54 protein-coding genes and 3 tRNA genes (1 of these 57 running past the window's edge) are annotated in these 55751 nt (G+C 70.0%); 35 read left to right on the top strand and 22 right to left on the bottom strand.

All coding sequences use genetic code 11. The features are described from left to right. The 4 genes in view from ABZU72_RS22655 to ABZU72_RS22640 are tightly spaced (each overlapping or abutting the next) and all read left to right on the top strand, a layout consistent with a single transcriptional unit that may run on beyond the window. Positions 1 to 342: the 3' portion of a hypothetical protein gene (locus ABZU72_RS22655; protein ID WP_355021054.1), read on the top strand. It extends 285 nt beyond the left edge of the window; only the last 342 of its 627 coding nucleotides appear in the window; its start codon lies off the left edge, out of view; it ends in the stop codon at positions 340 to 342. Continuing rightward, positions 339 to 1454 carry an energy-coupling factor transporter transmembrane component T gene (locus ABZU72_RS22650; RefSeq protein WP_355021053.1) on the top strand — a complete coding sequence of 372 codons (1116 nt, stop codon included), beginning with the start codon at positions 339 to 341 and terminating at the stop codon, positions 1452 to 1454. The genes ABZU72_RS22655 and ABZU72_RS22650 overlap by 4 nt, the downstream gene beginning before the upstream one ends. Further along, complete coding sequence (locus ABZU72_RS22645) at positions 1451 to 3040, top strand: ATP-binding cassette domain-containing protein (protein WP_355021052.1); 1590 nt, start codon at positions 1451 to 1453, stop codon at positions 3038 to 3040. The genes ABZU72_RS22650 and ABZU72_RS22645 overlap by 4 nt, the downstream gene beginning before the upstream one ends. Beyond that, positions 3037 to 3834: an ECF transporter S component gene (locus tag ABZU72_RS22640; protein ID WP_355021051.1), complete on the top strand. Its 798-nt coding sequence runs from the start codon at positions 3037 to 3039 to the stop codon at positions 3832 to 3834. Before ABZU72_RS22645 ends, ABZU72_RS22640 begins: the two co-directional genes overlap by 4 nt. 1 nt (position 3835) lies before the next feature. On the opposite strand, the gene ABZU72_RS22635 is transcribed toward ABZU72_RS22640, so the two are convergent. The 5 genes from ABZU72_RS22635 to ABZU72_RS22615 all read right to left on the bottom strand — a co-directional run bounded on the left by ABZU72_RS22635 (position 3836) and on the right by ABZU72_RS22615 (position 9486). Further along, positions 3836 to 4786: an alpha/beta hydrolase gene (locus ABZU72_RS22635; protein ID WP_355021050.1), complete on the bottom strand. Its 951-nt coding sequence runs from the start codon at positions 4784 to 4786 to the stop codon at positions 3836 to 3838. Further along, positions 4783 to 5040 (bottom strand): hypothetical protein, encoded by a 258-nt coding sequence (locus ABZU72_RS22630; RefSeq protein ID WP_355021049.1) that lies wholly within the window; start codon positions 5038 to 5040, stop codon positions 4783 to 4785. Before ABZU72_RS22630 ends, ABZU72_RS22635 begins: the two co-directional genes overlap by 4 nt. Before the next feature lie 118 nt (positions 5041 to 5158). Beyond that, positions 5159 to 6046 (bottom strand): EamA family transporter, encoded by an 888-nt coding sequence (locus ABZU72_RS22625; protein ID WP_355021048.1) that lies wholly within the window; start codon positions 6044 to 6046, stop codon positions 5159 to 5161. A gap of 30 nt (positions 6047 to 6076) precedes the next feature. Next, positions 6077 to 8722 (bottom strand): glycosyl hydrolase family 65 protein, encoded by a 2646-nt coding sequence (locus tag ABZU72_RS22620; protein ID WP_355021047.1) that lies wholly within the window; start codon positions 8720 to 8722, stop codon positions 6077 to 6079. After that, positions 8719 to 9486, bottom strand: coding sequence for a beta-phosphoglucomutase family hydrolase (locus tag ABZU72_RS22615; protein WP_355021046.1), 768 nt, complete (start codon positions 9484 to 9486; stop codon positions 8719 to 8721). Before ABZU72_RS22615 ends, ABZU72_RS22620 begins: the two co-directional genes overlap by 4 nt. A gap of 138 nt (positions 9487 to 9624) precedes the next feature. Between ABZU72_RS22615 and ABZU72_RS22610 the strand changes: the two genes are divergently transcribed. From ABZU72_RS22610 to ABZU72_RS22580, 7 genes are all read left to right on the top strand, one after another. Continuing rightward, positions 9625 to 10692 (top strand): exo-alpha-sialidase, encoded by a 1068-nt coding sequence (locus tag ABZU72_RS22610; protein ID WP_355021045.1) that lies wholly within the window; start codon positions 9625 to 9627, stop codon positions 10690 to 10692. 200 nt (positions 10693 to 10892) lie between these two features. Further along, positions 10893 to 11819, top strand: a complete 927-nt coding sequence (locus tag ABZU72_RS22605) for a CapA family protein (RefSeq protein ID WP_355021044.1) — start codon at positions 10893 to 10895, stop codon at positions 11817 to 11819. Further along, positions 11816 to 12790 (top strand): M28 family metallopeptidase, encoded by a 975-nt coding sequence (locus tag ABZU72_RS22600; protein WP_355021043.1) that lies wholly within the window; start codon positions 11816 to 11818, stop codon positions 12788 to 12790. Before ABZU72_RS22605 ends, ABZU72_RS22600 begins: the two co-directional genes overlap by 4 nt. Positions 12791 to 12847: 57 nt before the next feature. After that, positions 12848 to 14695, top strand: a complete 1848-nt coding sequence (gene ilvD / locus ABZU72_RS22595; protein ID WP_355021042.1) for a dihydroxy-acid dehydratase — start codon at positions 12848 to 12850, stop codon at positions 14693 to 14695. A gap of 6 nt (positions 14696 to 14701) precedes the next feature. After that, a complete protein-coding gene (locus tag ABZU72_RS22590) occupies positions 14702 to 15265 on the top strand; it encodes a pyridoxamine 5'-phosphate oxidase family protein (protein ID WP_355021041.1) in 564 nt (187 codons plus the stop codon). A gap of 91 nt (positions 15266 to 15356) precedes the next feature. Next, a complete protein-coding gene (locus ABZU72_RS22585) occupies positions 15357 to 16577 on the top strand; it encodes an MFS transporter (RefSeq protein ID WP_355021040.1) in 1221 nt (406 codons plus the stop codon). Positions 16578 to 16625: 48 nt separating this feature from the next. Continuing rightward, positions 16626 to 17330 (top strand): GNAT family protein, encoded by a 705-nt coding sequence (locus ABZU72_RS22580; RefSeq protein ID WP_355021039.1) that lies wholly within the window; start codon positions 16626 to 16628, stop codon positions 17328 to 17330. Here the strand turns inward: ABZU72_RS22580 and ABZU72_RS22575 are convergent. Next, on the bottom strand, positions 17308 to 17772 hold the full coding sequence (locus ABZU72_RS22575; protein ID WP_355021038.1) for a MarR family transcriptional regulator: 465 nt from the start codon (positions 17770 to 17772) through the stop codon (positions 17308 to 17310). The two genes, ABZU72_RS22580 and ABZU72_RS22575, sit on opposite strands and share 23 nt — an antisense overlap. Positions 17773 to 17830: 58 nt before the next feature. Here ABZU72_RS22575 and ABZU72_RS22570 point away from each other — a divergent pair, with 58 nt between their 5' ends. The 3 genes from ABZU72_RS22570 to ABZU72_RS22560 all read left to right on the top strand — a co-directional run bounded on the left by ABZU72_RS22570 (position 17831) and on the right by ABZU72_RS22560 (position 19932). Next, positions 17831 to 19087, top strand: a complete 1257-nt coding sequence (locus ABZU72_RS22570) for a multidrug effflux MFS transporter (protein ID WP_355021037.1) — start codon at positions 17831 to 17833, stop codon at positions 19085 to 19087. A 71-nt stretch (positions 19088 to 19158) separates the two neighbouring features. Continuing rightward, positions 19159 to 19476: an SHOCT domain-containing protein gene (locus ABZU72_RS22565; protein WP_355021036.1), complete on the top strand. Its 318-nt coding sequence runs from the start codon at positions 19159 to 19161 to the stop codon at positions 19474 to 19476. A 45-nt stretch (positions 19477 to 19521) separates the two neighbouring features. Beyond that, positions 19522 to 19932: a VOC family protein gene (locus ABZU72_RS22560; RefSeq protein WP_355021035.1), complete on the top strand. Its 411-nt coding sequence runs from the start codon at positions 19522 to 19524 to the stop codon at positions 19930 to 19932. 4 nt (positions 19933 to 19936) lie between these two features. Here the strand turns inward: ABZU72_RS22560 and ABZU72_RS22555 are convergent, their stop codons facing one another. After that, on the bottom strand, positions 19937 to 21274 hold the full coding sequence (locus ABZU72_RS22555) for an AarF/ABC1/UbiB kinase family protein (RefSeq protein WP_355021034.1): 1338 nt from the start codon (positions 21272 to 21274) through the stop codon (positions 19937 to 19939). Between the two features lie 54 nt (positions 21275 to 21328). On the opposite strand from ABZU72_RS22555, the gene ABZU72_RS22550 reads away from it, so the two are divergent. Continuing rightward, positions 21329 to 23449 carry a prolyl oligopeptidase family serine peptidase gene (locus ABZU72_RS22550; protein WP_355021033.1) on the top strand — a complete coding sequence of 707 codons (2121 nt, stop codon included), beginning with the start codon at positions 21329 to 21331 and terminating at the stop codon, positions 23447 to 23449. 12 nt (positions 23450 to 23461) lie between these two features. On the opposite strand, the gene ABZU72_RS22545 is transcribed toward ABZU72_RS22550, so the two are convergent. Next, positions 23462 to 23944 carry a nitroreductase/quinone reductase family protein gene (locus tag ABZU72_RS22545; RefSeq protein ID WP_355021032.1) on the bottom strand — a complete coding sequence of 161 codons (483 nt, stop codon included), beginning with the start codon at positions 23942 to 23944 and terminating at the stop codon, positions 23462 to 23464. A 376-nt stretch (positions 23945 to 24320) separates the two neighbouring features. On the opposite strand from ABZU72_RS22545, the gene ABZU72_RS22540 reads away from it, so the two are divergent. The 3 genes from ABZU72_RS22540 (at position 24321) to ilvC (ending at position 27782) form a co-directional block, all read left to right on the top strand. Then, a complete protein-coding gene (locus tag ABZU72_RS22540; protein WP_355021031.1) occupies positions 24321 to 26072 on the top strand; it encodes an acetolactate synthase large subunit in 1752 nt (583 codons plus the stop codon). Beyond that, complete coding sequence (ilvN, locus tag ABZU72_RS22535; protein WP_141792540.1) at positions 26072 to 26635, top strand: acetolactate synthase small subunit; 564 nt, start codon at positions 26072 to 26074, stop codon at positions 26633 to 26635. Before ABZU72_RS22540 ends, ilvN begins: the two co-directional genes overlap by 1 nt. Before the next feature lie 121 nt (positions 26636 to 26756). Continuing rightward, complete coding sequence (gene ilvC / locus ABZU72_RS22530) at positions 26757 to 27782, top strand: ketol-acid reductoisomerase (RefSeq protein ID WP_160024591.1); 1026 nt, start codon at positions 26757 to 26759, stop codon at positions 27780 to 27782. 182 nt (positions 27783 to 27964) lie between these two features. Here ilvC and ABZU72_RS22525 read toward each other — a convergent pair whose 3' ends face one another. Both ABZU72_RS22525 and ABZU72_RS22520 read right to left on the bottom strand, forming a co-directional pair. After that, on the bottom strand, positions 27965 to 28783 hold the full coding sequence (locus ABZU72_RS22525) for an ABC transporter permease (RefSeq protein ID WP_355021030.1): 819 nt from the start codon (positions 28781 to 28783) through the stop codon (positions 27965 to 27967). Beyond that, positions 28780 to 29697 (bottom strand): ATP-binding cassette domain-containing protein, encoded by a 918-nt coding sequence (locus tag ABZU72_RS22520; RefSeq protein WP_355021029.1) that lies wholly within the window; start codon positions 29695 to 29697, stop codon positions 28780 to 28782. Before ABZU72_RS22520 ends, ABZU72_RS22525 begins: the two co-directional genes overlap by 4 nt. Positions 29698 to 29845: 148 nt before the next feature. On the opposite strand from ABZU72_RS22520, the gene ABZU72_RS22515 reads away from it, so the two are divergent. Next, entirely contained in the window at positions 29846 to 30541 is a 696-nt protein-coding gene (locus ABZU72_RS22515) for a DsbA family oxidoreductase (RefSeq protein ID WP_355021028.1), read from the top strand. A gap of 19 nt (positions 30542 to 30560) precedes the next feature. Here the strand turns inward: ABZU72_RS22515 and ABZU72_RS22510 are convergent, their stop codons facing one another. Continuing rightward, on the bottom strand, positions 30561 to 31130 hold the full coding sequence (locus ABZU72_RS22510) for a class I SAM-dependent methyltransferase (protein WP_355021027.1): 570 nt from the start codon (positions 31128 to 31130) through the stop codon (positions 30561 to 30563). Between the two features lie 267 nt (positions 31131 to 31397). Here ABZU72_RS22510 and ABZU72_RS22505 point away from each other — a divergent pair, with 267 nt between their 5' ends. The 8 genes from ABZU72_RS22505 to ABZU72_RS22470 all read left to right on the top strand — a co-directional run bounded on the left by ABZU72_RS22505 (position 31398) and on the right by ABZU72_RS22470 (position 40431). Then, complete coding sequence (locus ABZU72_RS22505) at positions 31398 to 31565, top strand: hypothetical protein (RefSeq protein WP_355021026.1); 168 nt, start codon at positions 31398 to 31400, stop codon at positions 31563 to 31565. A gap of 9 nt (positions 31566 to 31574) precedes the next feature. Next, positions 31575 to 32630, top strand: coding sequence for a 3-isopropylmalate dehydrogenase (locus ABZU72_RS22500; protein ID WP_355021025.1), 1056 nt, complete (start codon positions 31575 to 31577; stop codon positions 32628 to 32630). 114 nt (positions 32631 to 32744) lie between these two features. Further along, positions 32745 to 33830, top strand: coding sequence for a branched-chain amino acid aminotransferase (locus ABZU72_RS22495; protein ID WP_355021024.1), 1086 nt, complete (start codon positions 32745 to 32747; stop codon positions 33828 to 33830). 224 nt (positions 33831 to 34054) lie between these two features. Next, on the top strand, positions 34055 to 35560 hold the full coding sequence (locus ABZU72_RS22490) for a serine/threonine-protein kinase (RefSeq protein ID WP_355021023.1): 1506 nt from the start codon (positions 34055 to 34057) through the stop codon (positions 35558 to 35560). A 175-nt stretch (positions 35561 to 35735) separates the two neighbouring features. After that, complete coding sequence (gene cimA / locus ABZU72_RS22485; protein ID WP_355021022.1) at positions 35736 to 37346, top strand: citramalate synthase; 1611 nt, start codon at positions 35736 to 35738, stop codon at positions 37344 to 37346. A 64-nt stretch (positions 37347 to 37410) separates the two neighbouring features. Next, positions 37411 to 37950 carry an NAD(P)H-dependent oxidoreductase gene (locus tag ABZU72_RS22480; RefSeq protein ID WP_355021021.1) on the top strand — a complete coding sequence of 180 codons (540 nt, stop codon included), beginning with the start codon at positions 37411 to 37413 and terminating at the stop codon, positions 37948 to 37950. A 105-nt stretch (positions 37951 to 38055) separates the two neighbouring features. Beyond that, complete coding sequence (locus ABZU72_RS22475) at positions 38056 to 39015, top strand: GNAT family N-acetyltransferase (protein ID WP_355021020.1); 960 nt, start codon at positions 38056 to 38058, stop codon at positions 39013 to 39015. Positions 39016 to 39024: 9 nt separating this feature from the next. Then, entirely contained in the window at positions 39025 to 40431 is a 1407-nt protein-coding gene (locus tag ABZU72_RS22470; protein WP_355021019.1) for an amidase, read from the top strand. 122 nt (positions 40432 to 40553) lie between these two features. Here ABZU72_RS22470 and ABZU72_RS22465 read toward each other — a convergent pair whose 3' ends face one another. The 3 genes from ABZU72_RS22465 to ABZU72_RS22455 are packed head-to-tail and all read right to left on the bottom strand — an operon-like array spanning position 40554 to position 42461. Continuing rightward, positions 40554 to 41153, bottom strand: coding sequence for a CbiQ family ECF transporter T component (locus tag ABZU72_RS22465; protein ID WP_355021018.1), 600 nt, complete (start codon positions 41151 to 41153; stop codon positions 40554 to 40556). Positions 41154 to 41155: 2 nt separating this feature from the next. Next, positions 41156 to 41860 carry an ABC transporter ATP-binding protein gene (locus ABZU72_RS22460; RefSeq protein ID WP_355021017.1) on the bottom strand — a complete coding sequence of 235 codons (705 nt, stop codon included), beginning with the start codon at positions 41858 to 41860 and terminating at the stop codon, positions 41156 to 41158. Beyond that, the gene (locus ABZU72_RS22455; RefSeq protein WP_355021016.1) at positions 41853 to 42461 is read right to left on the bottom strand and encodes a biotin transporter BioY; all 609 of its coding nucleotides are present in this window, start codon (positions 42459 to 42461) and stop codon (positions 41853 to 41855) included. The genes ABZU72_RS22460 and ABZU72_RS22455 overlap by 8 nt, the downstream gene beginning before the upstream one ends. Before the next feature lie 111 nt (positions 42462 to 42572). On the opposite strand from ABZU72_RS22455, the gene ABZU72_RS22450 reads away from it, so the two are divergent. Then, on the top strand, positions 42573 to 43142 hold the full coding sequence (locus ABZU72_RS22450; protein ID WP_355021015.1) for a TetR/AcrR family transcriptional regulator C-terminal domain-containing protein: 570 nt from the start codon (positions 42573 to 42575) through the stop codon (positions 43140 to 43142). Here the strand turns inward: ABZU72_RS22450 and ABZU72_RS22445 are convergent. From ABZU72_RS22445 to ABZU72_RS22430, 4 genes are all read right to left on the bottom strand, one after another. Further along, entirely contained in the window at positions 43128 to 44165 is a 1038-nt protein-coding gene (locus ABZU72_RS22445; protein WP_355021014.1) for a DUF2330 domain-containing protein, read from the bottom strand. The two genes, ABZU72_RS22450 and ABZU72_RS22445, sit on opposite strands and share 15 nt — an antisense overlap. A 20-nt stretch (positions 44166 to 44185) precedes the next feature. Further along, positions 44186 to 44794, bottom strand: a complete 609-nt coding sequence (locus ABZU72_RS22440; protein ID WP_355021013.1) for a pentapeptide repeat-containing protein — start codon at positions 44792 to 44794, stop codon at positions 44186 to 44188. 44 nt (positions 44795 to 44838) lie between these two features. After that, positions 44839 to 45927 carry an alpha/beta fold hydrolase gene (locus ABZU72_RS22435; protein WP_355021012.1) on the bottom strand — a complete coding sequence of 363 codons (1089 nt, stop codon included), beginning with the start codon at positions 45925 to 45927 and terminating at the stop codon, positions 44839 to 44841. 68 nt (positions 45928 to 45995) lie between these two features. Next, positions 45996 to 46841 carry a 3-methyladenine DNA glycosylase gene (locus ABZU72_RS22430; protein ID WP_355021011.1) on the bottom strand — a complete coding sequence of 282 codons (846 nt, stop codon included), beginning with the start codon at positions 46839 to 46841 and terminating at the stop codon, positions 45996 to 45998. Between the two features lie 70 nt (positions 46842 to 46911). On the opposite strand from ABZU72_RS22430, the gene ABZU72_RS22425 reads away from it, so the two are divergent. The 6 genes from ABZU72_RS22425 (at position 46912) to ABZU72_RS22400 (ending at position 50791) form a co-directional block, all read left to right on the top strand. Next, positions 46912 to 47724, top strand: a complete 813-nt coding sequence (locus tag ABZU72_RS22425; protein WP_355021010.1) for a fumarylacetoacetate hydrolase family protein — start codon at positions 46912 to 46914, stop codon at positions 47722 to 47724. 11 nt (positions 47725 to 47735) lie between these two features. After that, positions 47736 to 49265, top strand: a complete 1530-nt coding sequence (gene gltX, locus ABZU72_RS22420) for a glutamate--tRNA ligase (protein ID WP_355021058.1) — start codon at positions 47736 to 47738, stop codon at positions 49263 to 49265. A gap of 19 nt (positions 49266 to 49284) precedes the next feature. After that, a complete protein-coding gene (locus ABZU72_RS22415) occupies positions 49285 to 50223 on the top strand; it encodes a CPBP family intramembrane glutamic endopeptidase (protein ID WP_355021009.1) in 939 nt (312 codons plus the stop codon). 121 nt (positions 50224 to 50344) lie between these two features. After that, positions 50345 to 50416 (top strand) — tRNA-Gln (locus ABZU72_RS22410). Positions 50417 to 50479: 63 nt separating this feature from the next. Continuing rightward, a tRNA-Glu gene (locus tag ABZU72_RS22405) sits at positions 50480 to 50552 on the top strand. 166 nt (positions 50553 to 50718) lie between these two features. Further along, positions 50719 to 50791 (top strand) — tRNA-Glu (locus tag ABZU72_RS22400). Positions 50792 to 50812: 21 nt separating this feature from the next. On the opposite strand, the gene ABZU72_RS22395 is transcribed toward ABZU72_RS22400, so the two are convergent. Further along, the gene (locus ABZU72_RS22395) at positions 50813 to 51352 is read right to left on the bottom strand and encodes an arsinothricin resistance N-acetyltransferase ArsN1 family B (protein ID WP_355021008.1); all 540 of its coding nucleotides are present in this window, start codon (positions 51350 to 51352) and stop codon (positions 50813 to 50815) included. An 18-nt stretch (positions 51353 to 51370) separates the two neighbouring features. Here ABZU72_RS22395 and ABZU72_RS22390 point away from each other — a divergent pair, with 18 nt between their 5' ends. Then, on the top strand, positions 51371 to 51943 hold the full coding sequence (locus tag ABZU72_RS22390) for an XRE family transcriptional regulator (RefSeq protein WP_355021007.1): 573 nt from the start codon (positions 51371 to 51373) through the stop codon (positions 51941 to 51943). Position 51944: 1 nt separating this feature from the next. On the opposite strand, the gene hutI is transcribed toward ABZU72_RS22390, so the two are convergent. The 3 genes from hutI to ABZU72_RS22375 are packed head-to-tail and all read right to left on the bottom strand — an operon-like array spanning position 51945 to position 55596. Continuing rightward, the gene (gene hutI, locus ABZU72_RS22385) at positions 51945 to 53090 is read right to left on the bottom strand and encodes an imidazolonepropionase (RefSeq protein ID WP_355021006.1); all 1146 of its coding nucleotides are present in this window, start codon (positions 53088 to 53090) and stop codon (positions 51945 to 51947) included. After that, complete coding sequence (locus tag ABZU72_RS22380; RefSeq protein ID WP_355021005.1) at positions 53087 to 54382, bottom strand: formimidoylglutamate deiminase; 1296 nt, start codon at positions 54380 to 54382, stop codon at positions 53087 to 53089. The genes hutI and ABZU72_RS22380 overlap by 4 nt, the downstream gene beginning before the upstream one ends. Further along, positions 54379 to 55596: an allantoate amidohydrolase gene (locus ABZU72_RS22375; protein ID WP_355021004.1), complete on the bottom strand. Its 1218-nt coding sequence runs from the start codon at positions 55594 to 55596 to the stop codon at positions 54379 to 54381. The genes ABZU72_RS22380 and ABZU72_RS22375 overlap by 4 nt, the downstream gene beginning before the upstream one ends. Between the last annotated feature and the right edge of the window lie 155 nt (positions 55597 to 55751).

The raw sequence follows: 55751 nt of genomic DNA, 5'->3' as shown, positions 1-55751 counted from the left end.
GCCGCCGGTTGCGCCCAGATGCCGCCTGCCGACGCGTACTGGTCGCTGTGGATCACCGACGATTCGGGGGCCTGGAGCTATGCCTCCAGAAATGTTACCGAAATCAGCGTGACCTCCGGGCAGGGTGTTGCGTTCACGTGGATAGACGACGATGTCGTTACCGCTCCGGCGACGGAGCTTGGGGATGCTGTGGGGGCGCCCTCAAGCCCGTCGCCGGAGTTATCTCCGGAGGAGCCGACGGATTCGGCCTCCGGGACCGAGCATCTGCCCACCTGGGTCGCGCCCGCGGGGATCTTCGCACTCTTCACCGTCGCCGGTGCCGTGTGGTGGCGCCGGCGATGAGCGCGCTGTTGCGTGCGGCCGCGGTCGCGCATCTGCCCCGTGATCTGCACCCCGTCGCCTGGTGGGTGTGGGCGATCGGCATGGCTGCGTACGCCTCCTTCACCACCAACCCGTTGCTGCTCCTGCTCGTAGTGGGGGTGGTGTCGGTCGTGGTCGCCGCGCGCCGTGGCGACCAACCGTGGGCGAAGGCGTTCCGGCTCTACGTCGGTCTCGCGGTGTTCATCGTCGTGACCCGGGTGCTCTTCAGGGTGCTCCTGGGCGCCGTGCCGGGTCACGTGATCCTCGACCTGCCCGAGGTCCCGCTCCCGGAGTGGGTGCTGGGGATCCGGCTGCTCGGGCCGCTCACCCGCGAGGCGCTGCTGGCCGGCCTCTACGACGGGCTGCGGCTGGGCGTCATCGTGATCTGCGTCGGCGCGGCCAACGCGCTGGCGAACCCGAAGCGGCTGCTGCGCTCGCTGCCGCCGGCGCTCTACGAGATCGGCACCGCCGTCGTGGTCGCCGTGACGGTGCTGCCGCAGCTGGCCGAGTCGGTGCAGCGGGTGCGCGCGGCGCAACGACTACGTGCCGGTGCGACCGGAAACGTCAAGCGGCTGCGCCGCTTCCTGGTGCCGGTGCTCGAGGATGCCCTGGAGCGGTCGATGGCACTGGCGGCGGGGATGGACACGCGCGGCTACGGACGTACGGCCGGCGTCCCGGTCGCCACCAGGCGGATCACCTCGGCGCTCATGCTGGTCTCGCTCGTCGGGCTCTGCGTCGGCGTCTACGCGGTGCTGGACGGCACCACGCCAGGCTGGCTGGCCGCCACCATGCTCGCGCTTGGCTCCGGCGCCGCCGCTGGTGGGCTGACGCTCGCCGGCCGCCGGGTGACGCGGACCGTCTACCGGCCCGACCGGTGGCGCTGGCCGGAGGTCGTGGTGGCGCTGAGCGGGATCGCGGTTATCGCCGTGGGCTGGTGGGTCGCCCGCTACCAGGTCCCGGTCGCCTTTCCCGGCGTGAGTACCTTCCCGGAAGTCACCCTGACCGCCATGGCCGGTGTGCTCGTCGGGCTGGTCCCGGCCGTCGCCGCACCGCTACCGGCATCATCGCTCGTCCACGAGGAGGCAGTCGCATGATCGAGCTGCGAGGCATCACGTTCACCCCGCCCGACTCCTCCGAGCACGTGCTCAAGGACGTCGACCTCACCATCGAGGAGGGTGAGCTGCTGCTCGTGTCCGGTCCGACCGGCTCGGGGAAGTCGACGCTGCTCGGCGTGCTCGCCGGCCTGGTGCCGCGTTTCTCCGGCGGCGTGCTCGACGGTGACGTCCTGCTGGACGGGGCCTCGATCGTCCGTACGCCGCCGCGCGAGCGCGCCGGGATCATCGGCTACGTCGGGCAGGACCCGGTGGCCGGGTTCGTGACCGACACGGTCGAGGAGGAGCTCGCCTACGGGATGGAGCAGCTCGGTCTCCCGCCGGCGACCATGCGGCGTCGGGTCGAGGAGACCCTCGACCTGCTCGGCATCGCCGAGCTGCGGCAGCGGTCGCTGCGTACGCTCTCGGGAGGGCAGCAGCAGCGCGTCGCGATCGGCTCGGTGCTCACCACCCACCCCCGCGTCGTCGTGCTCGACGAGCCCACCTCCGCCCTCGACCCCACCGCAGCCGAGGACGTCCTCGCCACCATCACCCGGCTGGTGCACGACCTCGGCACCTCCGTCGTCCTCGCCGAGCACCGTCTCGAGCGGGTCGTGCCGTTCGCCGACCGCATCGCGCTCCTCGTCGGCGACGGCTCCGTTGCCGTCGGCGACCCCGCCGAGGTCCTGGAGACCTCGCCCATCGTCCCCCCGCTCGTCGAGCTCGGTCGCGAGCTCGGCTGGTCGCCGCTGCCGCTGACGGTTCGGGATGCGAGGCGGCGGGCGCGGTCGTTGGAATACCCGGTTAACCGGGTATCCCTGCACTTCTCAGGTGTTGCAACGCCAGAGAAGTGCAGGAAAAGCCTGAGAAGTTCCGGGCTCACCGTCACCCGAGGACGTACGCCGGTCCTGCACGACGTCTCGATCGAGCTACCCGCGGGGCGGGTGACGGCGCTGATGGGACGCAACGGATCGGGCAAGTCGACGCTGCTGTGGACGCTGCAGGGGACCCACAAGCGGCTGGCCGGGTCGGTGGACGTGGACGGCAAGGACCCGGCGACCCTCGACCCCGAAGAGCGACGCGAGCTCGTCGGGCTGCTGCCGCAGACCGCGGCCGATCTTCTCTATCTGGAGACGGTGGCCGAGGAGTGCGACGCGGGTGGCCCTCGGACGAGGGAGATCCTGGACAGCCTCGTCCCCGGCATCCCCGACGGCCAGCACCCGCGCGACCTCTCCGAGGGCCAGCGCCTGGCTCTGGCGCTGTCGCTGATCCTGAGCGCCGACCCGCCGGTCGTGCTCTTCGACGAGCCCACCCGCGGCCTCGATTATGCCGCCAAGCAGGCGCTGTCGGAGATCCTGCGCGAGCTCACCGAGGCCGGCAAGGCGGTCCTGGTGGCGACCCACGACGTCGAGTTCGTCGCCGAGGCCGCCGACGACGTGGTGGTGCTCGCCGACGGTGAGGTGGTCTCCGCCGGTGACGTACGCACCGTCACGGCCGAGTCGCCGGCGTTCGCGCCCCAGGTGAGCAAGGTCTTCGGCCCGGGCTGGCTGAACGTACGCGAGATCCTCGAGGCGGTGGGCGAGAGATGATCAGGTTCTCGCCTCGCACGGCGGTCCTGCTCGCCATCATCTCCGCGGCCGGGCTGATGATGTTCGGCTGGCCGCTGCTGCTCCACGGCTACGACCGGGTGCAGCCTCCGTTCATCTTCCTGGCGCTGCTGCCGCTGATGCTGGTGGTGCTGCTGAGCGAGCTCTCCACGGGCGGCATCGACACCCGGATGATCGCTGTCCTCGGCGTGCTCAGCGCGATCGAGGCCGTCCTGCGCGCCGTCTCCGCCGGCACCGGCGGGGTGGAGCTGGTCTTCTTCATGCTCATCCTCGGCGGCCGGGTCTTCGGTCCGGCCTTCGGCTTCGTCCTCGGCTGCACCAGCCTGTTCGTCGCGGCGCTCGTCACCGCCGGCGTCGGACCCTGGCTGCCCTACCAGATGCTCGGCGCCGCCTGGGTGGCGATGGGAGCCGGGCTCCTGCCACGCGCGAGCGGCCGCCGGGAGATCGGACTGCTGGCGGCGTACGGGATCTTCGCTTCGTACGCCTACGGGCTCCTCCTCAACCTGCAGGGCTGGCCGCTGCTCACCGGGGTCACGGTGCCCGGCGCGACCGGCAACCTCTCCTACGAACCCGGTGCCGCGGCCGCCGAGAACCTGGCGACGTTCCTGCGCTACACCCTGGTCACCTCGACCAGCAGCTGGGACACCGTGCGCGCGATCACCACCGCCGTCGCCATCGCCCTGCTCGGGCCCGCCGTCCTCGCCACCCTGCGCCGCGTCGCCCGCCGGGCCACGGTCACCGGCGTGGTGGTCTCGACAAGCTCGACCACCGGATAGGTCAGACGCGCTGGTGCTCGGAGACCCGGGCGAGAAAGGCGAGCAGCAGCTGGTGGACGCGTTCGGGCTGCTCCATCTGTACGAAGTGGGTGCCCTCGAGCTCGACGAAGGTGCCGTTCTTGACCCCGGCAGCGACCCGCGACATGTGGCGCGCACCGGCGATGAGGTCGCGGGTGCCCGCGACCAGCACGACCGGCACCTTGATCCGGCGCAGCGAGACCGGGCGGCGCTGGGAGGTGCGCAGCGCGAGGTGGAAGTACCACTCGACCGGGGTGGTCAGGAACTCCGCCAGCGCTGCGGCGGCGAGCTCGGGATCAGGGACCTTGCCGATCAGGCCGGCCTTGGAGAACACCTCGATCGCCCGCGGGCCGAGATCGAGGCGCGCCGCCAGGGGAGTGATCAGCGAGCCGGTGCGACACAGCACCTTCGAGGCGGTGCGGGTCACGAGAGCAGCCGCCGGGGCGGGCAGCCGCAGCGGCCCCAGCATCGACTTGAACGTGTCACCTGGCACCCCGGCGACACCGAAGACGCCCGAGACCCGCTCGGGATGGTCCGCGGCCAGCTCGAACGCGGTGTTGACCCCGATCGACCAGCCCATCACGACCGGCCGGGAGAGCGCGAAGGCGTCCATCACCGACAGCGCGTCCTCGGCGAAGTGCCTCGAGGTGGTCTGCTCCGGGTCCTTCGGCCGCGCCGAGCCGGAGGTGCCGCGGTGCTGCCAGGAGACGACGCGTACGCCGCACGAGGTGTGCAGCAGCGCCGGCCAGTTCCACGGGCTGGTGCCGAGGCCGTTGCACAGCAGCACCGTCGGCCCCTCGATCACGCCCTCGGGGTCGTTGGTCCAGGCGCGGATCAGGGTGCCGTCGTCCGAGAGCACGTCCCGGAACACGACCGTCGACTCGGCCATCGCCCGCGGCATGACCTTGATGGTCGCTCGCTGGCGCTCGCTCATGCAGACATTCTCTCCGAAGCGAGCAGCTGGAGATAGTTCTGCACATCCTCTCGCTCCGCACGCCGCAGCAGGAGCGCCTCCTCGGCGGCCTTGGCGTTGTGCCGGGCGACGAGCTGGGAGGCCACCGGCCAGGCGAGCAGCAGTTGGATGGGTCGTAGGAACGGGCCGACCATTCGCCCCGCGGTGCGAGCGGCGAGGAGGGCGGCGACTTGGGCGACGGCAGCGGTGTGTACGGGGGCGGTGATGGTCGACAACGGAGCAACTCCAAGGACTGGCGGGGACCGGGCGGCGAGGGGGAGTTGTCACCGAACTGTAGTGACCTCAACGTTCGGAGTCAGTGACGTGCGGATGTCGCTTGTGTGAAACGCCCCACTACACCGGGGTCGACTCCGCCGGCACGTGATGCTCCGGCTTGCCGGTGCGGGTCGCGCCTGCGGAGGCGACCACGACACACGCGATGGCCAGCCACTGCAGGACCGAGAGCCCCTCGTGGAGGATCAGGATCGCGGCCAGCGCGCCGGCGGCCGGCTCCAGCGACATCAGGATCGCGTAGAGCCCCGACTTGATCGAACGCAGGGCGACGAGATCGAGGGAGTAGGGGATCACCGAGGACATCAGACCCACCATCAGCCCGACCAGCCACACGTGCGGAGACCCCAGCCCGTCGGCGTACGCCATCGCCGCAGGCGTCAGCGCCACCGCCGCGACGGTGGAGGCCAGGGCGAGCCCGTCGAGCCCCTCCCAGCGTGCTCCGGTCGCCTTTGACAGCACGATGTACGCAGCCCAGCAGGCCCCCGCGAGCAGCGCGAAGAGCACGCCCACGATCGAGATCCGGCCGGGCTCGAGACCGAGCAGCACGACCCCCGCGGCCGCCAGTGCGACCCAGACCAGGTCGCGCGCCCGCCGCGAGGTGACCAGCGCGATCGTGAGCGGTCCGATGAACTCGATGGTGACCGCGATCCCGATCGGGAGCCGGGCGAAGGACTGGTAGATGGCCCAGTTCATCAGCCCGAGCGAGGCCCCGAAGGCGACCACCACGAGCCAGTCGCGGCGCGAGAGACCACGGACCCGGGGCCGGGTGATCGCCAGCAGGATCAGCGCGGACAGCGTCAGCCGCAGCCAGACCATGGCCGTCGGGGTGACCTCGTCGAAGAGCGACTTCGCGAAGGTCGCGCCGATCTGCACCGACGCGATCCCGATCAGAACCAGGACGACCGGGTGGGCCAGCCTCGCCCGCAGAGAGGAGGAAGCTGTGACCACCCGGTCAGTCTAGGACCACGTAAAGACCCGCTACTGCGCCGAGTCCGTCTGCGAGATGTTGGACAGGTTGGTGGCCTTGTTGGCCTCCTCCGCGAGCCGCTCGGACCCGCGCCGGGAGTCGTGCGGGACCGTGGCGTGCTCGGTGTGGTCCTGCTCGTAGATCTCCGGCGGGATCGGCGCGGGCACGGTCGCGGTGATCCGCGATCCATCGGGGCGGATGCCGCCGTGGGGCTCCTCGTCGAGGTGGGTGCCGATCCGCGGCCCCTGGTCGGCGAGCGGCACGATGACCGGCGAGCCCTTCGAGACCACGAACTCCTCCCCGCGGACGCTGATCGGGATGTCGAACTCCTCGCCCGGGGTGTCCACGACGGTGAAGACGATCTGGTCGCTGGTCAGCGCGACCTGCATCCGGGTCGAGTGCCACTGCACCCGGAAGGTCAGCGAGCCCCACTGGACCGGCAGGCGCGGGTCGAAGGAGAGTTTCCCGTCGTAGTCGCGCATCCCGCCGAAGCCGAACGCGAGCCCGCCCCACACACCGCCGGTGGAGGCGATGTGCATCCCGTCGACGGTGTTGCCGTGCATGTTGTGCAGGTCGACGTAGAGCGCGTCGTAGAAGTAGCGCAGCGCGTCCTCCTGGTAGCCAACCTCGGCCGCCACGATCGACTGCACGACAGCCGACAGCGTCGAGTCGCCGGTGGTGATCGGGTCGTAGTACTCGAAGTCGGCCCGCTTCTGCTCAGGGGTGAACCGGTTGCCCTGCTGGAAGAGGGCGAGCACCACGTCGGTCTGCTTGAGCACCTGGAACCGGTAGATCACCAGCGGGTGGTAGTGCAGCAGCAGGGGACGTACGTCGTCGGGGGTGTTGGGCAGGTCCCACACCTCGCGGTCGAGGAAGTTGTCGTCCTGCGGGTGGATGCCGAGCCCCTCCTCGTAGGGGATGTGCATCGCGGCGGCGCAGCGACCCCACTCCTCGACCTCGTCGGGGGAGATGTCGAGCCGGCCCATGACCTGCGCATACTCGCGCGGATAGTCCGCCCGGAGCATCTCGATGGTCTCGACGGCCTTCTCCAGGTTGTAGCGGGCCATCACGTTGGTGAACAGGTTGTTGTTGACCACCGTGGTGTACTCGTCCGGCCCGGTCACCCCGTGGATGTGGAAGGACGGCTCGCCGTTGTGGCGCCAGAAGCCGAGGTCGGCCCACATCCGCGAGGTCTCGACCAGGATGTCGACGCCCTCGCGGATGAGATAGCCGGTGTCACCGCTCGCGTAGACGTACTTCATCAGCGCGAAGGCGATGTCGGCATCGATGTGCACCTGCGCGGTGCCGGCCGCGTAGTAGGCCGAGGCCTCCTGCCCGTTGATGGTGCGCCAGGCGAACAGCGCGCCCTTCGCGGCCATCTCCAGCGCCCGCTGCCGGGCCGCGGGAAGCATCACCGAGCGGGCGTGCATCACGTTGCGGGCGACCTCGGGCTGGGTGTAGCAGAGGAACGGAACGACGTAGCACTCCGTGTCCCAGAAGTAGTGGCCCTCGTAGCCGGAGCCGGTGACCCCCTTCGCGGGGACGCCGAGCCCGTCGGTGCGGGCGGTCGCCTGGGCCAGCGAGAACAGGTTGAACCGGATCGCCTGCTGGGCCGCGGAGATGTCCTCGGCGTCGTCCGCCTCGGCGGCGGAGATCTCGACGTCGGCAGCGGACCAGAACTCGTCGTACCAGTTGCGCTGGTCGCGCTCGAAGTGACCGACGCCCAGGCGGATCGCCCGGTCGAGCGTACGTCCGCAGCGGTCGGCCAGCTCACGCACCGGCACCCCGCGAGAGGTGTGGTACGCCACGGTCTTCTGCAACCGCAGCGTGCTGCCCTCGGTCGCGTCGACCCGGAAGACCGTCTTGGCCAGGTCGTCCTCGGCACGGACGACGGTCTCGACCGAGTCCGGCGTGTCGATCTGGTGGGCGGCGCTGACGGCGATCGTCATCCCCGAGTTGGCGCACCGGTAGCCGAGGGTCATCTGCTCCTCGTCGGCGACCGACATCTGCGGTAGCAGCACGCGGGTGTCGAAGGCGGAGGCCTTGCGCGGGTCCATGCCCTCGCCGAGGGCCGCCGACGGCACGTGGTACTCGTCCTTGCCGTCCTGCCGGTTGAGCAGCTGGGACGAGACCACGATCGGCGCCGCGCCGCTCAGCATCGTGATCTCGAGGGTCTGGATCGAGAGATGGCGTTGCGTCATCGACACCATCCGGGTCGACTTGATCGCGACCCGCTTGCCCGAGGGCGTACGCCACACCAGATGCCGCCGCAGCACACCCTCGCGGAAGTCGAGCACCCGCTCGTACTCCTCCAGGTCGGAGGTGCCGAAGGTCAGCGGCTCGTCGTCGACGTAGATCTTCATGATCTTGGCGTCGGGGGCGTTGACGATGGTCTGGCCGGTCTTGGCGAAGCCGTAGGCGTTCTCGGCATGGCGGATCGGCCAGGTCTCGTGGAACCCGTTGATGAAGGTGCCGTGCGCGTAGGTCGGGCGACCTTCCTCGGGGGTGCCGCGCATGCCGAGATAGCCGTTGGCGACGCTGAAGATCGTCTCGGTCAGACCGAGGTCGTCGGGGGAGTAGCTGGTCTCCACCAGCCGCCACGGGTCGATGGGGTAACGGGCCCGGTCCAGGGGGTTCGGGCCGACGTTGGTTCTCACTGCTGTGCTCCTCGAGCAGGGTCTGGACTGTGTCCATTGGGGACAAGTTCAGCAAGGTCGGATACGACGAGACTGGCGCCAGCGGCCGTGAGGGTGTCGTGGCCTGCGCCACGGTCCACCCCGACGACGAGCGCGAAATCTCCTGCCTTGCCGGCGCGCACCCCGGAGACGGCGTCCTCGAGGACGACGGCCTCGCTCGGGGTGGCTCCGAGGACCTTACCGGCGTAGACAAACGTGTCCGGTGCAGGCTTGCCGGGCAGGCCCTGCTCTTCTGCGACGGCTCCCGACACGACCGTCTCGAACCGGTCCAGCAGCCCCGCCGCCTTCAGCACGGTCGGCGCATTGACCGACGAGGACACCACGCCGAGCCGGACGTCGAGGGTGGCCAGGTGGTCCAGGAGCAGCACCGAGCCGGGGTAGGCCTCCACGCCGTCGCGCTCGAGCACCATGTTGAAGGCGTTGTTCTTCCGGTTGCCGAGACCGCAGACGGTCTCGAGCTCGGGCGCGTCGTCCGGGGTGCCCTCGGGAAGCTTGATGTCGCGGGAGGCGAGGAAGTCACGGACGCCGTCGTAGCGCGGCTTGCCGTCGACGTACGCGAAGTAGTCCTGGTCGGTGTAGGCCGGCGCCCCCGGGGTCTTCTCCTGCAGGTAGGCGTTGAACATCTCCTCCCACGCACGCATGTGCACGACCGCGGTCGGCGTGATCACGCCGTCCAGGTCGAAGAGGATCGCGGTGAACGTCTCCCAGGCAACAGGTCTGGTCATGACTTCAGGCTAGGGGCTGGGCGGCCCAGGCCGAAGAACCAGGCCCCGCCGGTGTCGCCGATGCCGGAGGTTTTCCCTCGTCGTTCTTTCGCTGAAATCTCCTGGCCACAGACGGCGAGCGGGTGGATGCTGGAAGGCATGGGTACGCAGCTGCTGGTCGGGACCCGCAAGGGTCTGTGGATAGGGCGCTCTGACGACGCCCGGCAGGACTGGGACTTCACCGGTCCGCACCATGACATGGAGGAGATCTACTCCGCCATGATCGAGCCCGGGACCGGGCGAGTCCTTGCCGGATGCTCCTCGCTGTGGATGGGTGCGCTGGTGCGTGCCTCGGCCGACGGCGGCGAGACCTGGACCGAGACCTCGATGTCGTTCCCCGAGGACGTCGACGCGAGCCTGGCCCGGATCTGGCAGCTCCAGCCCGGGCTGCCGGAGGGCACGATCTGGGCCGGTGTCGAGCCCGGCGCGATCTTCCGGTCGACCGACGGCGGAGCCAGCTTCTCGCTGGTGCACGGGCTGTGGGATCACCCGCACCGCACCGAGTGGAACGAGGGCTTCGGCGGGCAGGCGTTCCACACGATCCTGCCGCACCCCACCGATCCCGACTCGGTGACCGCGGCGATCTCGACCGGTGGCGTCTACCAGACCCGCGACGGCGGGGAGACCTGGGAGGCGCGCAACAACGGCATCATTGCGGTCTTCCTGCCCGAGGGGCAGCAGTACCCCGAGTTCGGCCAGTGCGTCCACAAGGTCGCCCGCCACTCCGCCCGTCCCGAGCGGCTCTACCTGCAGAACCACGGCGGCGTCTACCGCTCCGACGACGAGGGCGCCTCCTGGAAGTCGATCGCCGACGGCCTGCCCACCGACTTCGGCTTCGCGATGGTCGTCCACCCGAAGGAGCCCGACACGATCTTCACCTTCCCGATCGGTGCCGGCGAGTCCCGCTACCCGCCGGAGGCCAAGCCGATCGTGTGGCGCTCGCGCGACGCCGGCGACCACTGGGAGGCGCTCGACAAGGGCCTGCCCGACCACTTCTACGTGGGTGTCATGCGCGACGCGATGTGCGCCGACGACCACGAGACCGCCGGTGTCTACTTCGGCGCCCGCAACGGCTCGGTCTGGGCCTCCGCCGACGCCGGCGAGACCTGGCGCGAGATCCTCCGCGACATCCCCGATGTGATGGTGGTCAGGGCCGCGAAGATCTGAGGCGCACGGATCCGTAGCGTGTTGCCGTCCTCGATGCGGTCGGTCGAGGCTGCACAGGATCCTTGGTCTGGGGGCATGCTGGATGTATGGGATGCCACTGGCTCACCGCCGTGCTCGTATGCGCGCTGTCCGCCTGTGGCGCCGGCACACCAGTCGGGTCCCCAACGACGCAGGCCCCTCCCTCGTCCTCGTCGGTCCCGGTGCCCACCCTTGCTGCGGAGCCGCGAGTGCGGCTGACCGTCGTCGGGGATCTGATGCTGACCCGCGGGGTGCCCGATGCGGCGGCGGCGCTGGCTCCGATGCAGGCGCGCTTGGCGGGCGCTGACATCACCGTAGGCAATCTCGAGTCGACGTTGTCGAAAGCAGGGAGTCCGACTCAGGGTGGCGATTCCTTCGGTGCTGGGCCGGAGCTGTTGCGGCCTCTGCGGGAGGCTGGTTTCGATGCGATCTCGTTGGCGAACAACCACACAGGTGACTTCGGTGACCGGGCGCTGACGGAGACGGTCGAGGCGTTATCGGGGGCGGGGATCGTGCCGTTCGGGGCAGGGCGGGATCTCGACGCGGCTGCCCGGCCGGCCGTGGTGGAGAGAGCCGGGATCACCTTCGCGTTCCTGGGGTTCAACGCGATCGGCGAGACGCCTCGGGCGACGAGGAGCGACCCGGGCGCCTTCTCGGTGCGGATGCCGCCACGTACGGGTCCTCTCGTCGATGCCGACCTGCGCCGGGTCGAGCGGGAGGTCCGAGCCGCCGAGAAGGTTGCCGACGTCGTGGTGGTGCTGCCGCACTGGGGTACGCAGTACACCCATCGCCCCGAGGCAATCCAGCGCCATGTCGCCCGTCGTCTCGTCGCTGCCGGGGCGGATCTTGTCGCCGGCGGCCACCCGCACTGGGTCCAGCCGCTCGAGCGGGTCGGCGGCGTATCGGTCATCCACTCGCTCGGAAACTTCGTCTTCGACATGGACTTCATGTCCCAGACGATGGAGGGCGTCGTTCTCGAGGCGACCTTCCGCGGCGCCACGCTGGAGGATCTGAACCTCGTGCCCTACCGGATGGATCCCGAGACGTTTGCTCCACGCGTGGTGGGTGGTCGTGAGGCGGCCCGGATCCTTGGGCAGGCGAGGCCATGATCCGTCGCATCGCGTTCGCGGCCGGGTCCCTCCTCGTCCTCACCGGGTGCGGTGAGGCGCCACCGACCCCCGAGACCTCTCCGACAACCACCGCGACAGCGCCGGCCACCGCGTCCAAGCCCTCGCCCACCCCGAGCGGGACCCAGGCCGCGCCGCCATTGACACCCGAGCAGCTCCGCGTCGGGACAGCGACCGACGCCGTACGCCATCTGGCGGGTGAGATCGGCCCGAGACCCGGGACGTCGCCCGCTTACCATCGAGCCGCAGCCTGGGTCGAGGGACAGCTGGCAGGGTTCGGCTGGCAGGTGCACCGACAGCGGTTCCAGACGCCTGCCGGAGTCTCGTGGGGCATCCCGGTCAGCGCGGGGGAGTCGGTCAACCTGGTCGCCGACAGAGGAGACGTACGCCCCGGGCAGCCGTGGCTCCTGGTCGGTGCCCACCTCGACACCGTCCCGCAGGCACCGGGTGCGGAGGACAACGCGTCCGGCGTGGCTGTGCTGCTGGCGATCGCCGAGACGGCCGCAGGACGGTCGACGAGGGTGCCGGTGCGGTTGGTCGTCTTCGGCTCCGAGGAGCCGCGAGGCGAGACCGACGACGACCACCACTACGGCTCTCGCGCGTATGTTGCGTCCCTCACGCCCGTCGAGCGCAGGTCGCTGGCCGGCATGGTCTCACTGGACCGGGTCGGCGTAGGGGAGGCTGTCCCGGCGTGCGGCGCACGCCCAGGACTCGACCGCACCCTGGCGAGCCTCCGAGCGGCGGCAAGGCGCGCGAAGGTGCCGACCACCGCCTGCTCCCAGACCCCCAACCGTTCCAGCGACCACTGGTCCTTCGTACGGGCGGGCCTGCCCGGCGTGCGCCTCGGTTCGACTCCATACGCCGCCTACCACTCACCCGCCGACACACCCGACGTCGTCGACCCGGCCCAGCTCGTGCGCACCGGCCGGATCATGCTTGCCTGGCTCGCCTGACGTCCGCCGTTCGTCGCCGGGTCGAACGATCCACCCGAACCGGTCTAGCCTTCTGGTATGCCCACTCTTCGCTCCGCAACCTCGACCTCGGGCCGCAACATGGCGGGTGCCCGCGCGCTGTGGCGCGCGACCGGCATGACTGATGACGACTTCGGCAAGCCGATCATCGCGATCGCCAACTCGTTCACCGAGTTCGTGCCCGGCCATGTCCACCTCCGTGACCTCGGCAAGATCGTTGCCGAGAAGATCCAGGAGGCCGGGGGAGTAGCCAAGGAGTTCAACACGATCGCCGTGGACGACGGCATCGCGATGGGCCACGCCGGGATGCTCTACTCGCTGCCGAGCCGCGAGCTGATCGCGGACGCGGTCGAATACATGGTCGAGGCGCACCGCGCCGACGCGATCGTGTGCATCTCCAACTGCGACAAGATCACCCCCGGCATGTTGCTGGCCAGCCTGCGTCTCAACATCCCCGTCGTCTTCGTCTCCGGCGGCCCGATGGAGGCTGGCAAGACGGTCGCCGTCGAGGGCCTGGTCCACGACAAGCTCGACCTGGTCGACGCGATGGTGCTCTCGGTCAACGAGGCGGTCAGCGACGAGCTGCTCGACACGGTCGAGCGCTCCGCGTGTCCGACCTGCGGCTCCTGTAGCGGCATGTTCACCGCCAACTCGATGAACTGCCTCACCGAGGCCATCGGCCTCAGCCTGCCGGGCAACGGGTCGACCCTCGCCACCCACGCGAAGCGCCGCGCGCTCTTCGAGGAGGCGGGACGTACGGTCGTCGAGCTGTGCCGCCGCTACTACGAGGAGGGCGACGAGTCCGTCCTGCCGCGGAACATCGCCAGTCGCAGCGCCTTCGAGAACGCGGTCGCGCTCGACGTCGCCATGGGCGGCTCGACCAACACCGTGCTGCACCTGCTCGCGGCCGCGCGCGAGGCGGAGCTCGACTTCAACGTCCACGACATCGACGCGATCTCGCGCCGGGTGCCGTGCCTGAGCAAGGTCGCCCCCAACAGTCCGAAGTACCACATGGAGGACGTCCACCGCGCCGGCGGCATCCCCGCCCTGCTCGGCGAGCTGCGCCGTGGCGGCGCGCTCAACGAGGACGTCCACACCATCCACTCCGACACCATCGAGGAGTGGCTGGGCACCTGGGACATCCGCGCCGAGAACCCCAGCCAGGAGGCGCTCGACCTCTTCCTCGCCGCACCGGGTGGGGTGCGTACGACCGAGGCGTTCTCCACCGAGAACCTCTGGGCGAGCCTGGACACCGACGCCGCCGAGGGCTGCATCCGCGACTTCGAGCACGCCTACTCTGAAGACGGCGGGTTGGCGATCCTGTCGGGCAACATCGCCCCCGACGGCTGTGTCGTGAAGACTGCCGGTGTTCCCGACGACTGCCTGACCTTCACCGGCACCGCGATCGTCTTCGAGTCCCAGGACGCCGCGGTCGACGGCATCCTCGCCAAGAAGGTCGAGGCCGGCCACGTCGTGGTGATCCGCTACGAGGGCCCGAAGGGTGGGCCGGGGATGCAGGAGATGCTCTACCCGACCTCGTTCCTCAAGGGCCGTGGTCTGGGCCAGAAGTGCGCGCTGATCACCGACGGCCGCTTCTCCGGCGGCACCAGCGGCCTCTCGATCGGCCACGTCTCCCCGGAGGCAGCAGGCGGCGGCCTGATCGCGCTGATCGAGGACGGCGACCCGATCTCCATCGACATCCCGAACCGCTCGATCTCCCTCGACGTCGACGACATGGTCCTCGACCAGCGTCGCGTCGCCCAGGAGAAGCGGGACAAGCCCTACACCCCGGCAGACCGGGACCGGAAGGTCTCCGCGGCGCTGCGGGCGTACGCCTCGATGGCCACCTCGGCCTCCGACGGCGCCTACCGCCTCGTGCCCGAGTAAACGGGCGTGGGAAAGGTTCATGCCCGGGTCGAGGGCCGGCTGCGGGAGTTCGTCGACCGCCAGGTCGTCTTCTTCGTAGCCACCGCAGCGCTCTCCGGCGAGGGCCACGTCAACGTGTCGCCACGGGGGATCCCGGGCACCTTCGGGATGCTCGACGAGCTCACCTTCGCGTGGGTCGACGGCACCGGGAGTGGCAGCGAGACGATCGCGCACCTGCGTGAGAACGGCCGGATCACGGTGATGTTCTGTGCCTTCGACGGGGCGCCGAACATCGTCCGCTTCCACGGGCGCGGTCGGGTCGTGACCCGCTACGACGAGGAGTACGCCGACCTGGCCGGCCGCTTCACGGACCTTCCCGGTGCCCGGGCGGTCGTCGTCGTGGACATCGAGCGGGTCTCCGACTCCTGTGGTTTCGCCGTCCCGCTGATGTCGTACGTCGGCGAGCGCGACCTGCTTCCGGCGTACTTCGAGCGCAAGGGAGTCGATGGGTCGGCCGAGTATCGGCGCCGGAAGAACCTGGCCAGTCTCGACGGGCTCCCGGCGTTCGATTTCGACCCTGCACCCGAGTAGCCGTCTCCGCGACTGTCGAAACCGGCGGCAACCGTTCGTGGCATGAGTGAGGGGCCGACACGGCGGCCCACCTGATGCGGGAGTGGTTGCGATGTCGGATCGATGGAAGCGGAATCTGCTGGTCTTCCTCGGCGGCCAGACGGTGTCGTCGTTGGGCTCGATGGTCGTCGGGTACGCGGTGATGTGGCACCTCACCGTCGAGACCGGGTCGGCCGCGGTGCTGACCCTGAGTGTCGCGGCCGGGATGCTGCCCCAAGCGGTGGTGTCGGTCTTCGGCGGCGTGTGGGCCGACCGGCACTCGCGCAAGCTGTTGATCATCGGGGCCGACTCGGCGATCGCGGTGGCGACCTTGGTGCTCGCGCTGCTGATGCTGAGCGGGGTCGGCGATCTGTGGATGATCTTCGTCGCGATGGCGGTCCGCTCGGCGCTGGCCGGGATCCAGGGGCCGGCGGTCAACGCGATGCTCCCGCAGATCGTCCCGGCCGAGCACCTGATGCGGGTCAATGGGGCCCAGCAGACGATCCAGTCGGGGATGATGCTGTTCGCGCCCGCGGTGGCCGCTGCGGTCTACGCCAGCACCGGCATCGTCGCGGTCTTCTTCATCGACGTGGTGACGGCCGCGGCCGGCGTACTCCTGCTGCTTCTGGTGCCGGTGGCGCGGATGGTCCGCTCGACGGAACCCGTGAGCTACTTCGGCGACCTCCTCGCCGGAGTGCGGTACGTCAAGGGGAACGCCTCCGTGCGCTGGGTGATGGGCCTCGTGGCCGTCGTCATGTTCATGGCCGGCGCCCCGGCGCACCTCACGCCGCTGATGATCACGCGCAGCTTCGGCGAGGAGGTCTGGATGCTGAGCGTCAACGAGCTGTTCTGGAGCGTCGGGATGGTCGTCGGCGGCGCGATGATGGCCGTCTTCGGGCCCCGGGTGAAGCGCCGGGTGCGGCTGATGGTGGCCGCCTCGGTCGGTGTCGGGGTGCTCGTCATCGGCCTGGGCGTCTCCACCGACTTCTGGGTGTTCTCCGTCGCGGGCCTGGTCATCTGCGTCCTCTTCCAGACGCTGCTGGTGCCCGCCGCGACGGTCCTGCAGGAGCAGGTCGAGGAGTCGATGCGCGGCCGGGTGTTCGGGTTCTACGGGATCGTCATGTCGGTGTCGATGCCGGTCTCGATGATCGTCTTCGGGCCGCTCGCGGACAGGTTCGCGGTGGAGTCGGTGATGGTCCTGGCCGGGGTGCTGCTCCTGGGCTGCCTGATCGGGATGCTCGCCCTCGGCAGCGCCCGGCGCTCGCTCGCCACGGTGGACGCGGCAGCCGCCTGAGCGCGGCCTCCCGAGCAACGGTCACGGCGGTCGGAGACAATGACCGCCGTGACCGCTTTTTCGTATCCCGTCGGTGCTGTCGTCGAAGGCTGGGAGGCGCGGCCGTGGCCCGAACCGGTGACCCTCGAGGGACGCTACGTCCGGGTCGCGCCACTCTCGTCGGCACAGTATTCGGACCTCTACGCCGCGGTCTGCGGCCCCGGCGACGCCGACCTGTGGACCTACCGGCCGATCGCGATGCCGACCTCGCTGCAGGACCTGTGGATGCACCTGGCGGGGCTCGTCGACGCGGTCGACGTCGTGCCGTTCGCGTTCGTGCCGAAGGAGGGGGAGCGGGAGGGCCGGGCGAGCGGGGTCGCGGGCTACCACGCGATCAATCCGGCGAACGGGAGCATCGAGGTCGGCGGAGTGCTCTTCGGGTCCGCGCTGGCCCGCACCAGAGCTGCGACCGAAGCGATCCATCTGCTCATGCGGCACGCGTTCGACACGCTGGGCTATCGGCGGTTCGAGTGGAAGCTCGACTCGCTCAACGAACCGTCCCGGCGGGCCGCGGAGCGGCTCGGGTTCAGCTATGAGGGCCGGTTCCGCAACCACATGGTCGTCAAGGGCCGCAACCGCGACACCGACTGGTTCTCGGTGACCGCCGAGGAGTGGCGAGGCGTTCGGGAGGGCCACGAGCGCTGGCTCGCGCCCGACAACTTCGATGCCGACGGTGGTCAGCGGGTTGCGCTCAGCGACCTGACCCGGCGCTGAGCCTGCCGCGGTTGGCCGCGACGAGGTCGCGGATGGCGCTGAGCCGGGCGGTGAGCTCGGCCAGGTCCGGCTCGCCCGCCGCCGGGGCGAGCGCGTCGCTCCACACCGCGCGCAGTCGGCGCAGGTTCTCGGCGGCGTGCGGCGTCGGGGTGACGACCTTGCCCCGTCTGTCGCCGACGCCCTCCGAACGTACGACGAGGCCCTTGTCCTCGAGTCGGCGCAACGTGGCGCTCATGTTGGGCCGCTGCATGCCGACGTCCCGGGCGATCTCGCTGGGGGTGGCACCGGGGTGGCGGTCGACGTAGCGCATCACCGCCTGCTCGCCCGTCGTGAGCTCGGTGATCCCGGGATCACCGGCGTGGTGGCGTTCGATGTCGCGGGCGAGGGTCGAGACGATCTCCGCGAGGTCGGCGAGCTCGTCGGCGTCGGCGCGAGTAAGCATGCTCACAGTCTAGTGCTTGCTCTTTCATAATTATGAAAACATAACTAATATTGGACGCATGACCTCGCCCGCCGCCACCTCCACCCTCGAGCCGCCGCCTCGGCCTGCCGTTCCCGCGATCGGGCCGGCGCTGCTGCTCGTCCTCGCCCTTCTCTCCGCCGTCGCGCCCTTCGCGACCGACCTCTATCTCCCGGCGTTCCCGGCGATGGTGACCGACCTCGGCACCGACGCCACGAGCATCCAGCTGACGCTCACGGCGTTCCTCGTCGGCGTCGCCGTGGGCCAGCTCGCCTTCGGGCCGCTCTCGGACCGGGTCGGGCGACGTACGCCTCTTCTCGTCGGTGCCGCGGTCTTCGTGCTCTCGAGCCTCGCCACCGTCTTCGCGCCGACCGTCGAGCTCCTCGTCGTTGCCCGGCTCGTGCAGGGTCTGTCCGGGGCCGCGGGCATGGTGCTCGGCCGCGCGATCGTCTCCGACCGCGCCGACGGGCCCGCCGCAGCACGCGCGATGAGCCTGATGATGGTCGTCGGCGGCGTCGCCCCGGTCGTGGCGCCGCTGGCCGGCGGCTTCATCGCCGGGCCGCTCGGCTGGCGCGGTGTGCTCGCCGTCGTGCTCGCGATCGCGGTGCTGATGCTCGTGGTGGTCCTCGCGGTCGTACGCGAGTCGCTGCCGCCCGTCCGCCGCGCCGAGCTCCGCGCCGCCCGGGTCGACCAGGGGTCGGTGGCCGGTGAGCTCGGCTCGCGGGGCTACGTCGGCCACACGCTGGCCTTCGCGTTCGGGTTCGCAGTGATGATGGCCTACATCTCGGCCTCGCCGTTCCTCTACCAGGAGATGATGGGCCTCAGCGAGATGGCGTACGGCCTGCTCTTCGGCCTCAACGCGCTCGCCCTCATGATCGTCAGCGCGGCCTCGGCCAACCTCGCCGGCCGGGTCGGCGTACGCCGCCTGGTGGGGCTCGGGCTCGCGGTCTCCCTCGCTGGCACCGTGCTGTTCCTGGCCATCGCGCTCGCCGGCCTGCCGGTCGGTCTCCTCGCCGTCGCGGTCTTCGTCGCGGTCGCGCCCCTCGGCCTGGTCTTCGGCAACGCGACCGCACTCGCGCTCGAGTCGGTGCCTCGTGCCGCCGGCAGCGCCTCGGCCCTCCTCGGCGCGCTTCAGTTCGGCCTCGCCGCGGCGGTCTCACCGCTGGTCAGCATCGGTGGGGAGGGCACCGCCGTCCCTGCCGCGATCGTGATGGTGACCGCGGCGGTCGTCGCCTGTGTCGCGTTCGTCCTCGCGGGGCGGCGTACGCACGATTGCGTACGCAGCCCCCGCTCCTGAGCCGATGTGCGGGTGGCTCGCGCGCAGCAGTCTGGAGGGCATCGAGAAGCCCAACAGACAGGACACGAGCAATGAGCATCAACGAGACGGTGGCGACCCTCGCCGTGACCGGCGACAACTGGGGCCCGTGGCGCGAGAACGGACCATGGCACGACGGCGGAGGGCCGCCGGCGTTCTGGCCGATCTTCCCGATCCTGTGGTTCCTGGTGATCGCGGCGATCATCACCGCGGTCGTCCTCTTCAACCGCAAGCGGGTGGCCGAAGGGCCGCGGCGCGCGGGCGAGGCCAGGCTGGCCGAGAGGTACGCCGCGGGCGAGATCGACGAGAACGAGTACCGGGCTCGTCGCGACGTCCTCCGCGAGAAGCCGGGCCGGCCCAAGGAAGCCTGACAGTGGAGGCCTGACGCCCCGCTGGTCCATGGCAGTGTTGCTGTCATGGACCAGCGCATCAGCTTCATCACCCTGGCCGTCGCCGACGTGGCGGCGAGCCGGGCGTTCTATGTCGACGGCCTCGGCTGGACTCCCGAGTTGGAGGCGGACGGCGTGCTCATGATCCGCGTCGGTGAGCACGTCATCCTCTCGCTGTGGGACCGGGGCGAGTTCGAGGAGGAGGTCGGCACGATCGCCGTCGCCGACGGCGTCGCGCCGTTCACCCTCGCCCACAACGTCGCCACCCGCGAGGAGGTCGACAGCGTCCTGGAGCTCGCCCGGTCGCTCGGGCGTGAGGCCTCGGCTGCCGAGGAGCGGGTCTGGGGCGGCTACACCGGCTACTTCGCCGACCCCGACGGCGTGCGCTGGGAGATCGCCTACAACCCCGGCCCGGTGGGACAGACGCTGCTGCCCTGACCGCTCAGCCCGCGAACCCGGGCAGATACTCCTCGAGGATCGACCGGAACGGCGCCTCCGCGTTGAGCTGCGCCAGCACCCCGAGACCACCGAGCCAGACCCGGTGGATGAGCAGGTAGGACGGCGGCAGGTTGAGCTTGAGGCCAACCGTGTAGGCGGGATCCTTGGGGTCGTTGATCCGCTTGAACTCCTCGCGCATCCACTCCCGGGTGAACCGGAAGCGCTCCTCCAGCGCCGGGGTCACGAACGGCGCCAGGTAGTCGAGCACGTGCTGCGGCTCGACCTTGATGCCCTCGCGGATGAAGCCCACGTCGCGCAGGCCCGCGACCAGGGCATCCGCGTCGCCGGTCGCGGCGATCCGGATCAGCCGCCCCATCGGCTCGGGGAAGCCCCGCTCCGGGAGCCGCGCGGCGAGCCCGAAGTCGAGCACGGCCATGCGGCCGTCGGGAAGGACCCGGAAGTTGCCCGGATGCGGGTCGGCGTGGAGCATCCCGGTCAGCCCGGGCGCGGAGAACCAGAACCGGGCGAGCAGCTCGCCGTAGTGGTCGCGCTCCTCGGGAGTGCCCTCGGCGATCACCTTCGCGATAGAGCCCTCCGACTCCACCCACTCGGTGACGAGCACCGAGGGTCCCACGGCGACGACATCGGGGACGTCGATGAGCGGATGGGACGCGTACGCCTCGGCGAAGACGTGCTGGGCCTCGGCCTCCTTCGGGTAGTCGAGCTCCTCGACGACCCGCTCCTGCAACTCGGCGACCAGCGCCTTGACGTCCATCCCGGGAACCACCGCGTTGCCGATCGCCGCGACCCGGCCGATCTGGCGCAGGTCGGCTCGCAGCGCCTCGTCGGCGCCCGGGTACTGCACCTTCACCGCGACCTCGCGGCCGTCGGACCACCGGCCCCGATGCACCTGCCCGATCGAGGCCGAGGCGGCCGGTTTCTCGGAGAGCTCGACCAGTTGCTCGGACCAGTCAGTGCCGAGGTCACGGGCCAGCAGGCCGCGTACGATCCCGGTCGGCATCGGGGGAGCGGAGTCCTGGAGCCGGGTGAGCTGGGCGCGATAGTGGGCCGCCTGCGACTCCGGCAGCGCCGCCTCCATCACCGAGAGCATCTGCCCGAACTTCATCGCGCCACCCTTGAGCTCGCCCAGGGTGCGGAACAGCTGGTCGGCCGTACGCTGGTGCACATCGGCCAGCACCGCCTCGGCGGGCTTGCCCCCGATCCGCTTTCCGAGCCCGAGCGCTTTGCGCCCGGCGTACCCCATCGGCAGCGCGGCCAGCTTCGCCGTCCGCGTCGCCGCTCGCCGCGGCAAACCTTTCGACGACCCCTCCGCCTCGTTCATGCCGCAATTGTGCCTGTCGGCTGCAACTTGCACACCCCGAAGTAGCCTTCCGGCATGACCTCTGAGCTGACGATCGTGACCCCGCTCGACCCCGCCGGAGAGGACCCGTTCGGCTGGTTGGAGGAGGTCGAGGGGGTCGAGGCGCTGGCGTGGGTGCGGGCCCGCAACGAGGAGGCTCACGCGAGCATCGGTGCCGATCCCGTCTTCGCCAAGATCGAGGCGCAGATCCTCGAGGTGCTCGACTCCGACGACCGGGTGCCCGAGGTCTCGCGCCTCGGCGAGCATCTCTACAACTTCTGGCGCGACGCCGACCACGAGCGCGGCATCTGGCGGCGCACCACGCCGGAGTCCTACCGCACCGACGCCCCCGAGTGGGAGATCCTGCTCGACCTCGACGCGCTCGCCGAGGAGGAGGGCGAGAGCTGGGTCTGGCACGGCGCCTCGATGCTCCGGCCCGAGCCCGGCGAGCCGTGGCGCAAAGTGCTCGTCGACCTCTCCCCGGGCGGCTCGGACGCCGACGTGACGAGGGAGTTCGACCTGATCACCAAGGCCTTCGTGAGCCCGGCCGACGGTGGCTTCACCCGTGCCGTCGAGCAGGGCGGCGCCAAGGGCGCGCTCTCCTGGTGCGGCCCCGACGCGGTCTACGTCTTCACCGACTTCGGCCCGGGATCGCTGACCCCGAGCGGCTACCCGCGGATCGTGAAGCTGTGGCGCCGTGGCACCCCGTTCGAGGACGCGGCGGTGGTCTACGAGGGCACCAACGAGGACATGTACATCTCCGCCCGCCACATCCACACCCCCGGCTTCGAGCGCGACCTGGTCAGCCGTTCGATCGCGTTCTACAAGTCCGAGACCTACGTCGCCACCGACCCCGGCACCCCCGAGCAGACCCTCACCAAGCTCGACATCCCCGACTCCGCCGAGGCCGGCTTCCACCGCGAGTGGCTCGTCATCGAGCTTCGCGACGAGTGGACCGTCGCCGGAACGACGTACGCCGCCGGCTCGCTGCTCGCGACCGACGCGGAGCGGTTCCTGGCCGGTGAGCGCGACCTCACCGTGCTCTTCGAGCCCACCGCGAAGACCTCGCTCGCCGGGGCGACCTGGACCCGCAACCACCTCGTCCTCAACGTGTTCGAGGACGTCAAGAACCAACTCCATGTGCTCACCCCGTCGTCCTCCGGCGAGTGGACGCGCTCCGTGTTCCCCGCGACAGACCCGGTGGCCGCGGTCGGCACCCGAGCCGTCGACGCGGTCGAGTCCGACGAGGTCTGGGTCGTCACCAGCGGCTACCTGACTCCCACGACGTACGGGCTGACCGAGATCGGTGCGGAGACGATCGAGCCGCTCAAGTCGGCGCCGGTCTGGTTCGACACCGCGGGGCTTCGCGCCGAGCAGCGCTTCGCCACCTCCGCGGACGGCACTCGGATTCCCTACTTCATCGTCGGTGCCGAGGCCGCCCTCGCCGGCAGCGGCCGACCGGCGCCGACCCTGCTCTACGGCTACGGCGGTTTCGAGATCCCGATGACGCCGGGCTACTCCGCCGGTGTCGGCCGGTCCTGGCTCAGCGAGGGCGGCGTCTACGTCGTCGCCAACATCCGCGGGGGAGGGGAGTACGGCCCGGCCTGGCACCAGGCGGCGCTCAAGGAGAACCGGCACAAGGCGTACGAGGACTTCGCCGCCGTCGCCCGCCACCTCGTCGAGACCGGCGTGACCGACGCCCAGCACCTCGGGATCCAGGGCGGCTCCAACGGCGGGCTGCTGACCGGCAACATGCTCACCCTCTACCCAGAGCTGTTCGGCGCGGTCGTGATCCAGGTGCCGCTGCTGGACATGAAGCGCTACTCGCATCTCCTCGCCGGGGCGAGCTGGATGGCCGAGTACGGCGACCCGGACGTGCCGGAGGAGTGGGAGTTCATCAAGACCTTCTCGCCCTACCACCTGCTCGACGGCGCCCGGGACTACCCGCCCGTCCTGCTCACCACCTCCACCAAGGACGACCGCGTCCACCCCGGCCACGCCCGCAAGATGGCCGCGATCCTGGCCGCGACCGGCAAGGACGTCACCTACTACGAGAACATCGAGGGCGGCCACGGCGGCGCCGCCAACAACGCGCAGTCGGCCCACCTCTCCGCCTTCGCCTGGACCTTCCTGCGCGAGCGGCTCGGTCTGGTCTGATCCCGGAGACGGCTACGCGGGCTCGGTGGGCTCCAGGACCACGACGGGGGTGGGGTGCGAGCGGCGAGCGGCGAAGTCGTCGAGCTCGCCCCACCCGTCGTCCACGGCTGCGAGCAGCTCCCAGAGCCGGTCGCGCTCGGGGCCGACGGCCTCGCGCGCACGCACCTCACGTACGCCGCCCTCGACCGTCTCCACGCGCGCCTCGGGATGCGCCTGCAGATTGAGCCACCACGCCGGCGCGGGCTCGGCCCAGCCGTTCATGGCGAGCGTCGCGTAGCCGGACCCGTCGGGGACGTAGGAGACGATGACCGAACGCTCCTGTCCGGTGCGGCGCCCGACCGTGGTCAGCCGGAGCATGCCGGCCCGGCCGGCGCGCGGGCGGCGCAGGAAGCGGGCTCCGCCCGCGGCGTACAGCCGGCGGTGGAACCACCACGCGGCGCGGATGAACCAGCGTGGCGGCAGCCACGGGGACTTCTTCTTCTCGTCGGTCGACATCGTTGCCTCCATGGGCAGTCAGACCCGAGATCCACTTGTCTGGCCAGCGTATCGACGGCCGTGGGCAGGTCGCCTCGGTGAGAACCCTGAGATCCGTTCCAGCCGAACGACTGACAGATACTGGGACGGTGATCTCAGATCATGGGACGCGCGATAGGGTTAGGTGACACGGCGCGACACATGGGGTTAACGTGTGGGCATGCTGAACAGCATTCTCGTACTTATCAGGCGCGTCGCCTAGGAGCCACTGGCCCCAGACGACGCGTCTCCCTCCGTTGCCCGCCGGGCCGGAGGGTTTTTTGTTGCACAAGCAGCCCAAGCCAAATAACCGAGCACAGCCCATGAGTAGACAGCTCTGATGAGTAGGACGGCGGACATGAGCGAGCAGATGACAGGCGCGCAGAGCCTGATCAAGTCGCTGGAAGCAGCGGGGGCCGAGAACATCTTCGGCATTCCGGGAGGAGCGATCCTTCCGGCGTACGACCCGCTGATGGACTCGAAGATCCGCCACATCCTCGTACGTCACGAGCAGGGCGCCGGCCACGCTGCCCAGGGCTACGCCGCCGCGACCGGCAAGGTCGGGGTCTGCATGGCCACCAGCGGCCCGGGCGCGACCAACCTGGTCACCCCGCTCGCCGACGCCAACATGGACTCCGTGCCGATGGTGGCCATCACCGGCCAGGTCGGCGCGGCGATGATCGGCACCGACGCCTTCCAGGAGGCGGACATCCGCGGCATCACGATGCCGGTCACCAAGCACAGCTTCCTCATCACCGACCCCGCGGAGATCCCGCTGCGGGTCGCTGAGGCCTTCCACCTCGCCTCCTCCGGGAGGCCGGGTCCGGTCCTCGTCGACGTCACCAAGTCGGCGTTGCAGGCCACCACCACCTACCGGTGGCCGACCGAGCTCCACCTGCCGGGCTACCGCCCGGTGACCAGGCCGCACGCCAAGCAGATCCGCGAGGCGGCGCGCCTGATGCTGGAGGCCAAGAAGCCGGTCCTGTACGTCGGTGGCGGCACGATCCGCTCCGGCGCCCACCGCGAGCTGCTGCAGCTGGCCACGCTCACCGGGATCCCGGTGGTGACCACCCTGATGGCGCGCGGCGCCTTCCCCGACTCCCACCCGCAGCACCTCGGCATGCCGGGCATGCACGGCACCGTCCCCGCCGTCGCCGGCCTGCAGAAGTCGGACCTGATCATCAGCCTCGGTGCCCGCTTCGACGACCGCGTCACCGGCAACCTGGACTCCTTCGCCCCCAACGCCAAGGTGATCCACGCCGACATCGACCCGGCCGAGATCGGCAAGAACCGCTACGCCGACGTCCCGATCGTGGGCGACGTGCGTGAGGTCCTCACCGACCTGATCACGGTGCTCACCGCCGAGAAGGAAGCCGGCAAGGAGGGCGACTACGAGGGCTGGGTCGCGTTCATGGCCGGGATCAAGAAGGCGTACCCGCTCGGCTACGACCTCCCCGCGGACGGCCTCTCGCCGCAGTACGTCATCGAGCGGCTCGGCAAGATCTCCGGCGAGGAGACGATCTTCACCGCCGGCGTCGGCCAGCACCAGATGTGGGCCGCGCAGTTCATCGGCTACGAGCACCCCAACACCTGGATCAACTCCGGTGGCCTCGGCACGATGGGCTACTCCGTCCCGGCCGCGATGGGCGCGAAGGTCGGCCGCCCGGACTCCACGGTGTGGTCGATCGACGGCGACGGCTGCTTCCAGATGACCAACCAGGAGCTGGCCACCTGCGCGATCGAGGGCATCCCGATCAAGGTCGCGATCATCAACAACGACAACCTGGGCATGGTGCGCCAGTGGCAGACGCTCTTCTACGGCGAGCGCTACTCCAACACCAACCTGCAGTCCCACGGCCAGCCCAAGCGCATCCCTGACTTCCCCAAGCTGGCCGAGGCCATGGGCTGCGTCGGACTCGCCTGCGACTCCGCCGACGACGTCGACGCCACCATCGAGAAGGCCATGGAGATCAACGACATGCCCGTCGTCGTCGACTTCCGGGTCAACAAGGACGCCATGGTGTGGCCGATGGTCGCCGCCGGCTCCTCCAACGACGAGATCCAGTACGCGCGCGACCTCGCGCCCGAGTTCGACGAGGACGACCTCTGATGAGCATCCAGCCCGTGAAGACCGGCGGCAAGCACACGCTGAGCGTCCTGGTCGAGAACAAGCCCGGCGTCCTGGCCCGCGTGGCCGCGCTCTTCTCGCGCCGCGGCTTCAACATCGAATCTCTCGCGGTGGGGCCGACCGAGCACGACGAGCTCTCCCGCATGACGGTCGTGGTCAATCTCGAGAACACCCCCCTCGAGCAGGTCACCAAGCAGCTCAACAAGCTGGTCGAGGTGATCAAGATCGTCGAGCTCGAGCCTGAGACGCGCGTCCAGCGCGCGCTCATGCTGGTCAAGATCACCGCCACCACGGAGACTCGCAGCCAGGTGCTCGACACCATCCAGCTCTTCCGGGCCAAGGTCGTCGACGTGTCCACCGACACCGTCATCGTCCAGCTCGCCGGCAATACCGGGAAGCTCAACGACTTCCTCCGGGTCATCGAGCCCTTCGGCATCCGTGAGCTCTCCCAGTCCGGCATGGTCGGCATGGGCCGCGGCTCCCGGTCGATCTCCGAGCGCAGCCTGCGATCCGTGGCTGTGCCTGCTCCGCCTTCCGCGGTCTGAGCCGGGCGGAATACCCGGTTAACCGGGTATTCCTGCACTTCTCTGGCATTGCAACACCTGAGAAGTGCAGGAAAACCCCGATAAGTTCCCCAGAATCACCAAACCCAAAGGAGAAGCCCTCGTGGCTGAGATTTTCTACGACGACGACGCCGACCTCGCGCTGATCCAGGCGAAGAAGGTTGCCGTCATCGGCTACGGCAGCCAGGGCCACGCCCACGCGCTCAACCTGCGTGACTCCGGTGTGGACGTGCGCATCGGCCTGCAGCCCGGTTCGAAGTCGACCCCCAAGGCCGAGGAGGAGGGCTTCAAGGTCCTCGCGCCGGCCGACGCCGCTGCCGAGGCCGACGTGATCGTCATCCTCGCCCCCGACCAGCACCAGCGTGGTCTCTACAACGACCAGCTCGCGCCTCACGTGACCGCCGGCAAGACCCTCGTCTTCGGCCACGGCTTCAACGTGCGCTTCGGCTACATCAAGGCGCCCGAGGGCGTCGACGTGATCCTGGTCGCCCCGAAGGCCCCGGGCCACACCGTCCGTCGTGAGTACGTCGCCGGCCGCGGCATCCCGGACATCATCGCCGTGGAGCAGGACGCCTCCGGGTCCGCGTGGGACCTCGCGAAGTCGTACGCCAAGGGCATCGGAGGCACCCGCGCCGGTGTTATCAAGACGACCTTCACCGAGGAGACCGAGACCGACCTCTTCGGCGAGCAGGCTGTCCTCTGCGGCGGCGTGTCCCACCTGGTCCAGGCCGGGTTCGAGACGCTCACCGAGGCCGGCTACCAGCCTGAGATCGCCTACTTCGAGGTGCTCCACGAGCTCAAGCTCATCGTTGACCTGATGTGGGAGGGCGGCATCGCCAAGCAGCGCTGGTCGATCTCCGACACCGCTGAGTACGGCGACTACGTCTCCGGCCCGCGCGTCATCGGCCCGCAGGTCAAGGAGACCATGCAGCAGGTGCTCGCCGAGATCCAGGACGGCTCCTTCGCCGCCCGCTTCATCGCCGACCAGGACAACGGTGCGGCCGAGTTCCAGAAGCTGCGCGAGGAGGAGGCCGGTCACCCGATCGAGGCCACCGGCAAGGCCCTGCGCGCCCACTTCTCGTGGAGCCAGTCCGACGACGACTACACCGAGGGGAGCGCAGCGAGGTAACGAGCTCGCGAGCGCCAGCGAGCGTTGGCTCGTTCGCCGAGCAAGCGACCCAGCGGCCCGAAGGGTCGCTCGGGCTCAGCCGCCCGCTGACCCCAACTGTTCGTCAAAACCCAAGCCGAGTCGGCGCGTTCTAACGCGCCGACTCGGCTGGATTTGTGGTCAGCTTGCGCCGACTCGGCGGGTTACTTGACCTCGGACTTGAGGACCAGGCGGAGGCCGACGATCGTAGGGATGATCAGCCAGATCAGGCTGGCGACCCCCAGCTGTGCCCACATCTTGGCGGTCGTCTCGGAGTAGAGGTTCATGGTCGCCCAGTTGAGGTCGAACCAGTTGGCGTGCTCGGCCCACCAGGTGTTGGTCGACGCCAGGGCCGAAGAGACGGTCGGGAGGACGAGGGAGTAGACGAAGTAGGCGACGATGGCTGCCGGGGAGCTGCGGAAGACCATGCCGAGCATGAAGCCCATGAACATCCCGATCTCCTGGACCAGGGTGACCCGGGCGAGCTCGCCGAAGGAGAGGTTCCAGACCGGGTCGAGGTCCATGATGGTGGCGGCGCCGAGGTAGCCGAGCGCGCCGACGACCGCCGCGACCGCGATCGAGACGACGCCGACCATGGCGGTGACCAGTGCCTTCGCGGCGATGACCCGACCTCGCCCGGGCACCAGGGTGAACGTGGTCAGAGCGCTGCGGGCGCTCCACTCGCTGGTGACGGCGAGCACCGCGATCATCGGCAGGATCACCGAGATCGGGATGCCCCAGGCGGTAGCGAAGCTCTCGTAGTCGAGGTCGTCGGCGTTCACGAAGATGAGCATCGCGGCGGTCGCGGCCAGGGCGAGCACGACCAGGCTGGCCATCAGCCAGAACCCGGACCGGGTGTCGAACATCTTGCGCAGCTCGACGCCGGCGATACGGCCGAAGGGGATCGGGGCGGGCACGGCCCGCTCGCGGCGGCGTACCGCGGCGGGGTTGACCGGCTCCGGGGCGATGGTCGTGGTGGTCATGCTGCGTTCCCTTCCAGGGTTTCGAGATGGTCGCGCTGGGTCTCGGCGGTGAGCTGGAGGAACATCTCCTCCAGGCCGGCGCCGTCGGCGGCGCGGAGCTCGGTCAGCACGAGCCCGGTGTCGAAGGCGATCTGGCCGACGGTGGTGAGGTCGGCGTCGGTTAGGACGGCTCCCTCGGTGGTGAGCTCGGCGGTGTGGCCGGCCCGCTGGAGGGCTCGGCCGAGTGAGGTGGGATCACTGGAACGGGCGTACGTCTCGCCGCTGGTGAGCAGCTCCTGCTTGGTGCCCTGCGCCACGATGCGGCCGTTGCCGATGACCACGATGTCGTCGGCGATCACCTCGATCTCGTGCAGCAGGTGCGAGGAGAGCAGCACGGTGCCGCCGTCGTCGGCGAAGCCACGCAGCAGGTCACGCATCCAGCGGATGCCGGCCGGGTCGAGGCCGTTGGCCGGCTCGTCGAGGATCAGCACCTCGGGGTCGCCGATCAGGGCCGTCGCGATGCCGAGCCGCTGCCGCATCCCGAGGGAGTAGTTGCGTACGCGACGACCGGCCTCCTCCTCGGTCAGGCTCACCCGGTCGAGGGTCTCGGCGACGCTGGACTTCGGCAGCCCCATGGTGCGGGCGGCCAGGGTCAGGATCTCGCGGCCGGTGCGGCCGCCGTGCTGGGCGGAGGCGTCCAGCAGCACCCCGACCTCGCGACCGGGGTTGGGCAGCTGGGAGAAGTGGCGGCCCAGGAGGTGGGCGCTGCCGGAGGACGGATCGGTGAGTCCGACCAGGATGCGCATGGTCGTGGACTTACCGGCGCCGTTGGGGCCGAGGAAGCCGGTCACCCGGCCGGGCTCGGCGGTGAAGGTCACGTTGTCGACGGCCGTGAACCTGCCGTACCTCTTGGAGAGGGCATCGATCTGGATCATGCTCCGAGCCTGGTGCCAGGCGGCCCTCGGGCGCCTCGGGCAGATCCCTGGCGGGTGCCTGGACCTTCCCCTGATCTCCCCTGAGACCGTCTCGGGGTAGATCAGTCCGCTGTGGAATGTTTCGTACCGGACGAAACGTTCTCAGAGCATGCGTATTGATGTCTGGTCCGACGTTGTCTGTCCCTGGTGCTACATCGGCAAGCGCCACCTCGAGGAAGCCCTGGAGCGCTTCGAGCACAGCGACGACGTCGAGATCGTCTACCACTCCTTCGAGCTCGACCCCAGCGCGCCGCAGGTGCCCGTCGAGACCACGGTCGAGGCCCTGGCGAAGAAGTTCGGCGCCTCGGTCGACCAGGCCCGCGAGATGATGAAGCAGGCCAACGTGCCCGCCGCCGCGGCCGGGCTCGAGTTCCGTCACGAGGACACCCCGCACGCGCGCACCATCGACGCCCACCGGCTGCTCCACCTGGCCAAGGCCGAGGGCAAGCAGGCCGTGCTCAAGGAGGAGCTGCTCGCGGCGTACTTCACCCGCGGTGAGTCGATGGGCGACCACGCCGTCCTGAAGCAGGCCGCGGTGAACGTCGGCCTCGACGCCGGCCGGGTGGACGAGGTCCTCGCGAGCGACGAGTTCGCCGGCGACGTGCAGGCCGATATCGACCAGGCCCGCGCCTACGGCGCGACCGGGGTGCCGTTCTACGTCGTCGAGGGGAAGTACGGCGTCTCCGGCGCCCAGCCGACCGACCTGTTCAGCCAGCTCCTGAAGAAGGTGCACGCCGAGACCAAGCCGGCGCTCACGCTCGTCGGCGAGGGCGACGCCTGCGGTCCCGACGGCTGCGCGATCTGAGCCGCCGGGCCGGAACGGCCTAGCGCTTGGTGGCGAGCAGGACGCTGGTGTCGGCGGCGACCATGACCTCGACGGTGGTGAAGCGCTCGTCGGTGAGCCAGGACTCGCGCAGGCTGTCGACGCGGCCGTAGACGATCGGCGGCCACAGGTCGGTTGGGATGAGGTCGTCGATGACGACGATGCCGCCCTCCTCGACGAGGTCGGAGAGCTGGTCGGGGGAGACCCCGCCGGGGGTCTCGGCGTCGAGGAAGAGCAGCGCGAACGGGCCACGGTCGCGCAGGATGCCCCAGTCGGCTGCGATCACCTCGACCTGCGAGTCGTCGGCGAAGATCTCGGCGGCCTCCTTTGCTAGGTGCTCGTCGAGCTCGGCGGAGACGATGTGGGCGGCCTCCCCGCGTACCCCGCTTCGCAGCCACGCGGTGCCGACACCGCAGCCGGTGCCGAACTCGGCCATGGTGCCGCTCCGGGTGGCCGCCAGAGTCGCCAGCAGCCGCCCGGTCTCGTTGCGGCAGAACGACACATAGCCCGCGCGACGGGAGACGTCGAAGGCGCGGGTCACGATGTCCGGAAGCTCTGGGGGTGCACTCACAGGGCCAGTCTTCCCGATATCGCGTGTCAGCGCGCGCACGGGTGTCTCGGATGGCGGACCATTCGTCCAGATCTGCTCTCTGGAAGCGTCTGCCGGGTTAACGTCAGAACACCATGCGGAGCATTTTTCTCGTACTCGAGTGCCGCGACGGGGCCCGGCGGTAACGACCGCAGGAGAAGCCACCTCGTCGCGGTGGCTTCCGTCTTCCAAAGACCCCGGCTTCTCTCCCACACCCTCTGTTTCCCCGATGTGTGAAGGAAAGAAGCCATGTACGCGATGTACCCCGAGAGCCCTGCCGAATACAACAAGGGCCGCGAGTGGGGCCCGGCGAGCCACGACCCCGACAACCCGCACAGCGTCGAGAACACCATCGCCGCGGTGCAGCAGGCGCTCGACCTGCGGGACAACGGCGGCCAGCTGCCCGACGACAACTAGTCTCGCCGTATGTCTACGACCAACCTCGCAGTGATCCCCGGCGACGGCATCGGACCGGAGGTGACCGCCGAGGCGCTGAAGGTGCTCGAGATCGCCTCTCCGGTGAAGTTCGAGCAGACCCGCTACGACCTCGGCGCCGAGCGCTATCTCGCCACCGGTGAGGTGCTCCCCGAGTCCGTTCTCGCCGAGATCAAGGAGCAGGACGCCATCCTGCTCGGCGCGATCGGCGGCAAGCCGAACGACCCGAACCTGCCTCCCGGAATCCTGGAGCGCGGGCTCCTGCTCAAGCTCCGTTTCGAGCTGGACCACTACGTCAACCTGCGTCCGTCGCGACTCTTCCCGGGGGCGATCTCCCCGCTGTCGCCGGCCGTGCTCGACAAGGGCGAGATCGACTTCGTCGTGGTGCGCGAGGGCACCGAGGGGCTCTATGTCGGCAACGGTGGCGCGATGCGGGTCGGAACCCCGCACGAGGTCGCCACCGAGACCTCGATCAACACCGCCTACGGCGTGGAGCGGGTCGTACGCGACGCCTTCGCCCGTGCCCAGGCCCGCCCGCGCAAGAAGCTGACCCTGGTCCACAAGACCAACGTGCTCGTCAATGCCGGCTCGCTGTGGTGGCGGATCACCCAGCAGGTCGCCGAGGAGTTCCCCGACGTCACCGTGGACTACCTCCACATCGACGCGGTGATGATCTTCCTCGCCACCGACCCGGCCCGCTTCGACGTGATCGTCACCGACAACATCTTCGGCGACATCATCACCGACCTCGCCGCCGCCATCACCGGCGGCATCGGCCTGGCCGCCTCCGGCAACATCAACTCCTCCCGGGAGTTCCCCTCGATGTTCGAGCCGGTCCACGGCTCCGCCCCCGACATCGCCGGCCAGCAGAAGGCGGACCCCACCGCGGCCATCCTGTCCGGGGCCCTTCTGCTCGAGCACCTCGGTCACCCCGAGGCTGCCGCCGCCATCGACGCCGCCGTGCTCGCCGACCTCTCCGAGCGCGGTTCCGAGCCACGTACGACCTCCGAGGTCGGCGACGCGATCGCCGCCCGCGTAGCCAGCTAGACGCTCATCCCCGAAGGGGCCGGGCGCAGACGAATCTGCGCCCGGCCCCTTCGTCCGTCCGCATCACTTACCCCTGCCGCAATGGCACAGCACTCGTAGAACAGGACTAATCTCATGGTCATGGAGATCAGCACCACATTGTCGACCCAACCGGCCACCGACAAGCAGCTCGCGGAGGTCCTGGCGAACCCAGGCTTCGGCAACCATTTCACCGATCACATGCTCACCGTCGAGTGGACGCCCGAACAGGGCTGGCACAACGGTCGCATCGAGGCGTACGCACCGCTCAGCCTGGACCCGTCGGCAGCCGTGCTGCACTACGCCCAGGAGATCTTCGAGGGGATGAAGGCCTACCGGCACGCGGACGGCTCGATCTGGTCGTTCCGGCCTGAGGCCAACGCCGCCCGGATGGCCCGCTCGAGCGAGCGGCTCGCGCTGCCCGTCCTCGAGATCGAGGACTTCGTGCAGACCGTCTTCGACCTGGTCAAGGTCGACCAGCGCTGGGTGCCCGAGGCCTCGGAGAGCGATGAGAAGAGCCTCTACCTGCGGCCCTTCATGTTCGCCTCGGAGTCGTTCCTCGGCGTGCGCCCGGCCCAGCACGTGACCTACATGGTCATCGCCTCGCCCGCCGGCTCCTACTTCAAGGGCGGCGTGAAGCCGGTCCGGATCTGGCTCACCGAGGACTACACCCGCGCCGGCCGCGGCGGCATGGGCGCGGCCAAGACCGGCGGCAACTACGCCTCCTCCCTGGTCGCCCAGGCCGAGGCCTCGGCCAAGGGCTGCGACCAGGTGGTCTTCCTGGACGCGCAGGAGGGCAAGTACGTCGAGGAGCTCGGCGGCATGAACCTCTACTTCGTCCACGCCGACGGCCGGATCGTCACCCCCGAGACCGGCACGATCCTCGAGGGGATCACCCGCGCCTCCATCATCGAGCTCGCGGGCAAGCTCGGCTACACCGTCGAGGAGCGCAAGTTCGCCATCGACGAGTGGAAGGCCGGCGTCGAGTCCGGCGAGATCACCGAGGTCTTCGCCTGCGGCACCGCAGCCGTCGTCACCCCCGTCGGTGAGCTCGTCCACGAGGGCGGCTCCATCGCCTCCGCCGGTGAGGGCGAGGTCTGGAAGACCATCCGCAAGCAGCTCGTCGACATCCAGTTCGGCCGGGCCGAGGACACCTTCGGCTGGATGCGCAAGATCGTCTAGCCCAGACGACCGGAGCGAGGCCGAGCGGCGAGCTTGCTCGTCCGCTCGCGCCGAGCGAGGGAGTACCCGCGCGAAGCGCGGAAAGGTCACGTACGCAGGTCGAGGCGTCACTCCCGCGAATCGACATGGCAGATCGGTGCCATGTCGGCCGACGCGAGTGACGTCTCGGCCGACGTACCCGACGCCTGGGCGGGGTGTCGGCTGCGGCCGATAAGGTTTGTCTCGTGACGACAGCCCCTCGCCGTCTCCCGGCGACCCAACGGGACACCGTTGGTGACTACGACCTGCTCTCCCTGCTGGGACAGGGCGGGATGGGACGGGTCCATCTGGCCAGCCACCGCACGAGCGGTGAGCGGGTGGCGCTGAAGGTGCTGCGTACCCAGTTCGTGGGGGACGAGGAGGGCCGCCATCGGCTCGCGCGCGAGGTCTCCTCGCTGCAGCGGGTGCGGAGCAGATGGGTGGCCGGCGTGGTCGGCGCCGACCCGTGGGGTGAGGTGCCGTGGCTGGCGACCCGCTACGTCCCGGGGCCGACGCTGCACGACAAGATCGTCAACGAGGGCGTGCTCTCGCGCGAGGAGGTCGAGCAGCTGGCCAGCGATCTGGCCGAGGGCATCGCCGACTGCCACGCCGTCGGCGTCCTCCACCGCGACATCAAGCCGGCCAACATCATCATGGAGGGGCGTACGCCCATCCTGATCGACTTCGGGCTCGCCCGCGTGGCCGACGACCCGAAGATCACCGTGACCGGCCTGCTGATCGGCACGCCCGGCTACCTGCCGCCCGAGATCGCGGTCGGCGACCCGGCCACCCCGGCCTCGGACGTGCACTCGTGGGCCTCCGTGGTGGCGTACGCAGCGACCGGCCGGCCGCCCTTCGGCGAGGGCAACTCGATGAAGCTGATGGACCGCGCCCGGCGCGGTGAGCACGACCTCGAGGGGGTGCCGCAGCCGCTGCGCGGGCTGCTCGGCCAGGCGCTCTCACCCGACCCCACGGACCGGCCGACGCTGGACGAGGTGCGCGAGTGGCTGCGTACGCCGCGCCGGCCGTTCGTGCACAGGCCGGTCGAGCAGCTCTCGCTGAGCGACCGGGCCGAGCGCGAGAAGGCCACCACCCCGGCCGCGCCGTTCACCCCTCTTCGTCAGCGCAAGCCGCGCCAGGACAGCGGCCTGGAGAAGCTGCGCCGCGGGGCCGTCTGGCTCGGCCTGCTCGCCTTCGCCGTTGGCGTGATCGCCGCCTTCCCGAGCGTCGGCTTCTGGGCCGTGCTCGGCGCGGCGTGGCTGATCCGCGCCGCCACGCTGGCCGCCGGCGATCTGCGCCGGTGGCGGTGGTATCGCGGTCGCAAGTGGCACGACGCGCCCCGGCTGCTGATCGGCGCTCCCTGGCGGCTGGTCCGTTCGCTCCCGAAGACGTTCGTCGTCGGGGTGTGGGGCTTCGGGTTCGTGGTGGCGGCGGTGCTGCTCGGTTTCGCCCTGCAGCTCTCCCTCGAGGCGGCGCTGGGCTTCGCCGGCCTGGCGTTCGTCGGAGCGCTGTGGACCGGCTCCGGACGCGACCGGCTGCGGGACCCGGTGACCAAGACGGTCCACCGGATCTCGGCGCGATGGGTGCCGTGGATCCTCGGGTTCGCCGTCGTCGTCACCCTGGCGCTGTTCCCGATCCAGACCCTCGCCGAGGAGGGCTCGCAGTTCTCCGGCGGCGACGAGCCGTGGTGGGTCGAGCTCCTCGGCTGGTGAGACGCCCGTCCCACGGAGAAAGATTTCGTGGCAGTATCAGGGCCATGACGACGTACGTCATCATCATTCGCTAGCGCGTCGAGCCTTGCCCGACGCGCCACCCTCTCGTTCCCGAGAGGGTTTTTTGTTGCCCAGCCCAGCCCAGCCCAGCCCGAGGACCCGAGGACACAGAGCCATGGAATTCCACGTCTACGACACCACCCTGCGCGACGGTGCGCAGCAGGAGGGCCTGAACCTCAGCGTCGCCGACAAGCTCGCGATCGCCCGGCACCTCGACGGCCTGGGCGTCGGGTTCATCGAGGGCGGCTGGCCCGGTGCGAACCCGAAGGACACCGAGTTCTTCAAGCGGGCCGTCTCCGAGCTCGACCTCAAGCACGCGCGGCTGGCGGCGTTCGGGTCGACGCGCCGGGCCGGCGTGCGGGCTGCTGACGACCCCCAGGTCGCCGCGCTCCGCGACTCCGGCGCGTCGGTCGTCACCCTCGTCGCCAAGTCCCACGACCGCCATGTCGAGCTCGCGCTGCGCACCACGCTCGAGGAGAACCTCGCGATGATCCGCGACACGGTCTCCCACCTGCGCGAGGAGGGCCAGCAAGTCTTCCTCGACGCCGAGCACTTCTTCGACGGCTACCGGGCCAACCGCGACTACGCGCTGGAGGTCCTGAAGACGGCCTACGAGGCGGGTGCCGAGGTGGTCGCGCTGTGCGACACCAACGGCGGGATGCTGCCGGGCTGGGTGGCCGACGTCGTCCACGACGTCCGCAGCGCCACCCAGGGGGCGGTCGGCATCCACTGTCACAACGACACCGGGTGCGCGGTCGCCAACTCGCTGGCCGCCGTCGACGCCGGCGCGATGCACGTCCAGGGCTGCATCAACGGCTACGGGGAGCGTACGGGCAACGCCGACCTCGTCTCCGTGGTCGCCAACCTGCAGCTGAAGCTGGGCCGCGAGGTGCTGCCGACGGGCCTGCTGGGCGAGGCGACCCGCGTCGCGCACGCGGTGGCCGAGGTGACCAACGTGCCGCCCGCGGGCCGGCAGCCCTACGTGGGTGCCTCCGCCTTCACCCACAAGGCCGGGCTGCACGCCTCCGCGATCAAGGTGGACCCCAACCTCTACCAGCACATGGACCCGGCCGGCGTCGGCAACGACATGCGGCTGCTGGTCTCGGACATGGCCGGGCGGGCCTCGATCGAGCTGAAGGGGCGCGAGCTCGGCTACGACCTCTCCGACGACCGTGACCTGGTGACCCGGGTGACCGAGCGGGTCAAGGAGGCCGAGCAGCGTGGCTACACCTTCGAGGCGGCCGACGCCTCCTTCGAGCTGCTCCTGATCGAGGAGGTCGAAGGTGCCCGTCCGTCCTTCTTCGACGTCGAGTCCTGGCGGGTCATCTCCGAGGCCCGCGGTGGCGGCCCGGAGACCAGCTCGACCACCGAGGCGATCGTGAAGATCCACGCCGACGGCGTACGTCACGTCGAGACAGGCGAGGGAAACGGCCCGGTCAACGCGCTCGACCAGGCGCTGCGGGCCGCGATCACGCGTGCCTTCCCGGTGGTCGCCGACTTCGACCTGATCGACTTCAAGGTGCGGCTCTTCGACCAGGGACACGGCACCGATGCCAGGACGCGGGTGCTGATCGAGACCTCCGACGGCTCGACGTCGTGGACGACGGTGGGGGTCGGGTCGAACGTGATCGAGGCGTCGTGGGAAGCCCTGGTCGACGGGCTCACCTTCGGGCTGCGCCGGCATGTGGGCGAGACCACACCCCCGGGGGCCGCTGTCACGGAATGATTCCCCGGGACGCGGGCGTTCAACACTTAAACATTGAACTTTCTGCGTCCTACGAGGAGAACCCGTGACCGACACCCGTATCGCCGTACTCGTTGGCAGCCTGCGCGCCGACTCCATCAACCGCAAGCTCGCCGAGAAGCTGGTCGCCGAGGCGCCTGATGGTGTCGTCCTGGAGATCGTCGACGGTCTGGCGGACGTGCCGTTCTTCAACGAGGACCTCGAGGCCGACCCGGGCGAGGCCGTGAGCCAGCTCCGCAAGGTGATCGACCAGGCCGACCGCGTGCTCATCGTGACCCCGGAGTACAACGGCACGATGCCCGCCGTGATCAACAACGCGATCGACTGGCTCTCGCGCCCCTACGCCGCCGGCGTGCTCAAGGGCAAGATCCTCTCGGTCGTCGGCGTCGCCCCGACCCCCTACGGTGCCAAGTGGTCCCACGCCGACGCCGCTCGCTCGGCCGGCATCGGCGGCGCCATCGTCGTCGAGGACGCCATCGTCTCCCAGCCGGTCCACGAGATCGACGTCTTCACCGACGCCGAGGCCCAGGCCCGCTTCCACGAGGCCGTCGCGAAGCTTGCGGGCTTCGAGTCCGCCGCCGCCTGAGTCTCCGCCCAGGCTGCACACGAAGGGCAGGTCTCTGCGGGGGAGAGACCTGCCCTTCGTGATTTATCGCGTGCGCTGCGGGCGATTGGGCCGTACGTTGCGGGCATGAGTGGACCCGTGAAGCAACTCCGTCTGGTGGTCGAGGCCAAGGACTACGAGCAGGCGGTGGCCTTCTACCGCGACACCCTCGGCCTCCCGGAGCAGGCCGCGTTCTCCGGGCCGGGTGAGGCTCATGTGACGATCCTCGACGCCGGCCAGGCCACGCTCGAGCTCGCCAACTCCGCCCAGCACGCCTACATCGACGAGGTCGAGGTCGGGCAGCCGGCGGCCGGCCACGTCCGGGTGGCGTTCGAGGTCGAGGACTCCGCGACCGTCGCCTCCCGGCTTGTCGACGGCGGCGCCACCCTCGTCGCGCCACCCACCCGCACCCCGTGGGAGTCGCTCAACGCCCGTCTCGACGGGCCGGCGGGTCTGCATCTGAGTGTCTTCCAGGAGCTCGCCGAGCCCGCCCTGGCGCCGGACTACCCGGTCACCACCGAGCGGTTGGCGCTGCGCCCGATCGACGTCGAGCGCGACCTCGACGACCTGCACGCCTATCTCTCGCTCGAGGATGTCTGCCGCTACATCCCGCCGGTGCCGCGTGACCGCGAGCAGCTGCGAAAGGCGTACGCATCCGAGAGGCGTCTCTCCGTCCTGCGCCGCGAGGGTGAGGTGCTCTGCCTCGCCGTCGAGCACGAGGGCCGGCTGATCGGCGACGTGGTGCTCTTCTGGCATAGCAAGGAGCAGCGGTCGGGGGAGATCGGCTACGCCTTCAACCCCGAGTTCAGTGGCCGCGGCTTCGCCACCGAGACCGCGCGGGCGCTGCTGGGCCTGGCGTTCGACGGCCTCGGCCTGCACCGGGTGACCGCCAGGGTCGACGAGCGCAACACCGCCTCGGCGCGGGTGATCGAGCGGCTCGGGATGCGGAAGGAAGCGGTCGAGCGCGAGGCGGAGTGGTTCAAGGGCGAGTGGACGACACTGGTGCACTACGCGATGCTCGAGGACGAGTGGCGCTCTGGCCACTAGTCTGCAGGGGTGGCCGAGCTTCATGATCTGACCGCCCTGGAACAGGGAGAGCTGCTGCATCGATGCGAGGTCTCCCCGGGAGAGCTCGCCGAGCACTACCTCGACAGGATCGCCAGGCTCGACGACGTCGGCGCCTTCGTCACCGTGGCCGAGGAGCGGATCTCGACCTGCGCTCGTGAGCTCGTGGTCAAGCCGGTCGGTGCCTCACCGCTGTGGGGCGTACCCACCGCGATCAAGGACCTCAACCTCACCCGCGGGTTGCGTACGACCTTCGGGTCGGCTGCCTTCGCCGACTTCGTACCCGACATCTCCGACAACGTCACCCTGTCCATCGAGGCGGCCGGGATGATCTCGCTCGGGAAGACCAACACCCCCGAGTTCGGCTCGCCCTGCTACACCGAGCCGGACGTGGCACCGCCCGCCGTCACCCCCTGGGACCGTACGCGGATCGCCGGTGGTTCCTCCGGAGGTGCTGCCGCGGCGGTCGCCGCCGGGCTGGTGCCGGTCGCGCAGGGCTCCGACGGCGGCGGCTCGATCCGGATCCCGGCCTCGTGCTGCGGGCTGGTCGGGCTGAAACCGACCCGCGGGCGGATCTCCCCGTCGCCGATGTACGGCGACGCGGCTGGGCTCGCCACCGCCGGTCCGATCGCGCGCTCGGTGCGGGACGCGGCGGCCTTCCTCGACGTGCTCGCGGGGCGGCGTACGGGTGATCCCTTCTGGGCTCCCGAGGAGCCGCTTCCGTTCCTGGACGCGTGCGAGCGGCCTCCGGGCCGGCTGCGCATCGCCCGGTTCATCGAGCCGCTGATCGCCCCGACCTCGGTCGACCCCGAGTGCGTCGCCGCCTGGGAGAACGCCTCGTCGCTGCTGGAGTCGCTGGGCCACGAGATCATCGACATCCCGCGGCCGCTGCCGGTCGAGGCGGTCGCGGTCTTCGAGACGGTCTGGGCGGTCGGCACCGCGATGGCGGTCGTGAACCTCGCCCCCGACCAGCGATCCCAGATCCGGCCCCTGACCCGCTGGCTCACCGAGCGGGGAGAGGCGTACAGCGGCCCGGAGTTCGGGCTGGCGATCGCCGAGCTGCGCCGGTACGCCGCCGTGGCGCTGGAGGCGCTGGCGCCCTACGACGCAGTGCTCACCCCGACCCTGGCCACGCCGCCGCCCCTGGTCGGCGCGATCCGTGACGACGCCGACCCCGCCGCCGACTTCCAGGCGCAGAAGGAGTTCACCCCCTGGACCTCCGCCTGGAACGTCACCGGCATGCCCGCCATCTCCCTACCCCTCCACTGGACCCCCGACGGCCTCCCGGTCGGCGTCATGCTCGCCGCCCGCCCCGCCGAGGAGCCCCTCCTGCTCTCCCTCGCGGCCCAGATCGAAGCCGCCGCTCCCTGGGCCGACCGGCTCCCTCCCGGCTGGTAGTCGCCGAGGCGTCACCCGCGTCGGCCGAGGCGTCGCTTGCGTCGGTCGAGATGGCACCCGCATGCCAACTCGGCCGACGGCAGTGACTTCTGGGCCGACCGGAGTGACGCCTCGGCGGAGGGTCAGTCGCCGAGGCCGCGGGCCTTGAGGGCGTCGCCGGTCTCGTGGGCGCGGGCGACGACGCGGATGACGAAGGGTGTCAGGTACGCCCTGGGGGAGCGTCCGAGGCCGCGTGCTCGGGCGGCGTCGCGGGTCTCCTGAGCCAGGGCGAGGGTGCCGGGAAGGGCCTGGATCGCCATCGCGATCGTGAGCGCGACCCGCTCCGGGTCGAGCCCGAAGCGCTGCAGAGGCCGAAGCCAGCGCACAACGGCGTCGAGGGTCTCGGTGGTCGGCGTGGTCACGGTCAGGGTGAGCGCGAGGAGGGCGAGCGAAACCAGGTCGAGCAGGGACTCCACCGCCCGGTCGAAGGTGAACAGCCACCACTGCAGGAGCGCGACCAGGAGCGCGATGAGGAGTACGGCGCGCAGCGCACGTGCGGTGGAGGGCAGGTCGAGCCGGCCGATCATCGCGAGAGCGACGGCGAGGACGAGGAAGCCGGCCGCGAGCAGTGGCCCGCGCAGCGCCACGATCGCCACGCTGAGGACGGCCAGGCCGAGCAGCTTGGCACCCACCGGAAGCCGGTGGAGGACGGTGTCGCCGGCGCGGTAGAGCCCGACGGTCATGCTCATTCCTCGCTCACCGTCCTCACGTAGTGCTTGATCGCCGCGTCGGCCTCGCCGTCGTAGCAGACGCGACCGTCCTCGACGACGAGGACGCGGTCACAGCGGCGGACGAGGTCGAGGTCGTGGGTGACGAGGATCAGCTGCTGGGGGAGCGAGAGGAGCAGGTCGCCGACCATCCGGGTGTTGCGCAGGTCGAGCAGCGTCGTCGGCTCGTCGGTGACGAGCACGTCCGGCTCGGTGGCGAGCACGCCGGCCAGCGCGAGCAGCTGGCGCTGGCCGCCGGAGAGGGCATGGACGCTGACCTCGGCCCGCTCGGACAACCCGAACCGAGCCAGCGTCTCGAGTGCCACCTGCTTGCGGCGTACGCGGTCCTTCACCGTCCTGCGCAAGGACAGCTCGACGTCCTCGATGCAGGTCGGCATCACCAGCTGGGCGGCCGGATCGGTGAAGGTGAACCCGACGCGCCGGCGTACGGCGGCGCCTTTGCGGGCCACGTCGAGGCCGTCGACGGAGACGCTCCCGGCGGTCGCGGTGACCAGGCCGTTGATCATCCGGGCCAGGGTCGACTTGCCCGAGCCGTTGCTGCCGATGATCCCGATCCGCTGCTCGGTCAGAGTGAGGGTGGTGGGGTGCAGAATGGTGCGTTCGTCGCCGAGATCCGGGGACTCGACCCGGACCTCGGCGGCCTCGAAGCAGATCTCAGGCACGTCGCGCGAGCAGCTTCGGGAAGGCGCGGTGGACCTGGGAGGCGACGACCGCGGCGACCGCGGCCTTGATGAAGTCGCCAATCCAGTAGGGAGCGTCGAAGGCCGCGGCCTTCAGCAGGTCGACATGAAGCACGACGGCCATGCCGATGATGCCGCCGACGTGGTTGATGACGACGCCGACAACACAGGCGGCGAAGACGAGGACCGGGTTGGTGCGGCGGCCTCGCAGGACGTACTTCACCAGCAGGCCGACCACGAGCACCATGACCGGGAAGGACCACAGGTAGCCGGCGGTCACGCCGACGAAGACGCCCGGCCCGGCCGCGTGGCCCGCGAAGACGGGGAGGCCGGCGACCCCGAGCAGCAGGTAGAGGAGCACCGCGGCGGTCCCGCGCAGCGGGCCTAGCAGCGCGCCGGTCAGCAGGAGCGCGAATCCCTGTAGCGTCAGCGGGACCCCGGCGGCGCCGATCGGGATGGCGGCGAGGTAGGAACAGACCGCGATCAGGGCCGCGAACGCCGCGACCAACGCGAGGTCGGTGGCGTCGAGGCGCGGCGACCTGGCCGTAGGGGTCTCTTCGATGCTGGTGGGGGACTCGGTCATACTCGCTCCTGCGTACTCAGACCTGAACCTTGGTCAGGTGAACGGTGTTCAGGTTAAGGTCGACGTACGTCTTCGTCCACTTCGTCCCACCACCCGGCCCCTGGGAGCAACATGCGATACCGCCGTGAGGACGTCGTCGCCCGCGCGCTGCAGGTCCTCGACGACTACGGTCTCGCCGACCTGACGATGCGCCGTCTCGGCACCGAGCTCGGCGTACGCCCCAGCGCGCTCTACCACCACTTCGCCAACAAGCAGTCCCTGCTGGCCGCGGTGGCCGACGAGATCCTGCTCCGCGGCCGGCACGAGCCGTCGGGCGCCTGGGACGTACGCGTCACCGGCATCTGCACCGACCTGCGCGACTCGCTGCTCGCCTACCGCGACGGTGCCGAGGTCGTCGCCACCGTCTGGGCCTTCGGGCTCGGCGCGACGCAGCCCCACGACGACCTCGTCGCGGCGCTGAACGACGGCGGCCTCGGCGATCTCGCCCCCGTCGCCGCCCGCACCCTGCTCCACTTCGTCTACGGCCACGCCGTCGACGAGCAGACCCACCTCCAGGCCGCCGCCGCGGGCGCCATCGAGGACGACGTACGCGACACCGACGACTTCCTCACCGGCCTGGGCCTGATCGCCGCCGGCATCTCGATGGCCAAGGCCGTCCGCGAGGCCTCAGCCGACCGCTGAGGACCGGCGCCTGCGCAGCAGCAGGACCGCCCCGGCCCCGACGACGAGGCCGAGCGCTCCGCTGAGCACGGCCACCCACGGGGAGAGGTTCCGTTCGGCGTCTCGTGCGGACTCGGTCGCGGCAGGCGCGAAGGTCTCCGCGATCTCCGGCTCCCGGGCGAGCTCGAGGTCGCTGGTGAGCGCCGCCGGGTCCTCGATCGAGAACGTCCACTTGGGCAGCCGGTTCTCGCCCCGCTCGACCAGGTTGTCGAGTACGTCGTCGTGAACCCCCTCCTCGACCAGCTCCACCGCGGCCTCGGGCTCGTCCGAGGTGGCCCAGGCGGCGAGCGGCGACCGGAACGTGCGGTCGAGGGTGAAGACCGTGACCTCGCCGAGGTCGTCAGCGGCCGAGCTGAGCCGCATCGGATAGACGAGAGTCGCGGTGTCGAAGGTGAGCACGATCGGGTCGGCGTACCCATCGAACGGCTTGTCGCCGCGCATCTTGACCGCCGTGAACCGCCAGCCCTCCTCGAGATAGTCGGCGATGACCGGTTCGAGCTCGGGCTTGGCCGCATACCCGTTCGTACGCAGCCAGGTCGCCACCCCGCTCGCGTCGCCGCCCTCGATGACCGTCGCGACGACGTCCTCGAGCACCGTTCGTGAGATGACGTCGGGAGCGGCTCCGGGTGGCGCCCCGGCACCGTCCTCGTCGAAGAGCGACCAGTCCTTCTCCGGCGGCGGGGTGGTGAGTCGTGCCAACTCGTCGAACCGCTCCGGGTCTCCCTGGGTCACGTCCGGGACCGTCGGCGTCGGCACCAGGACCGCGAGGTCGGGTGTCTCAGTGGTGATCCCGAGCAGCATCTCGAGCCGCTCCCGCTCGCCCTCCTCAGCCCAGCTCAGGAACGCGATCTCCTCCCCGGCCTCGACGGTGTGCCCCTCCGGGACGTAGGCCGCCCCGCAAGCGCACGCACGCGCGGAACCGGGGATCAGCAGCAGGGCGGCGATGACAGCGACCAACGCGATGCGAATCGCTCCACGAGACATGGCGGACAACCTATCGGTGGTCACGCCGTCTCGACCTCCGCGCCGTGCAGCTCGGCGAGCATCACGGCGCCGGCGAGATCGAGCCTGGTGCCGCGCAGCGACGCCGCGGTGAGGTCGACGCGGTCGAGCCCGGCCCCGCGGAGGTCGGCGCCGTGCAGGGTCGTCTCCTGGAGCGTGGCTCCGTCCAGCCGGGTGTCTCGCAGGACCGCGTCGGTGAGGTCGGCCAGCGACAGGTCGGCGTCGCGCAGGTCCAGACCGGACAGGTCGAGCCGGGCGAGATTCGCGCCGCGCAGCGAGACCCCGCGCCACACGCCGCCGGTGACCTTCAGCGGCCGCAGGGTGCAGTTCGAGAACTCGCTCCCGCTGAGCTTGCAGCCTTCGAACGTCGAGTCGAAGAAGTTGGTCCGCCGGAAGTCACAGCCGACGAACGCCGAGCCGACGTGGGTCGAGGCGTTGAACCGGCCGCCATGGAACGTGCAGCGCTCGAAGAGCGCCGCCGACGTCGTCGCCTCGGTGAGGTCGACATCGGTGAAGACACAGTCGACGAACCGAGCCCCGGTGAGATCGGCTGCGTACCAGTCCTCGTTGCGGAAGTGCTCTTCGGTCGCCTCGGCGGGTGGGTTCGGCATGGCGCACACCCTGCCACCCGCCACCGACACCCAGACCGTCCGGATCAGTCGTGCTGGGTGAACCACTCGTCGAGGAGGGGCCAGGTGTTGTCCCGGGCGGCGCGGCCGGTGAGCAGGCCGAGGTGGCCGCCGGGGACGATCTCGAAGCGGAGCTCCTCGGCGCCGGTGAGCAGGTCGACCAGCGGCCGGACCGAGGCGACGGGACCGATGCCGTCGTTGGCGCCGGCGACGACGAGCGTCGGCTGCTTGACGTCGCGCAGGTAGACGGAGTGGTCGTCACTGAGGTCGATCTGCCCGCTGAACAGCGCGTTGGTGCGGAAGAAGTGGTGGTAGAGCTGCCCGAACGTACGTCCCGGGTAGGCGATGATGTTGTCGGTGAACCGGTCGACAGCCTCGAGCTGGGCGAGGAACTCGCGGTCGGCCAGGTTGGACAGCTTCGCGACCGGCTTGGTGAACATCTTGTCGACCGAGGAGATCTGAAATGCCCACCTGACCAGCGGTTTCGGAGCGCCTCCGAAGGCCTGGTAGGCAGTGGTGACCAGGTTGCCCGGCGGCAGGTTGAGCAGCGGCCGCAGCGGCGCGATCAACGGCACCTGACGTACGTCGCAGGGCGAGCCGAGCACCGCCAGCGAGGCGATGGGGAGGTCGGGGGCGTCGGCGGCGGCGAGCATCGTGAAGATCCCGCCGAGCGACCAGCCGACCACGTGCACCGGCCGCCCGCCCGCGTGCTCGGAGACCGACCGGATCGCCTCCGGTACGACGTGCGCGATCCAGTGTTCGATGCCGAGGCTGCGGTCGGCGAAGTTCACCTCGCCGTACTCGACCAGATAGGTCGGCCGGTTCGTCCCCACCAGGTGCTCGACGACCGAGCAGCCGCGCCGCAGGTCGTAGCAGATCGCCGGCGCCGCCAGCGGCGTCACCAGCAGCACCGGGTCGCCCTCCGGCGTCGTCCCTGCCACGGGCCGGTAGTGGTAGAGCTCGCGTCGGTTGCCGTCGTCGATCAACGTACGCGGCATCGGCCGAATGTCGGCGAGCCCGCCGTAGAGCAGCGAGTGCGCGACGTTCCCCGCGGCGGCGCTGACCGTGGTGGCGATCGAGGCGGCAGCTTGGCGGGGGTGGGGGAGGATGGCCATTGTGGGCTTAACGTAACCCGTCCGGCGAGGTCACGGCGGGAGCACGCTCCCACCGTGTGTGACGTCCGTTACGCCTCGATGAGCCGCTCGCACTCGGCGATCAGCCGCTCCCGGAGCGGGGTGGCCCGCTCGGCGAAGCCGCGCTGAGCGGCGGCGTACTCCTGTTTTCCGGCAGCCGTCTCGATGCGGATCGGGTCGAGGTCGAGCTCGGCGAGGTCGTAGGGAGCGGCCTTCATGTCCATCGTGCGGATGTCCCAGGCGAGCTCGAAGCAGTCGGCGACCAGGTCGGAGGAGATCAGCGGCGAGAGCCGGAAGGCGTGCTTGTAGAGGTCCATGTTGCCGTGCAGGCAGCCCGGCTGCTCGAAGGCCGCCCGGTCGTCGGACCGCGGCGAGAGGGTGTTGAGGGGCAGCGCGGGCGGGGTGAAGAAGCGGTACGCGTCGAAGTGGCTGCAGGCGATGCGGTGGGACTCGACCACGCGGTCGGTGCCGGTGGTCCCGAGTCGCAACGGCCAGTCGGCGTGGCGTACCTGCTCGGGGGTCAAGCGGTAGACCATCGCCCACTCGTGGAGGCCGAAGCATCCGAAGTTGGCCTCGCGGGAGGCGGTCGCCCGCAGCAGCTTCAGGAGGGTCTCGACGAGCAGGCGCTTGTCGGCGAGGAACTCGGAGGAGACGGTTCCGGAGGTGTAGCCGCGCAACGAGGAATACTCCGCAGCGTCCGACAGCCTCACCCCGAACCCCGGGTGCCAGCGCAGCAGCTGGGCGGGCCGGTAGGAGTAGTAGGTGAAGAGGAAGTCGTTGACCGGGTGCTTGACCCGGGCGCCGCGGCGGGCGAGATGGGGCTCGACATAGGGTGCCAGGCGCGCGCGGTGAGCGGCCGCGCGAGCGGTCCACTCCGAACGCGACAGCACCTCCACGACGTACAAGCCTACGAAGGCGGCGCATAGTGAAGTGAATCGTGGCGACGGGTCCGGATAGGCTCAGCACGTGCGCATCGCCAGATTCACGACCAAGGGTGGCGAGCCCCAGTTCGGCGTCGTCATGGGGGACCTCGACGGCTACGGCCAGCTCAGCGAGGACGCGACCGTCGTCGCGCTCCAGGGCGACCCGCTGTTCTCGGGTGTCAACATCACCGACCAGGTCCACAAGTTCGAAGACGTCAAGCTGCTCGCGCCGGTGATCCCGCGCAGCAAGGTGGTCGCGGTCGCCCGCAACTACGCCAAGCACGCGGCCGAGCTCGGCAACGAGGTCCCGGAGGAGCCGCTCTTCTTCATCAAGCCCAACACCGCGGTCTGCGGCCCCGGTGACGCGATCCAGCGACCGAGCAACGTCGAGGACCTCCACTTCGAGGGCGAACTCGCGATCGTGATCGGCCGGATCTGCCGCGATGTCCCGGTGGAGAAGGTGAAGGACGTCATCTATGGGATGACGGTCGCCAACGACGTCACCGCGCGCGACGTGCAGCGGAGGCTCAAGCACTTCTCCCAGGCGAAGGGCTACGACACCTTCTGCCCGCTCGGCCCCTGGATCGAGACCGACGTCGAGCCGGAGCAGCTCGCTGCCGGCGTACGCATCCAGACCTTCCTCAACGGGGACGTCGTCCAGGACGGGTCCACGAAGGACCTCGTCCACGACATCCCGAAGCTGATCGCCCACATCAGCAGCGTCATGACGCTGCTGCCGGGCGATGTGATCCTCACCGGCACCCCCGAGGGTGTCGGCCCCATGGAGCCCGGCGACGAGATCGAGATCTTCGTCGAGGGGCTCGGAGCTCTGACCAACAAGGTGGCACAGCGTTGACTGACATTGGAATGACCGGGACACTCGAGCCGAAGGACTACCGCGTCCGGATGGCACCCTCGCCGACCGGATCGCCCCACGTCGGCCTGGTCCGTACCGCCCTGTTCAACTGGGCCTTCGCCCGCCACCACGGCGGCACCTTCGTCTTCCGCATCGAGGACACCGACAAGGCGCGCAACACGCAGGAGTCCTACGACGGGCTCATCGACCTGATGCGCTGGCTCGGCCTCGACTGGGACGAGGGCGTCGAGGTCGGCGGCCCCTACGGCCCCTACCGCCAGTCGGAGCGCTCGGAGATCTACGCCGACGCGCTCGGCCGGCTGCGCGCCTCCTCCCACGTCTACGAGTGCTACTGCACCGGCGAGGAGACCACCGCCCGCTACGAGCAGCGCCTGGCCGCCTACAAGGCCGCGAAGGCCGAGGGCATCAAGGGCGAGGCCCCGGCCCAGGGCTACGACAACCACTGCCGTGACCTGAGCGAGGACCAGATCAAGGCGTACGAGGCCGAGGGCCGGTCCTCGGTCCCGCGGTTCCGCATGCCCGACGGCTCGATCACCTTCAACGACCTCGTCCGCGGCGAGGTGACCTTCGAGACCAAGCACGTCCCCGACTACGCCCTCGCGCGTGCCAACGGCGACCCGCTCTACACGCTCACCGCGCCGGTCGACGACGCCACCATGAACATCACCCACGTCTTCCGCGGCGAGGACCTGCTGAGCAGTACGCCTCGGCAGATCGCGCTCTTCGACGCGTTCGTCGAGGTCGGCCTGGCCGAGCGGGCACCGGAGTTCGGCCACCTGCCCTACGTCATGGGCCAGGGCAACAAGAAGCTCTCCAAGCGCGACCCGGAGGCGCACGCGCTGAAGTACCGCGAGGAGGGGTTCCTGCCCGAGGGCCTGCTCAACTACGTGGCGCTGCTCGGCTGGGCGATCGCGGCCGACCGCGACATCTTCACCATGGAGGAGATGGTCGAAGCCTTCGAGATCCACGACGTGGTCAAGAACCCGGCCCGCTTCGACGTCAAGAAGGCGGAGGCGATCAACGCCTCCCACATGCGGCTGCTGCCGGTCGAGGAGATCACCCACCGGGTGATCCCTTACCTCAAGGCCGACGGGATCATCAGCGACCCGGTGAACGACGCCGACGCGCAGATGCTCGAGGCCGCGATGCCGCTGGTCGCCGAGCGGATCAACAAGCTCGGCGAGGCCTCCGACATGCTGCGGTTCCTCTTCGTGCCCGAGGCCGACTTCGCGCTCGACAAGGAGGACGCCGCCAAGCTGCTCGACGAGGAGGGCCTGGGTGTCGTCCGGGCTTCGTACGACGCGCTCGTGGGGCTCCATGCGTGGTCGACAGCCGAGATCCAGGACGCGCTGACGGCGGCCCTGATCGACGGTCTCGGGCTCAAGCCGCGCAAGGCGTACGGCCCGGTGCGGGTAGCGGTGACCGGCAAGCGGATCAGCCCGCCACTGTTCGAATCCATGGAGCTGCTCGGTCGGGAGCGTACGCTGGGGCGCCTGAAGGCGGTTCTCGGGAGGAGCTGAGCGTGGCAGGACGGGCAGGATGAGCACGGTCATGGAGCCGCCCTCGGGACTGGCGTACTACCAGGTGCAGCGCAGCGGGCGCAGTGGTTGGGGACGACCCCTGATCGGACTCATCCTGATCGGTCTGTGTGTCTTCTTCGTCTCGCCCGCGGTGGTTCTGGCCGCGTTCGAGGTCTTCTTCGTGCTCGCTGGCGACGACGTCTCCAACGGGATGGTCCGTGTGGCCGACGTGGAGAACGTCACGCCGGAGTCACTGGCGTTCCTGCTGCTGTCTCTGGCTGGAGCGATCCCGGCGGCGATGCTGCTGTGCTGGGCGCTGCACGGGCTGCGACCGGGGTGGCTGGCCTCGGTCGAGCGACGGATCCGCTGGCGATGGCTGCTGCAGTGTCTCGGGATCGCGGCGATCACGATGGTGGTCACCGTCATCATCGCCTCCCGGCTGCCGATCCCGGGAGAGGACCTCGGCGCCAACACCCTCAACCCTTGGACGAGCACCATGCGCGATTTCGTGCTCGTGATCGTGCTGCTCACCCCGCTGCAGGCGGCGGGGGAGGAGTACCTCTTCCGCGGCTACATCTTCCAGACCTTCGGATCGCTCTTCGGCGGGATGCTGGGCGCGCGTACGGTCTCGGTGACGATCACCGCGCTGCTCTTCGCCTTCGCCCACGGGTCCCAGGACCTGCCGCTGTTCCTGGACCGGTTCGCCTTCGGCATCGTCGCCGGCATCTGCGTGATCGCCACCGGGGGCATCGAGGCGGGCATCGCCATGCACGTCCTCAACAACTTCGTCAGCCTCGGCATGGCCGTGGCCTTCGGCGACATCTCGACGGTGCTCAACACCACCGAAGGGTCGTGGTGGCGGATCCCGGTCACCCTGGTCCAGTCGGGCGTCTTCCTGGCCCTGACCGTGTGGGCAGCGCGGTCCGCGGGCCTCTCGACCACGACGAAGACTGTTTAGGGCGTGCCGATTTCGTAGCCTGGGGGCCTCGCCGGTAATGTTTCCTCTCGGTTCGAGGGAGAAATCCCGAGGGCCGGATCGCTCTTGTTGGCGGCCTCTCAGGCTAAGTCAACCAAGACGATGGGCTATGGTGTAATTGGCAACACGACTGGTTCTGGTCCAGTTATTCTAGGTTCGAGTCCTAGTAGCCCAGCGGATCCTCTCCGGAGGATTTGGGAGTCACCGAAGCGGTTCGCTAAGGTTTCACCCGCTGCAAGCCCCCGTCGTCTAGCGGCCTAGGACGTCGCCCTCTCACGGCGGTAACGCCGGTTCAAATCCGGTCGGGGGTACAACGCAGGAAGAGCCCCGAGTCACTGACTCGGGGCTCTTCGCGATTTCTGCTGTGGGTGCGGATGTGGCTGCTGTCTGGAGCGGGTCCCGATGTGGGGGATCGCCTGGTCATCCGGTAATGTTTCTCCTGCCCGCGGGGCCGAAAGGTCATCGCGGGAGGTGCAAGCCCCCGTCGTCTAGCGGCCTAGGACGTCGCCCTCTCACGGCGGTAACGCCGGTTCAAATCCGGTCGGGGGTACAACGCACGGGAAGCCCCGAGTCACTGGCTCGGGGCTTCTTGGTTCTCCGGGTCCAAGTCGAGCTGCATCCAGGTGACGTCGTGCCAGGCGTCGAACTTCCAGCCGATCCTTGTGTACGTCCCCACCTCGGTGAAGCCGAAGGAGCGGTGGATGCCGAGGCTGGCCTCGTTCGGGATGGCGATCCCGGCGAGAGCGCGGTGGAAGCCGCGCTCCTTCAGGTATGGGAAGAGGGCTGCGTACAGGGCCCTGCCGGCGCCGTTGCCGCGCCGGTCGCGGTCGAGGTAGATCGACACGTCGCAGGCCCAGCGGTAGGCGGCGCGGGTGCGGTGCTGGGTGGCGTACGCGTAGCCGAGCACCTCCGGCCCGCCCTCGCCCTCCGTCTCCAGGACCAGCCAGGCATGCTCGGCCAGGGAGGACTCGATGCGGCGCGCCATCTCGTCGGCCGTCGGCGGCTCGGTCTCGAAGGAGATGACGGTGTCGCGGACGTACGGCTCGTAGATCGCCGCGCAGGCGGCTGCATCCGCGAGCGTCGCGTGGCGGATGGTCCAGGCAGGTGGCATGTCTCCTATAGTAGTCACGTGGCTGACGATAGTGACAAGTTCGGTGAGGCCCTGGCGTCCAACATCAGGTCGGCGCGGGAGGCGCTCGGGATGACCGTCGCGGGGCTCGCGGAGGCGTCCGGGGTCTCCCGAGCGATGATCTCGAAGATCGAGCGGGGCGAGGCACAGCCGACCGCGGTCCTGCTCACCCGGCTCTCCGGGGCGCTGGAGCTGACCCTGTCGGAGCTGATCGCGCGGGCCGAAGGGGATGCGGTGCGCGTCGCTCGGCGCTCGGAGCAGACCGAATGGACGGACCCCGAGACCGGCTACGTACGCCGCGCCGTCTCCCCGCCCGCGCGCGGGATCCTGGAGCTGGTCGAGGTGGAGTTCCCGGCCGGTGCGTCGGTGGCCTCGCCCGCTTCGGCGTACCACTTCAAGGAGCAGCAGATCTGGGTGCTCTCGGGGCATCTGCGGTTCGTCGAGGGTGACCTCGTCCACGAGCTCGACGCGGGTGACTGCCTGCAGCTGGGGCCGCCCGCCGACTGCGTCTTCGTCAATCCGACCGACGAGCCCTGCCGCTACCTGGTCGTGATCGGCAAGCGGCGCGGGTGAGTCAGACCGGGTTGCCGCCGCTCCAGACCTTGTGGGTGAGGGGAACCCCGGGTCGGTAGGCCAGATGCTTGGCGGAGGGGGCGTCGAGTGCCTGCAGATCGGCGCGGCGACCGTCGCTGATCCGTCCCGCCGAGCCGTCGAGGCCGAGCGCCGTGGCGCCACCGACCGTCGCCGCCCAGAGAGCCTCCTCGAAGGTCAGGCGCTGCTGGAGAACGGCGGTGGCGACGCAGAACCCCATCGAGGTCGTGAAGGACGAGCCGGGGTTGCAGTTGGACGCGATCGCGATCGTCACGCCGGCGTCGACCAGCTCGCGCGCCGGGGGAAAGGGCTCGCGGGTGGAGAGGTCGCAGGCGGGAAGGAGCGTTGCCACGGTCTCCGACCCGGCGAGCGCGTCGATGTCCGTCGGGCTGAGGTGGTTGCAGTGGTCGACGCTCGTCGCGCCCATCTCGACTGCCAGCTGAACACCGCCGGACTCGCCGAGCTGGTTGCCATGGAGCTTGACGCCGAGGCCTGCGGCGCGGCCGGCCTCGAGGATCTCGCGGGACTCCTCGACGTCGAAGGCACCCTGCTCGCAGAAGACGTCGATGTAGGTCGCATGGGGCGCGACGGCGGCGAGCATCGGGCCGGTCACGAGGTCGATGTAGGCGCGACGGTCCACGCCCGCGGGGACGACGTGAGCGCCGAGGTAGGTGACCACCTCGGCGTGCTCGGCGCTGATCCGCGCCAGACGCTGCTCGGTCTCGACGTCGAGGCCGTAGCCGGTCTTGGCCTCGATCGTCGTGGTGCCGCCGCGGTATGCCTCCGCGCGCAGCCAACGCGCCCGCGCCCGCAGGTCGTCGTCGGTGGCGGCTCGGGTGGCTTCGACGGTCCGCATGATCCCGCCGGCCTCGTAGGGCCGGCCGGCCATCCGGTCGATGAACTCCTCGGCGCGGTCGCCCATCGAGACCAGGTGGGTGTGGGAGTCGACCCAGCCCGGGAGCACCGCGCGACCGTCGAGGTCATCCCGCGTGTCCGCTGCCGGGGCGCGGTCGGCGGGACCGATCCAGGCGATCCGGCCGTCCTCGATCACCACGGCTGCGTCATGGAGGGTGCCGTGCTCCTCGGTGTGAGTGGTCAGCTCGCCGATGTTGGTCAGCAACACGCTCATCCGAGCTCCTTCAGTGCTTGCGTGAACATGGTGGCCGGGTCGCGACCGTCGGCCAGGCGACCGTCCTCGGCCACCACGCGTCCGCCGACCACTACGCGACGTACGTCGGTGGCGGTCGCCACCAGGGCGAGCTGGTCGAGGGCGGCCCCGGCGGTGCGTACCGAATCTGGGTCGATCTCCACCAGGTCGGCGCAGGCTCCGATCCGGAGGCCGCCAGGGAGGCCGGAGGCGGCGTAGCCGGAGCCGGCGCGGGCGGTCTCGAGGTCGGTGGGGGAGAAGCGTCCGCGCTGTCGGCTGCGGAGCCGTTCGCCGGCCTCTAGGCCGCGCACCTCGAGCCAGGGGTCGATGACCGCGTTCTGGTCGGAGCCGAGCGCGATCCGCACGCCTGCGTCGGACAGCTCGCGGGCGGGTCCGATGCCGTCGCCGAGGTCGGCCTCGGTGGTCGGGCACATCACCACCCCCGCACCGGAGCCGGCGATCAGGGCGATGTCGGCGTCGGTCAGGTGCGTGGCGTGGACCAGCCAGGTTCGCGGGGAGAGGGCGCCGGCGTCGGCTAGGACCTGCGTGGGCGTCCGTCCGTACGCTGCGAGCGACTGCTCGTTCTCCGCGGGCTGCTCGGAGAGATGGACGTGGAGGGGCACCTCGGCGCGCAGGCGCTCGGCGACGATCGCGATGTCGTCGGGCGAGACGGCGCGTACCGAGTGGATGGCCGCGCCGGCGGCGTGCGTCTGATGGAGTCGCTGCCAACGGTCGAGCCAGGCCTCGACGGTGCCGTCCCCGAAGCGGCTCTGCTCGGGGAGGAGCGGCCGGCCCGGGGCGCTGGTCAGGTAGAGGGTGTCGAGGAGCGTCAGCCGGATGCCGACGGCGCTCGCGGCCCTGGTGAGCGCGGCGCCGAACGCGTTGGGGTCCTCGTAGGGCGTCCCGTCGGGGCGGTGGTGGACGTAGTGGAACTCCGCGACGGCGGTCCAGCCGGTCACCAGCATCTCGGCGAAGACGGCCTCGGCCAGGCGCTCGTAGGAGTCGGGGGTGAGGCGGTCGGCGACGGCGTACATCTGCTCGCGCCAGCGCCAGAAGTCACCACCCTGGTCGTGCGTACGGCCGCGCAGCGCGCGGTGGAACGCATGCGAGTGAGCGTTGCCGGAGCCAGCGAGCACGGTGCCGAGGCGGAGGTCGGCGGGCTCGGTGCTCTCGCCCGAGGTGATCGCGGTGATCCGGCCCTCGGTCGCTTCGATCACGACGTCGGTGAGCTCGCGGCCCTCGACCAGCGCCCGCTCGGCATGGATCCGGGTCATTTGCGGGGCTCGCTCGCCAGCAGTCGGACGACCTCGGTCAGCGCCCTCGCTCCGGCGCGGCAGTCCTCGTCGGTGGCGGTCTCGTAGGGGGAATGGGAGACGCCGGTGGGGTTGCGGGTGAAGAGCATGGCGGTGGGGATCTCGGCAGCGAGGATGCCGGCGTCGTGGCCGGCGCCGGTGGCGAGCACCGGAACCCCGCCCAGCGCACCGACCAGGCGTTGTTGCAAGTCAGGGTCGAAGTGGACGGTCGAGACGTAGGACTCCTCGGTGACCTCCAGGGTGCAACCGTGTTCCTCCGCGGAAGCGTGGGAGGCCTTCAGGATCTCTTCGAGAAGGGCTCGGGTCTGCGGGTCGGTGTCGCCGCGTACGTCGAGCCAGGCATCCACCCGGGAGGCGATGACGTTGGTGCCACCCGGGATCGGAGTGAGGCGGCCGATCGTGGCCCGGGCGGAGTCGGCACCGTCGTGGGCCGACGCGATGCGCTGGGCGGCCAGGACCGCGGCGGCCATCGCGGCGACCGGGTCGCGCCGGTCGCGCATCCGGGTCGCGCCGGCGTGGTTGCCCTCACCGGAGAAGACCAGCTTCCAGCGGCCATGAGCCAGGATCGAGGAGGCCACCGCGACCGGAGCGTTCAGGTCGGCGAGCCCGATGCCCTGCTCCACGTGGAGCTCGACGAACCCCGCCAGGCTCGCCAGCCGCTCCTCGTCGCGGCCGAGCCCCGCCGGGTCGATACCGTCGGCACGGCAGGCCTCGGCGTACGTCACCCCGGTGTCGTCGGTGAGCGCCGCAACCGTCGCGCCGGGAAGCGCACCGGTCATCAGCTTCGAGCCCAGGCACGCGATGCCGAACCGCGAGCCCTCCTCCTCGCCGAATGCGGCGACCGTCACCGGCCGAGCAGGCGCGAAGCCCTCCTCCATCAGCGCCGAGACCGCGGCCAGTGAGGAAGCGACCCCGAGCGGGCCGTCGTAGGCGCCCCCGCCCGGCACCGAGTCGAGGTGGGAGCCGATCGCGATCGCCCCGTCCCCACGGCCCCAGTGGGCCCAGATGTTGCCGTTGCGATCGGTCTCGACCTCGAGTCCGAGCCCCGTGGACGTACGCCGGAACCACTCCCGCAGCTCCAGCTCTGCCGGCTCATAGACATGCCGGGAGTAGCCGCCGCGCAGTGGGTCGCGGCCGATCTCGGCGATCTCACGGAGCAGTTCTACGACATCCAAGCTCACGGTCTTCCTCTACTTCTGTTGCCGAGTCGGCGCATTCTGACGATCCCCGCTGCCGAGTCGGCTCGTCATGACGAGCCTCGACGCATTGGCTCGCCACCGCCTCGGGCATGGCGATGCTGGAGAAGGGCGGCAACGCCTTCGATGCCTGC

Origin of the sequence: Nocardioides sp. NPDC004968 (genome assembly GCF_040608935.1) — a bacterium.
In the GTDB taxonomy this organism is placed as follows: Bacteria; Actinomycetota; Actinomycetes; order Propionibacteriales; family Nocardioidaceae; genus Nocardioides.
Note: the sequence above shows the minus strand (reverse complement) of the source record. Positions and strands in the feature narration are given on the sequence as shown.

Excerpts from the sequence above, each read along its gene's own strand:
- ABZU72_RS22650 (WP_355021053.1), top strand. The coding sequence starts at position 339 with ATGAGCGCGCTGTTGCGTGCGGCCGCGGTCGCGCATCTGCCCCGTGAT.
- ABZU72_RS22645 (WP_355021052.1), top strand. The coding sequence starts at position 1,451 with ATGATCGAGCTGCGAGGCATCACGTTCACCCCGCCCGACTCCTCCGAG.
- ABZU72_RS22640 (WP_355021051.1), top strand. The coding sequence starts at position 3,037 with ATGATCAGGTTCTCGCCTCGCACGGCGGTCCTGCTCGCCATCATCTCC.
- ABZU72_RS22635 (WP_355021050.1), bottom strand. The coding sequence starts at position 4,786 with ATGAGCGAGCGCCAGCGAGCGACCATCAAGGTCATGCCGCGGGCGATG.
- ABZU72_RS22615 (WP_355021046.1), bottom strand. The coding sequence starts at position 9,486 with ATGACCAGACCTGTTGCCTGGGAGACGTTCACCGCGATCCTCTTCGAC.
- ABZU72_RS22610 (WP_355021045.1), top strand. The coding sequence starts at position 9,625 with ATGGGTACGCAGCTGCTGGTCGGGACCCGCAAGGGTCTGTGGATAGGG.
- ABZU72_RS22600 (WP_355021043.1), top strand. The coding sequence starts at position 11,816 with ATGATCCGTCGCATCGCGTTCGCGGCCGGGTCCCTCCTCGTCCTCACC.
- ilvD (WP_355021042.1), top strand. The coding sequence starts at position 12,848 with ATGCCCACTCTTCGCTCCGCAACCTCGACCTCGGGCCGCAACATGGCG.
- ABZU72_RS22585 (WP_355021040.1), top strand. The coding sequence starts at position 15,357 with ATGTCGGATCGATGGAAGCGGAATCTGCTGGTCTTCCTCGGCGGCCAG.
- ABZU72_RS22575 (WP_355021038.1), bottom strand. The coding sequence starts at position 17,772 with ATGCTTACTCGCGCCGACGCCGACGAGCTCGCCGACCTCGCGGAGATC.
- ABZU72_RS22570 (WP_355021037.1), top strand. The coding sequence starts at position 17,831 with ATGACCTCGCCCGCCGCCACCTCCACCCTCGAGCCGCCGCCTCGGCCT.
- ABZU72_RS22565 (WP_355021036.1), top strand. The coding sequence starts at position 19,159 with ATGAGCATCAACGAGACGGTGGCGACCCTCGCCGTGACCGGCGACAAC.
- ABZU72_RS22560 (WP_355021035.1), top strand. The coding sequence starts at position 19,522 with ATGGACCAGCGCATCAGCTTCATCACCCTGGCCGTCGCCGACGTGGCG.
- ABZU72_RS22555 (WP_355021034.1), bottom strand. The coding sequence starts at position 21,274 with ATGAACGAGGCGGAGGGGTCGTCGAAAGGTTTGCCGCGGCGAGCGGCG.
- ABZU72_RS22550 (WP_355021033.1), top strand. The coding sequence starts at position 21,329 with ATGACCTCTGAGCTGACGATCGTGACCCCGCTCGACCCCGCCGGAGAG.
- ABZU72_RS22545 (WP_355021032.1), bottom strand. The coding sequence starts at position 23,944 with ATGTCGACCGACGAGAAGAAGAAGTCCCCGTGGCTGCCGCCACGCTGG.
- ABZU72_RS22540 (WP_355021031.1), top strand. The coding sequence starts at position 24,321 with ATGAGCGAGCAGATGACAGGCGCGCAGAGCCTGATCAAGTCGCTGGAA.
- ilvN (WP_141792540.1), top strand. The coding sequence starts at position 26,072 with ATGAGCATCCAGCCCGTGAAGACCGGCGGCAAGCACACGCTGAGCGTC.
- ABZU72_RS22525 (WP_355021030.1), bottom strand. The coding sequence starts at position 28,783 with ATGACCACCACGACCATCGCCCCGGAGCCGGTCAACCCCGCCGCGGTA.
- ABZU72_RS22520 (WP_355021029.1), bottom strand. The coding sequence starts at position 29,697 with ATGATCCAGATCGATGCCCTCTCCAAGAGGTACGGCAGGTTCACGGCC.
- ABZU72_RS22515 (WP_355021028.1), top strand. The coding sequence starts at position 29,846 with ATGCGTATTGATGTCTGGTCCGACGTTGTCTGTCCCTGGTGCTACATC.
- ABZU72_RS22505 (WP_355021026.1), top strand. The coding sequence starts at position 31,398 with ATGTACGCGATGTACCCCGAGAGCCCTGCCGAATACAACAAGGGCCGC.
- ABZU72_RS22500 (WP_355021025.1), top strand. The coding sequence starts at position 31,575 with ATGTCTACGACCAACCTCGCAGTGATCCCCGGCGACGGCATCGGACCG.
- ABZU72_RS22495 (WP_355021024.1), top strand. The coding sequence starts at position 32,745 with ATGGTCATGGAGATCAGCACCACATTGTCGACCCAACCGGCCACCGAC.
- cimA (WP_355021022.1), top strand. The coding sequence starts at position 35,736 with ATGGAATTCCACGTCTACGACACCACCCTGCGCGACGGTGCGCAGCAG.
- ABZU72_RS22475 (WP_355021020.1), top strand. The coding sequence starts at position 38,056 with ATGAGTGGACCCGTGAAGCAACTCCGTCTGGTGGTCGAGGCCAAGGAC.
- ABZU72_RS22465 (WP_355021018.1), bottom strand. The coding sequence starts at position 41,153 with ATGACCGTCGGGCTCTACCGCGCCGGCGACACCGTCCTCCACCGGCTT.
- ABZU72_RS22455 (WP_355021016.1), bottom strand. The coding sequence starts at position 42,461 with ATGACCGAGTCCCCCACCAGCATCGAAGAGACCCCTACGGCCAGGTCG.
- ABZU72_RS22450 (WP_355021015.1), top strand. The coding sequence starts at position 42,573 with ATGCGATACCGCCGTGAGGACGTCGTCGCCCGCGCGCTGCAGGTCCTC.
- ABZU72_RS22445 (WP_355021014.1), bottom strand. The coding sequence starts at position 44,165 with ATGTCTCGTGGAGCGATTCGCATCGCGTTGGTCGCTGTCATCGCCGCC.
- ABZU72_RS22440 (WP_355021013.1), bottom strand. The coding sequence starts at position 44,794 with ATGCCGAACCCACCCGCCGAGGCGACCGAAGAGCACTTCCGCAACGAG.
- ABZU72_RS22435 (WP_355021012.1), bottom strand. The coding sequence starts at position 45,927 with ATGGCCATCCTCCCCCACCCCCGCCAAGCTGCCGCCTCGATCGCCACC.
- gltX (WP_355021058.1), top strand. The coding sequence starts at position 47,736 with ATGACCGGGACACTCGAGCCGAAGGACTACCGCGTCCGGATGGCACCC.
- ABZU72_RS22415 (WP_355021009.1), top strand. The coding sequence starts at position 49,285 with ATGAGCACGGTCATGGAGCCGCCCTCGGGACTGGCGTACTACCAGGTG.
- ABZU72_RS22395 (WP_355021008.1), bottom strand. The coding sequence starts at position 51,352 with ATGCCACCTGCCTGGACCATCCGCCACGCGACGCTCGCGGATGCAGCC.
- hutI (WP_355021006.1), bottom strand. The coding sequence starts at position 53,090 with ATGAGCGTGTTGCTGACCAACATCGGCGAGCTGACCACTCACACCGAG.
- ABZU72_RS22380 (WP_355021005.1), bottom strand. The coding sequence starts at position 54,382 with ATGACCCGGATCCATGCCGAGCGGGCGCTGGTCGAGGGCCGCGAGCTC.